The organism is Pseudomonas sp. KUIN-1, assembly GCF_009176725.1.
GTDB lineage: Bacteria > Pseudomonadota > Gammaproteobacteria > Pseudomonadales > Pseudomonadaceae > Aquipseudomonas > Aquipseudomonas fragariae.
Map to the genome: position 1 here is coordinate 3784826 of NZ_AP020337.1, position 57671 is coordinate 3842496.

The 57671-nt window shown below is 60.2% G+C and carries 53 protein-coding genes (2 of these 53 running past the window's edge); 23 read left to right on the plus strand and 30 right to left on the minus strand.

Going from position 1 to position 57671, the window contains the following annotated elements; all coding sequences use genetic code 11:
- The 11 genes from KUIN1_RS16755 to KUIN1_RS16800 all read right to left on the minus strand — a co-directional run.
- Nucleotides 1-114 carry the 5' portion of a sugar ABC transporter substrate-binding protein gene (locus KUIN1_RS16755; RefSeq protein ID WP_011268316.1) on the minus strand. The gene continues 822 nt to the left of window position 1, outside the view, so 114 of the gene's 936 nt are visible here — the first part of the coding sequence; its start codon is at nt 112-114; the stop codon falls past the left edge of the window.
- 44 nt (nt 115-158) lie between these two features.
- On the minus strand, nt 159-329 hold the full coding sequence (locus KUIN1_RS27510; RefSeq protein WP_153795670.1) for a hypothetical protein: 171 nt from the start codon (nt 327-329) through the stop codon (nt 159-161).
- 251 nt (nt 330-580) lie between these two features.
- A complete protein-coding gene (locus tag KUIN1_RS16760; protein ID WP_011268317.1) occupies nt 581-1600 on the minus strand; it encodes a Gfo/Idh/MocA family protein in 1020 nt (339 codons plus the stop codon).
- Nucleotides 1601-1666: 66 nt separating this feature from the next.
- Complete coding sequence (locus tag KUIN1_RS16765; RefSeq protein WP_011268318.1) at nt 1667-2527, minus strand: sugar phosphate isomerase/epimerase family protein; 861 nt, start codon at nt 2525-2527, stop codon at nt 1667-1669.
- A 51-nt stretch (nt 2528-2578) separates the two neighbouring features.
- A complete protein-coding gene (locus tag KUIN1_RS16770) occupies nt 2579-3589 on the minus strand; it encodes a Gfo/Idh/MocA family protein (RefSeq protein WP_011268319.1) in 1011 nt (336 codons plus the stop codon).
- Nucleotides 3590-3657: 68 nt separating this feature from the next.
- Nucleotides 3658-5595 carry a 3D-(3,5/4)-trihydroxycyclohexane-1,2-dione acylhydrolase (decyclizing) gene (iolD, locus tag KUIN1_RS16775; protein WP_116886931.1) on the minus strand — a complete coding sequence of 646 codons (1938 nt, stop codon included), beginning with the start codon at nt 5593-5595 and terminating at the stop codon, nt 3658-3660.
- A 58-nt stretch (nt 5596-5653) separates the two neighbouring features.
- Nucleotides 5654-6484: a TIM barrel protein gene (locus tag KUIN1_RS16780; protein WP_024638391.1), complete on the minus strand. Its 831-nt coding sequence runs from the start codon at nt 6482-6484 to the stop codon at nt 5654-5656.
- A 35-nt stretch (nt 6485-6519) separates the two neighbouring features.
- The gene (locus KUIN1_RS16785; protein ID WP_003403671.1) at nt 6520-8022 is read right to left on the minus strand and encodes a CoA-acylating methylmalonate-semialdehyde dehydrogenase; all 1503 of its coding nucleotides are present in this window, start codon (nt 8020-8022) and stop codon (nt 6520-6522) included.
- 28 nt (nt 8023-8050) lie between these two features.
- On the minus strand, nt 8051-8860 hold the full coding sequence (gene iolB, locus KUIN1_RS16790; RefSeq protein WP_003403672.1) for a 5-deoxy-glucuronate isomerase: 810 nt from the start codon (nt 8858-8860) through the stop codon (nt 8051-8053).
- 13 nt (nt 8861-8873) lie between these two features.
- Nucleotides 8874-9779: a myo-inosose-2 dehydratase gene (gene iolE / locus KUIN1_RS16795; RefSeq protein WP_003403675.1), complete on the minus strand. Its 906-nt coding sequence runs from the start codon at nt 9777-9779 to the stop codon at nt 8874-8876.
- 58 nt (nt 9780-9837) lie between these two features.
- Nucleotides 9838-11775, minus strand: coding sequence for a bifunctional 5-dehydro-2-deoxygluconokinase/5-dehydro-2-deoxyphosphogluconate aldolase (locus KUIN1_RS16800; RefSeq protein WP_116886932.1), 1938 nt, complete (start codon nt 11773-11775; stop codon nt 9838-9840).
- Nucleotides 11776-12058: 283 nt separating this feature from the next.
- On the opposite strand from KUIN1_RS16800, the gene KUIN1_RS16805 reads away from it, so the two are divergent.
- Nucleotides 12059-12967 carry a MurR/RpiR family transcriptional regulator gene (locus KUIN1_RS16805; RefSeq protein ID WP_003315787.1) on the plus strand — a complete coding sequence of 303 codons (909 nt, stop codon included), beginning with the start codon at nt 12059-12061 and terminating at the stop codon, nt 12965-12967.
- A gap of 11 nt (nt 12968-12978) precedes the next feature.
- Here the strand turns inward: KUIN1_RS16805 and KUIN1_RS16810 are convergent, their stop codons facing one another.
- Genes KUIN1_RS16810 through KUIN1_RS16820 form a run of 3 tightly spaced genes read right to left on the minus strand, consistent with a single transcriptional unit; the run spans nt 12979 to nt 16006 of the window.
- On the minus strand, nt 12979-13977 hold the full coding sequence (locus KUIN1_RS16810) for a lysylphosphatidylglycerol synthase domain-containing protein (protein ID WP_116886933.1): 999 nt from the start codon (nt 13975-13977) through the stop codon (nt 12979-12981).
- Nucleotides 13974-15224 carry a cardiolipin synthase ClsB gene (gene clsB, locus KUIN1_RS16815; RefSeq protein ID WP_003403681.1) on the minus strand — a complete coding sequence of 417 codons (1251 nt, stop codon included), beginning with the start codon at nt 15222-15224 and terminating at the stop codon, nt 13974-13976. Before clsB ends, KUIN1_RS16810 begins: the two co-directional genes overlap by 4 nt.
- On the minus strand, nt 15221-16006 hold the full coding sequence (locus KUIN1_RS16820) for an endonuclease/exonuclease/phosphatase family protein (RefSeq protein ID WP_116886934.1): 786 nt from the start codon (nt 16004-16006) through the stop codon (nt 15221-15223). Before KUIN1_RS16820 ends, clsB begins: the two co-directional genes overlap by 4 nt.
- A gap of 204 nt (nt 16007-16210) precedes the next feature.
- Between KUIN1_RS16820 and KUIN1_RS16825 the strand changes: the two genes are divergently transcribed.
- Entirely contained in the window at nt 16211-16750 is a 540-nt protein-coding gene (locus KUIN1_RS16825) for a cytochrome b (protein ID WP_011268328.1), read from the plus strand.
- Nucleotide 16751: 1 nt separating this feature from the next.
- Here KUIN1_RS16825 and KUIN1_RS16830 read toward each other — a convergent pair whose 3' ends face one another.
- From KUIN1_RS16830 to psrA, 3 genes are all read right to left on the minus strand, one after another.
- On the minus strand, nt 16752-17492 hold the full coding sequence (locus KUIN1_RS16830) for an S-methyl-5'-thioinosine phosphorylase (protein ID WP_011268329.1): 741 nt from the start codon (nt 17490-17492) through the stop codon (nt 16752-16754).
- 9 nt (nt 17493-17501) lie between these two features.
- The gene (gene nagZ, locus KUIN1_RS16835) at nt 17502-18500 is read right to left on the minus strand and encodes a beta-N-acetylhexosaminidase (protein ID WP_172980100.1); all 999 of its coding nucleotides are present in this window, start codon (nt 18498-18500) and stop codon (nt 17502-17504) included.
- A gap of 137 nt (nt 18501-18637) precedes the next feature.
- The gene (psrA, locus tag KUIN1_RS16840) at nt 18638-19354 is read right to left on the minus strand and encodes a transcriptional regulator PsrA (RefSeq protein ID WP_003403692.1); all 717 of its coding nucleotides are present in this window, start codon (nt 19352-19354) and stop codon (nt 18638-18640) included.
- A 256-nt stretch (nt 19355-19610) separates the two neighbouring features.
- Here psrA and lexA point away from each other — a divergent pair, with 256 nt between their 5' ends.
- The gene (lexA, locus tag KUIN1_RS16850; RefSeq protein ID WP_003403693.1) at nt 19611-20219 is read left to right on the plus strand and encodes a transcriptional repressor LexA; all 609 of its coding nucleotides are present in this window, start codon (nt 19611-19613) and stop codon (nt 20217-20219) included.
- Between the two features lie 9 nt (nt 20220-20228).
- Nucleotides 20229-20699 carry an SOS-induced cell division inhibitor SulA gene (gene sulA / locus KUIN1_RS16855; protein ID WP_003403697.1) on the plus strand — a complete coding sequence of 157 codons (471 nt, stop codon included), beginning with the start codon at nt 20229-20231 and terminating at the stop codon, nt 20697-20699.
- Between the two features lie 14 nt (nt 20700-20713).
- Here the strand turns inward: sulA and KUIN1_RS16860 are convergent, their stop codons facing one another.
- The 8 genes from KUIN1_RS16860 to KUIN1_RS16905 all read right to left on the minus strand — a co-directional run bounded on the left by KUIN1_RS16860 (nt 20714) and on the right by KUIN1_RS16905 (nt 29198).
- Nucleotides 20714-20947: a hypothetical protein gene (locus KUIN1_RS16860; protein WP_003315798.1), complete on the minus strand. Its 234-nt coding sequence runs from the start codon at nt 20945-20947 to the stop codon at nt 20714-20716.
- A gap of 64 nt (nt 20948-21011) precedes the next feature.
- Nucleotides 21012-21533: a DUF6586 family protein gene (locus KUIN1_RS16865; protein WP_024638388.1), complete on the minus strand. Its 522-nt coding sequence runs from the start codon at nt 21531-21533 to the stop codon at nt 21012-21014.
- A gap of 123 nt (nt 21534-21656) precedes the next feature.
- On the minus strand, nt 21657-24269 hold the full coding sequence (gene topA, locus KUIN1_RS16870) for a type I DNA topoisomerase (RefSeq protein WP_011268332.1): 2613 nt from the start codon (nt 24267-24269) through the stop codon (nt 21657-21659).
- A 113-nt stretch (nt 24270-24382) separates the two neighbouring features.
- On the minus strand, nt 24383-24619 hold the full coding sequence (locus KUIN1_RS16875; protein ID WP_011268333.1) for a DUF1653 domain-containing protein: 237 nt from the start codon (nt 24617-24619) through the stop codon (nt 24383-24385).
- 102 nt (nt 24620-24721) lie between these two features.
- Complete coding sequence (gene fadA / locus KUIN1_RS16880; RefSeq protein WP_003370497.1) at nt 24722-25897, minus strand: acetyl-CoA C-acyltransferase FadA; 1176 nt, start codon at nt 25895-25897, stop codon at nt 24722-24724.
- Nucleotides 25898-25901: 4 nt separating this feature from the next.
- Nucleotides 25902-28067, minus strand: a complete 2166-nt coding sequence (fadB, locus tag KUIN1_RS16885) for a fatty acid oxidation complex subunit alpha FadB (RefSeq protein WP_116865997.1) — start codon at nt 28065-28067, stop codon at nt 25902-25904.
- A gap of 156 nt (nt 28068-28223) precedes the next feature.
- Complete coding sequence (locus KUIN1_RS27695; RefSeq protein WP_161632396.1) at nt 28224-28394, minus strand: hypothetical protein; 171 nt, start codon at nt 28392-28394, stop codon at nt 28224-28226.
- Between the two features lie 366 nt (nt 28395-28760).
- Nucleotides 28761-29198, minus strand: coding sequence for a hypothetical protein (locus KUIN1_RS16905; RefSeq protein ID WP_003403705.1), 438 nt, complete (start codon nt 29196-29198; stop codon nt 28761-28763).
- A gap of 130 nt (nt 29199-29328) precedes the next feature.
- On the opposite strand from KUIN1_RS16905, the gene KUIN1_RS16910 reads away from it, so the two are divergent.
- On the plus strand, nt 29329-29769 hold the full coding sequence (locus KUIN1_RS16910; RefSeq protein WP_011268338.1) for a universal stress protein: 441 nt from the start codon (nt 29329-29331) through the stop codon (nt 29767-29769).
- Nucleotides 29770-29837: 68 nt separating this feature from the next.
- On the opposite strand, the gene KUIN1_RS16915 is transcribed toward KUIN1_RS16910, so the two are convergent.
- Nucleotides 29838-31748, minus strand: coding sequence for an ATP-binding cassette domain-containing protein (locus tag KUIN1_RS16915; protein WP_011268339.1), 1911 nt, complete (start codon nt 31746-31748; stop codon nt 29838-29840).
- A gap of 204 nt (nt 31749-31952) precedes the next feature.
- On the opposite strand from KUIN1_RS16915, the gene KUIN1_RS16920 reads away from it, so the two are divergent.
- Nucleotides 31953-33881, plus strand: a complete 1929-nt coding sequence (locus KUIN1_RS16920; protein WP_011268340.1) for a transglycosylase SLT domain-containing protein — start codon at nt 31953-31955, stop codon at nt 33879-33881.
- A gap of 57 nt (nt 33882-33938) precedes the next feature.
- On the opposite strand, the gene KUIN1_RS16925 is transcribed toward KUIN1_RS16920, so the two are convergent.
- Both KUIN1_RS16925 and KUIN1_RS16930 read right to left on the minus strand, forming a co-directional pair.
- A complete protein-coding gene (locus KUIN1_RS16925) occupies nt 33939-34748 on the minus strand; it encodes an MOSC domain-containing protein (protein ID WP_152092132.1) in 810 nt (269 codons plus the stop codon).
- Nucleotides 34749-34850: 102 nt separating this feature from the next.
- Nucleotides 34851-35777, minus strand: a complete 927-nt coding sequence (locus tag KUIN1_RS16930; protein ID WP_003315817.1) for a chemotaxis protein CheV — start codon at nt 35775-35777, stop codon at nt 34851-34853.
- A gap of 450 nt (nt 35778-36227) precedes the next feature.
- On the opposite strand from KUIN1_RS16930, the gene KUIN1_RS16935 reads away from it, so the two are divergent.
- Nucleotides 36228-36659 carry a hypothetical protein gene (locus KUIN1_RS16935; RefSeq protein ID WP_003403718.1) on the plus strand — a complete coding sequence of 144 codons (432 nt, stop codon included), beginning with the start codon at nt 36228-36230 and terminating at the stop codon, nt 36657-36659.
- 166 nt (nt 36660-36825) lie between these two features.
- On the plus strand, nt 36826-37488 hold the full coding sequence (locus KUIN1_RS16940; RefSeq protein ID WP_003403720.1) for a response regulator: 663 nt from the start codon (nt 36826-36828) through the stop codon (nt 37486-37488).
- On the opposite strand, the gene yegS is transcribed toward KUIN1_RS16940, so the two are convergent.
- Nucleotides 37472-38389 carry a lipid kinase YegS gene (gene yegS, locus KUIN1_RS16945; RefSeq protein ID WP_011268343.1) on the minus strand — a complete coding sequence of 306 codons (918 nt, stop codon included), beginning with the start codon at nt 38387-38389 and terminating at the stop codon, nt 37472-37474. The two genes, KUIN1_RS16940 and yegS, sit on opposite strands and share 17 nt — an antisense overlap.
- 522 nt (nt 38390-38911) lie before the next feature.
- On the opposite strand from yegS, the gene KUIN1_RS16950 reads away from it, so the two are divergent.
- From KUIN1_RS16950 to KUIN1_RS17000, 11 genes are all read left to right on the plus strand, one after another.
- Nucleotides 38912-40348, plus strand: a complete 1437-nt coding sequence (locus tag KUIN1_RS16950; RefSeq protein WP_024641794.1) for an undecaprenyl-phosphate glucose phosphotransferase — start codon at nt 38912-38914, stop codon at nt 40346-40348.
- A complete protein-coding gene (locus KUIN1_RS16955) occupies nt 40348-41805 on the plus strand; it encodes a mannose-1-phosphate guanylyltransferase/mannose-6-phosphate isomerase (RefSeq protein ID WP_103713082.1) in 1458 nt (485 codons plus the stop codon). Before KUIN1_RS16950 ends, KUIN1_RS16955 begins: the two co-directional genes overlap by 1 nt.
- A 132-nt stretch (nt 41806-41937) precedes the next feature.
- Nucleotides 41938-42717: a polysaccharide biosynthesis/export family protein gene (locus KUIN1_RS16960; RefSeq protein WP_003403729.1), complete on the plus strand. Its 780-nt coding sequence runs from the start codon at nt 41938-41940 to the stop codon at nt 42715-42717.
- A 17-nt stretch (nt 42718-42734) separates the two neighbouring features.
- The gene (locus KUIN1_RS16965; RefSeq protein ID WP_152092133.1) at nt 42735-44726 is read left to right on the plus strand and encodes a GumC family protein; all 1992 of its coding nucleotides are present in this window, start codon (nt 42735-42737) and stop codon (nt 44724-44726) included.
- Nucleotides 44726-45904 (plus strand): glycosyltransferase, encoded by a 1179-nt coding sequence (locus KUIN1_RS16970; RefSeq protein WP_011268346.1) that lies wholly within the window; start codon nt 44726-44728, stop codon nt 45902-45904. Before KUIN1_RS16965 ends, KUIN1_RS16970 begins: the two co-directional genes overlap by 1 nt.
- A 1-nt stretch (nt 45905) precedes the next feature.
- Entirely contained in the window at nt 45906-47219 is a 1314-nt protein-coding gene (locus KUIN1_RS16975) for a cellulase family glycosylhydrolase (protein ID WP_011268347.1), read from the plus strand.
- 3 nt (nt 47220-47222) lie between these two features.
- Nucleotides 47223-48440, plus strand: coding sequence for a glycosyltransferase family 4 protein (locus tag KUIN1_RS16980; RefSeq protein WP_152092134.1), 1218 nt, complete (start codon nt 47223-47225; stop codon nt 48438-48440).
- Nucleotides 48431-49531: a glycosyltransferase family 4 protein gene (locus KUIN1_RS16985; RefSeq protein WP_152092135.1), complete on the plus strand. Its 1101-nt coding sequence runs from the start codon at nt 48431-48433 to the stop codon at nt 49529-49531. Before KUIN1_RS16980 ends, KUIN1_RS16985 begins: the two co-directional genes overlap by 10 nt.
- Nucleotides 49531-50946: an O-antigen ligase family protein gene (locus KUIN1_RS16990; RefSeq protein ID WP_152092136.1), complete on the plus strand. Its 1416-nt coding sequence runs from the start codon at nt 49531-49533 to the stop codon at nt 50944-50946. Before KUIN1_RS16985 ends, KUIN1_RS16990 begins: the two co-directional genes overlap by 1 nt.
- Nucleotides 50943-51764: an acyltransferase gene (locus tag KUIN1_RS16995; protein WP_011268350.1), complete on the plus strand. Its 822-nt coding sequence runs from the start codon at nt 50943-50945 to the stop codon at nt 51762-51764. Before KUIN1_RS16990 ends, KUIN1_RS16995 begins: the two co-directional genes overlap by 4 nt.
- Before the next feature lie 15 nt (nt 51765-51779).
- Nucleotides 51780-53195: a lipid II flippase MurJ gene (locus tag KUIN1_RS17000; protein WP_024661220.1), complete on the plus strand. Its 1416-nt coding sequence runs from the start codon at nt 51780-51782 to the stop codon at nt 53193-53195.
- Here KUIN1_RS17000 and KUIN1_RS17005 read toward each other — a convergent pair.
- Complete coding sequence (locus KUIN1_RS17005) at nt 53129-54082, minus strand: LysR family transcriptional regulator (RefSeq protein ID WP_024650925.1); 954 nt, start codon at nt 54080-54082, stop codon at nt 53129-53131. The two genes, KUIN1_RS17000 and KUIN1_RS17005, sit on opposite strands and share 67 nt — an antisense overlap.
- Nucleotides 54083-54211: 129 nt before the next feature.
- Here KUIN1_RS17005 and KUIN1_RS17010 point away from each other — a divergent pair, with 129 nt between their 5' ends.
- From KUIN1_RS17010 to KUIN1_RS17030, 4 genes are all read left to right on the plus strand, one after another.
- Entirely contained in the window at nt 54212-55372 is a 1161-nt protein-coding gene (locus KUIN1_RS17010; protein WP_054091471.1) for a TDT family transporter, read from the plus strand.
- A 65-nt stretch (nt 55373-55437) separates the two neighbouring features.
- Nucleotides 55438-56370, plus strand: a complete 933-nt coding sequence (locus KUIN1_RS17015; protein ID WP_103713087.1) for a hypothetical protein — start codon at nt 55438-55440, stop codon at nt 56368-56370.
- Between the two features lie 83 nt (nt 56371-56453).
- A complete protein-coding gene (locus KUIN1_RS17020) occupies nt 56454-56798 on the plus strand; it encodes a DUF7693 family protein (protein WP_060408935.1) in 345 nt (114 codons plus the stop codon).
- 790 nt (nt 56799-57588) lie between these two features.
- Nucleotides 57589-57671, plus strand: partial view of an aldose 1-epimerase family protein gene (locus KUIN1_RS17030; protein ID WP_024638681.1) — the 5' end (the start) only. The gene runs 1135 nt beyond the window's last position; only the first 83 of its 1218 coding nucleotides appear in the window; the start codon lies at nt 57589-57591; its stop codon lies beyond the right edge, outside the window.

Sequence of the window (57671 nt, forward strand, 5' to 3'; positions counted from 1 at the left end):
CCAGGTGTCATCGAACTGCGACATGGACACACCGATCTTGATATCGGCCAACGCTGCACCGCTGCCCAGCATCAGCGCCATCGCCAATGAGGTCAAAGCAATCTTGGTCTTCATGAGGATCTGTCTCCAAATTATTGTTGTTGTACGGATGCAGCGAATCAGCGTGTCAGGCGGATGCCGGTGGCACCGGGGATGCAGAACAGTTGCGCGTCCTTGTGGCGCACGCACAGGCTTAGGGCGACGACGGTAAGAAATCGCTCCAGGGTCCGGATCCAGAATGACGGGGTGGCAGAACGCTTGGCGGTGACGCCAGAGGTAGGGGTTTTCATCGACAGTACCTATCTTTTGTTTTGTTTTTGTCGGGCTTGCTTCTCGTGATCTGAAAAACCTTCAAAACGCGAGTGATTCGATAGTCGGCAACCTGAAAACGACTCTATTGGAAAATATTTTCCAATTCAACTGATTTTAGAATTTTATTCCATTTCATTTTGTTCAGGCGCAGATGCGAAAAAGCCCGACGCACGGCAGGCGTCAGGCTCTCTTCGCTAACGGGGGCTGGGTGCGCAGCAGCGCGTAATGGCTACAGCACCACAACGCGCCCTTCTCTAGCGCTCAGGCGCGCGGCATCCATGACCTGCGCCGCGGCTATCGCATCGTGTGGATTGACCGGATTGCTGCCCTGTTCGTCAACGGCGCTTTGCAACTGGCGGTAGAACTCAAGCCAGCAACCGCGCTCCGACGGCACACGCTCGCGATGTTCGCCCTGTTCGAACCAGCCCCAGCGCCGATGCTCCTCGACGCCCCAGCGCTCGCCCTCGGACCTTGGCGTCAGCCCGGCAAAGGCGGCGTCTTCCTGGCCGTCGAGCCCGTCGACGCTGTAACAGCCCTTCGCTCCACTGACCCTGAAACGCGGCCTGGCACTGTTTTGCAGGCAACTGCCGGACAGGTGTGAAGTCACGCTGCTGGCATGCCTCAGGGAAACGAAGAACGTGTGATCCAGTTCGTCGTGCGGCGCAGCGAATTGCAGTTCGGCATACACCCGTTCGACCGGGCCGAACAGCACCAGCGCCTGATCCACCAGATGACTGCCCAGGTCACGCAGCATGCCACCACCGCTGGCCTTGCCGACAGAACGTGGCGAATAACGCTCGATGCTGGACTCGAACCGGCCGATCGCGCCCAGCGCGTCACTGTCGAGCAATTTGCGCACGGTGAGGAAGTCCGAATCCCAGCGGCGGTTCTGATAAACGCTAAGCAATACGCCACGTCGCTCGGCCGCGTCCACCAGCTCGCGCGCCTGCGCTGCATCACTGGCGAAGGGCTTGTCGCTGACCACCCCGACACCCAGTTCTATCGCTTCGAGGATCAACGCTCGCCGCGAGGCCAGCGGTGTGGAAATCACCACCACATCAACCCCGGCAGCGACCAGCTCGGCCAGTGTGTCGAAGGTCGCCACGCCGGGATGGTCTGTGGCCACTTCCTGCTTGCGCTCGGGTGAACGGGTCACCACCCCCACAAACGTAGCGCCCGGCAAACTTGAAATCAGCGTCGCATGAAAGTAACGCCCGCCTTTGCCATAGCCCACCAGCCCTGCACGCATGGATATCTCCTGTAGTCCATGAACCTCATGGCCGCAGCCATCGGTCGTGTATTTGATGCCGCCGTATCAACGAAACAGCTCGCTTTTGACCCGCTCCAGCATGAATCGGCTCGATTCATCTGCGCGCTCCTCCCAGGCAAAGACAGCCACTGTGGCAATACCGTCGAAATTGATATCCCGCAACGTTGAGAAAAATGCTTCCCAGTTCACCTCGCCCTGGCCGATGTCCAGGTGCTGATGCACCGTCGCCGTCACGCCGGGCGGGTTGACGATGTAGCGCAGGTTGGAAGAAGCACGGTGATTATAGGTGTCGGCAATGATCAGATGCGTGAGCTTGTCGCCGGCATAGCGCAGCATCGAAGCGATATCGCCAACGCCATCGTCGTAGAAGAAAGTGTGTGGTGCCGCGTACAGGTAGTTGATCCAGTCCCGATCGAGCCCGCGAATGATATCCACCGACTCGTTGTTGCGCTCGCAGAAATCGTAGGGGTGCGCCTGAATATCGAGCTTTATGCCTTCGCGCTCGAAATGCGGCATCAGTTCATCCATGGATTTCATAAACTGGTTTTCACAGACCAGCGCATGGTCGGATTGCCCGCTGAACTCGGTATTCATCAGGTCGCAGTCCATTTCAACGGCGACCTGAATGGCACGTTTCCAGTTGCGAACCGCTGCAATACGCAGGTCTTCATCTGGCGCAGCCCAGTGGTACAGCGGCAGCAACGAGGAGAGTTTCACCCCGGCATCGCTCAGGGCCTTGCGAAACTCCCTGATCCGCGCCCGATCCACCCGTGGGTATTTGTAAAACGGCATGAAATCTTCACGCGGCGACAGCTCGATGTAGTCATAACCCAGCTCGGCGGTTTTATCGACCATTGCCCCCAGAGACAGATGGCGATACATGTAAGGGTCCAATGCAATACGCATGATGCCTCCTTTTATTCCTTTCAAGAGATGTATTGGTTAACCGCAAGATGGTCAGCTATAGAACACCGGACGCATGGCGAGGGTGATCGGCACGACTGCGCCCGTGTTCTGCGCCAGCACGCAGGCATCGGCGGCCACGGCAGCGGCATAGCCGTCCCAGGCCGAAGGGCCGTAGAGGGTCCCCCCTTTTACGCCGTCGATGAAGTCCTGCAACTCGACGTCGTAGGCAGCGATGAAGCGGTCTTTCCAGTCCATCAGAATCGCGTTGGACAACTTCGCTTCGCTGCGCAACTGGACCTGAGAGGGCTCCGGCAGTCTGGCAATACCCGTCTCACCGACGACTTCACACTGGATGTCGTAGCCATACTGGCAATTGACGAATACTTCGACGTCGATGCGTGTGCCCTTGACCGTTTCCAGCATCACGATCTGCGGGTCCTTCAGGTGCGCCAGGGCCTTGCTAGTCTTGCGCGGGAATACCACCTGCACCGACACGTAGTCATCGTCGAGCAGCCAGCGCAGTACGTTGAGTTCGTGAATAAGCGTATCGGTGATGGCCATGTCGGTCTTGTAATTCTCGCCCACACTCGGGTTGCGGTGCGCGCAGTGGAGCATCAGCGGCTCGCCGATCTGGCCGCTGTCGATCGCTGCCTTGAGCGCGCGATAGCCCTGGTCATAAGGGCGCATGAACCCCACCTGTACCAGACGCCTGCCACTGGCGATCTCGGCTTCGACAATATGCCGGCAGCCTTCGGCAGTAACTGCCAGCGGCTTTTCGCAGAATACCGGCTTGCCCGCAGCGATGGCCGCCAGCACATATTCTTCGTGACTGGGCCCCCAGGAGCAGACCAGTACCGCCTCGACATCCGGCGCGGCGATCAATGCATGCCCGTCGGCATACACTTCCGCGCCGAGATCCAGATCGCGCACCACCTTCGCTGCCTGTTCGAGATTGATGTCGGTGACGGCCACCACCTGACTGCCGACCAGCGTCTTGCTGCAGCGCCGGATATGATCCTGACCAATTGCGCCTGTACCGATCACGCCGAGTTTCAATGCCATTTTCATGTTCCTTTTTTGTTATTGGATATACCCGTGAACGGTTCACGAGCGCTGAACGATAAAAGTGATCAGTACTGGCGAGCCTTGGCCAGCTCGCGGTTGAGCTTCTCGTACACCTGAGCGGTGGTGCCGGTGGTCGACACTTCGGCAACCCCGACACGCCACCACGACAGGTATTTGTGGATCATGGTCTTGGGCAGGACCTTGATGTCGATCAGCGTCGACACCGTCTGACGTTGCGCATCGGCCAGTGCGTTGCGCAGTTGGTCGGCCGTACTCACCTTGTAGGTCTTGCAGCCATAGGCGGCAGCACTCATGGCGAAATCCACCGGCACGAAGTCACCGTCGAGCCTGCCTGTGTCCGGATTGCGGAAACGGAACTCGGTGCCGAAGCTGTTCATGCCGTGCTCCATCTGCAGATTGTTGATGCAGCCGAAAGTCATGTTGTCCAGCAACACCACGTTGATCTTGCGCCGCTCCTGGATGGAGGTCGCCAGCTCGGAATGAAGCATCATGTAAGAGCCGTCACCCACCAGTGCAAACACTTCCCGATGCGGCGCCGCAAGCTTCACGCCCAGTGCGGCGTTGACCTCATAACCCATGCACGAATAACCGTATTCGACGTGATAGGTATCTACTCCGGTACTGCGCCAGGCGCGCTGCAGATCACCCGGCAAGCTGCCCGCTGCTGCAACGATCACAGCATCGGCAGGCAGGCTCTGGTTGAGGATGCCCAACACACCACTCTGAGTCAGGCACGAACCGGTCAGCTCGATGAACTCGCGCAGCACCGCAGGGTCCAGGTGATCGTTGATTTCCGGGACAAAATCCTCGTTCTGGTACTCGACCGCGTACAGGCGATCCACCTCGGCATGCAGCTCGGCACGTGCCGATTGCGGTGCATCGCCCCAGGCCGCACGATAACCTCTGGCTTGCAGGCTTTCGGTCAGCGCCTGCAATGCCGTCTGCGCATCAGCCAGCACCTGCACACCGTCCAGTTTCTGCACATCGAAGGCACCGACATTGAGGTTGAGAAACTGCACATCCGGGTTCTGGAACAGCCATTTCGACGCGGTGGTGAAATCGCTGTAACGGGTGCCGACGCCGATGATCAGGTCAGCCTCTTTGGCCAGCCGATTGGCTGCCAGCGTGCCGGTTTCGCCGATGCCGCCCATGTTCAACGGGTGCGCCGAAACGATGGCACTCTTGCCGGCCTGGGTTTCGGCGAACGGGATATCGAAGCGCTCGGCAAAGGCTTGCAAGGCATCCGCCGCACCGGAGTAACGCACCCCGCCGCCGCAGATCAGCAACGGCTTGCGCTTGCCGACAAGTAGTTGCAACGCGTCGTCAAGCATGGCCTTGCTTGGCGGACGCCGGTCGATACGGTGCACGCGTTTTTGCAGAAAGCTGTCCGGGTAGTCGTAGGCTTCAGCCTGCACATCCTGAGGCAGCGCCAGGGTAACGGCACCCGTATCGGCCGGGTCGGTCAGTACACGCATGGCATTGAGCGCAGCGCTCATCAACTGCTCGGGACGGTTGATACGGTCCCAGTATTTGCTCACCGCCTTGAACGCGTCGTTGGTGCTGATGCTCAGGTCGTGAAACTGCTCGATCTGCTGCAGCACCGGATCGGGCTGGCGGCTGGCGTAGACATCGCCCGGCAACAGCAGCAACGGAATGCGGTTGGCCGAGGCCGTTGCCGCAGCGGTGACCATGTTCGCCGCGCCAGGGCCGACCGATGAACTGCACGCGTAGATCTTGCGACGCAGGTGCTGCTTGGCAAAACCGATGGCGGCGTGGCACATGCCCTGCTCGTTACGGCCCTGATGGACCACCAGGTCGCCGCTGTCCTGCTCCAGCGCCTGCCCAAGCCCCAGCACGTTGCCATGCCCGAAAATGGTGAAGATGCCAGCGACGAATTTGCTCTGTACGCCATCGACTTCGACGTACTGGTTATCGAGAAACTTCACCAGGGCCTGGGCCATGGTCAGTCGGGTTGTACTCATGTTCGCACCTTGTTCTTGTTTGAAGTGGCCAGGGTTTGAGGTGGCCTGAAGGCTGAAGTCAGTGCCGCTGCGAAACGGCTCGTGACAAATGCGTCATGCTTGCCGCTATTGCCTGAGGAATGTCATCCAGCGCGTGAACGCTTTCGGCAAACGGTTCGAACGACAGATACCCCTGATAGCCACTGTCCAGCAAGCGCTCGATCTGTGACGCATTGCCCAGAATGTCGCCTTCGCCGACCAGCACGCGATGGCCATCGCGAATGCTGTTGAGCGGTGTCTGCGCATCCTCGACACCGGAGATATGTACCAGCCCGGTCAGCTCCGGGAACAGCTCGACCTCGCCGGCCAGATGGTGATGAAAGGTGTCGTGAACCAGCCGGTAAACATCCAGCCCGCCCACAGCTTTGATCGCATCCACCGCTTGACGCTTGAGTCTCAGCGAGCACTCCTCAAAGCCGAGCGGTTCGACGAAGCCGAGAATTCCGTGCTCGCGAAGAATCGGGGCCAAGGCAGTCAATGCGGTGCGTAACTCCGCAGCGCGCTGCGCGCTGTTGCGCGGGTCGGCACGGTCATTGAGCGGGCACAGCACCAGACCGCGGGCACCGCAGTCGCGGGCGTACTGCGCCAGCTTCGTCGCCTGGGCAGCGCGCTCTTCATTCCAGACATCGAACGGGTACAGCGCGTTGATGGACAGCACCTGTACCCCCCTGGCAGCACAAAGATCACGGACGACCTCGGGGGCAGTGCCGTCTTCGATCTCAATGCCCTTGAGGTCGTTGCGAATCTCGATGGCATCGGCCCCCAGCTTCACCGCCAGGTCGACGAAACTTTCCAGAGACAGGCGCGGCGCAACCATTCTATTAAGGGCGAAACGCAGAGGGTGGTTCATTGTTTTTGTTCTCCGCAACATTCCATTGATGAATATTATTTGGCAGTCGGCATACTGAACTCGGGGCCTTTGGCGATGCTGTCCGGCCAGCGCTGCATGACGCTTTTGTAGCGGCTGTAAAAACGCAGGCCTTCTTCGCCGTAGGCGTGATGATCACCGAACAGCGAACGCTTCCAGCCACCAAACGAATGCCAGGCCATGGGCACCGGGATCGGTACGTTGATACCAACCATGCCGACCTTGATGCTGCGAGCGAATGCGCGCGCCACGCCGCCATCGCTGGTGAAACACGACACGCCATTGCCGAACTCGTGGGCGTTGATCAGCGCCACGGCGCTGGCGAAATCCGCAACGTGCACAATCCCCAGCACCGGGCCGAAGATTTCCTCCTTGTAGATATGCATCTGCGGCGTGACGTGGTCGAACAGCGTCGCGCCAACGAAAAAGCCCTGCTCGGCACCCGGCACCTTGAAGTTGCGACCATCAACGAGCAACCTGGCGCCCTCTTTGACGCCCTGATCGATGAAACCCTCGACCTTGGCCTTATGCACGGCGGTGACCAGCGGTCCCATGTCCGAATCGGCCTGCATGCCGTTGCCGACCTTGAGCTGGTCGATGCGCGGCAGCAGCTTGTCGACGAGGCGCTGGCCGACATCGCCGACCACCACGGCAATCGAAATCGCCATGCAGCGCTCCCCTGCCGAGCCATACGCCGCCCCGATCAAGGCGTCGGCGGCCTGATCCAGATCAGCGTCGGGCATCACGATCATATGGTTCTTGGCCCCGCCCAGCGCCTGCACGCGCTTGCCGTGGGCCGTACCTTGCTGATGGATGTATTCAGCGATCGGGGTCGAGCCGACGAAGGAAATAGCTTCGATGTCAGGGTGCTGCAGCAACGCATCGACCGCCACCTTGTCGCCCTGCACCACATTGAAGACGCCATCGGGCAGACCGGCTTCCTTGAGCAGGCGCGCCATCAGCAGGCTGGCCGACGGATCGCGTTCGGAAGGTTTGAGGATGAAGCAGTTGCCCGTCACCAGCGCCATGGGAATCATCCACAAGGGCACCATGACCGGAAAGTTGAACGGCGTGACCCCGGCGCAGACGCCCAGTGGCTGACGCAGGTTCCAGTTATCGATACCGCCGCCGATGTTGTCGCTGAAATCGCTCTTCAACAGGCTGGGAGCACCGCAGGCAAACTCGACGATCTCGATACCGCGCACCACTTCACCGCGCGCGTCGGACAACACCTTGCCGTGCTCGCGGCAAATGATCTGCGCCAGTTCATCGTGGTGCTGGTCCAGCAGCTCCTTGAACTTGAACATCACCCGCGCCCGGCGCAACGAGGACTGCTCGGCCCAGGCCGGAAACGCCGCTTTGGCCGCCGCAACCGCTTCATCCACGGTCTTCACACTGGCCAGCGCAACGCGCGCCTGGACCGTGCCGATTGCCGGGTTGAAGACCTCGCTGTAACGCTCACCTTCGCCATTGCTCAGGTGTCCGTTGATGTAGTGGCCGATCACCGGTGACTCGTTCATCTCATGCCTCCAGAACAAAAATGGGAAATCAGAGATCCAGCAGCCAGCTGTGCTGCGGATCGTTGTGGAACTGCCAGGCGCGCGTCGGGCCGGCCATTACATTCAGGTACCAGGATTCGTAGCCATAGGGGACGGAGACCGGGTGGTAGCCCTTGGGCACGGTCACCAGGTCATTGTTTTCCACGGCCATGGCCTGATCGATGCTGCGGTCGTCGGTGTAGACCCGTTGAAAAACGAAGCCCTGCGGCGGGTTGACCTGGTGGTAGTAGGTTTCTTCGAGGAAGCTCTCGTGCGGCAGGTTGTCCCGGTCATGCTTGTGCGGCGGGTAACTGGAGGAATGCCCGGAAGGTGTACGCACCTCGACCACCAGCAGCGAATGCGCCGCTTCGCTGTCCGGCAATATGTCGCACACATAACGGGTATTGGCGCCCTTGCCGCGTACGCTGCGCTTCATGCTGCCCGGCATGATCAAGCGTGCCGGAAAATGTTTGCCGGCATCGCCCGGCGCCGTGCATACGGCAAGCTGCACCGCGCCGCGCGCGACAAACTGCGCCTGGCTATGCGGCGGCAGGTAGACCGCGAATGGCGATTTTTCTTCAAACACCGATTGCCGGTCGCCGATGTTTTCCCAGCTGAAAGCGCCCTGCCCCGGCGCTTCACCACTGACGCTGGCGTGCCCGGTCAGCAGGACCACGCACAGCTCGTTTTCTTCTGCGCTCAGCGGCAGGCTTTCTCCGGACTCCAGGCGGTAGGCGGCGAAGTTCACGTATTCCAGCGAACCGGGGGCCAGCGCTACGACGTCGCGGCCAGTGGATTTGCTCTTGGTCAGCAGATTCATGATTCATTCCTCCTTATCGTGCATCGGCCAGCAGTTGGCGCAACGTGTCATAGCCCTTTTTGGCGTACACATAGCTCGGCGCTACCGCTGGGTCCTGTTCGGCCTCGACCACCAGCCAGCCGCGGTAATCGGCCTGCAGCAACACCTTGAGCAGCGCCGAGAAGTCGATGTCGCCATCGCCCGGCACCGTGAAGGTGCCGTTGATGATGCAGTCGGGAAAGCTCCACAGATTGTTGCGCGCCAGTTGCACCACCGGCTTGCGCACGTCCTTGAAATGCACATGACAGATACGCTGGATGTGCTTGCTCAACACCTGAAGAGGTTCGCCACCGCCCATGTAGCAATGCCCGGAATCGAACAGCAGGCCGACTTCCTCACCGGTCAGCGCCATCAGCCGGTCGATATCCTGCGGCGACTCGACATAAGCGCCCATGTGGTGGTGATACGCCAGACGCACGCCGCGAGACAGGGTAAAACGTGACAGCTCGGTGAGTTTTTCGGCGTATTCATGCCAGGCGGCATCGGTGTGAAAACGCGGTCGTTCGACCAGCGGGATACGCTGCCCCTGAATCGAGTCGGCCACTTCGCCATACACCAGCACCGAAGCGCCATTTTCGGCGAGCAGCTGCACATGTGGGGTGATGGCTTCGATTTCCTCGGCCACCGAACGCCGCGCCAGACGGCTGGAGTACCAGCCGGACACCAACGCCAGATCATGGGGCCGCAATACATCGCCGACACCCTTGGCATCTTTCGGAAACTTGCCGTTGAGCTCGAAGCCCTCGTAACCAATGGCTTTGCCTTCGCTGAGCGCCGTGCTCAACGGGGTTTCTCCGCCAAGGGCCGGCAAATCATCGTTGCTCCAGGAGATCGGATTGATGCCGATGCGGATTCTGGGTGTGGAAGTCGAAACGGGCATGGCTGCACCTTTTTTGTTGTTATCGCGACGTTGTTGTGGCGTCGAAATCCGGAACCAATCAGGCGCGGCTTTCGCGCCAGGACTCGATCAACCAGTTGAAGGTGCTCTGCACCCGACTGATCAGCGTCGCATCGTCTATTTCTCCGGCCATCCAGGCCCGGCTTGGCTCACGGAATATTGTCCGGCCGACAGCAAAGCCCTGGCAGACGCGGCTGTGGCGTGCTTCGGCAAAGCCGGCGGCGAGGTCTTCGACAGGCGCATTGAGCCCGAGCAGTACCACACCGCGGCAATACGGATCGCGTTGCTGGATCAGTTCGTCCAGTTGCTGCCAGACCTGCGCGCTCTGCGCCTCGATCTTCCACCACGCCGGGTAGATGCCCAGGTTGTACAAGCGCTTCAGCGAGCGAAGCATCACGTCCGGGTGAGACGACGGGTGATCCTTGGGCGGGATGATTTCCAGCAGCAACTCATGGCCGCTGACTTTCGAAGCGTCGTAGAGCGCCTTGATCTGCGCTTCCTGCTCCAGGCGCAGCATCGGCTCGTCATCGGGGTGATATTGCACCAGGCACTTGATGATCTGCTCTTGCGGCCAGGCGAGCAGATTGCTACCGATGGAGCGACCGTGCTCGAAGGCCAGCGGCCTTGAGCCCTGTACTTCCACCGGACGCGCTACCCACCAGCCGCGACCGGTTGCGGCGTTGAGTGAATCCTGACCGAAGCGCTGGTCGGCAAGCAGACCGACATCGGCCTCGATACCGCGCTTGCGCAGGTCGGCTTCGACCCGCTCGACCGCTTGCACGAACAACTGCTTGAGCTGGCTGATGCTGCCCAGATCACGCCCGGCCTGTTGCGCCAGTTCGACCAACTGGCCGCGATGATCGAAGGCGAAGATGAACAACTGCCGCCACTGCTTGCGCGGCACGCTGACCTGATGCAGCCGTTGCAGGGCGACATCCTGATCAGGACGGGTGATGGGTTGCGGGCTGTTGAACAGGTAATCGAGCTCGGCCGGGGTCGGCATCGCGGGCGCGCAAGCGTGACGCGACACCACCAGCCCGCCACAGGCATTGGCCAGCTGGCAGCAGCGTTCGTCACTGGCCTCCTTGAGCCAGCCGCTGAGAAAACCGGACATGAACGCATCGCCCGCACCGAGCACGTTGAGCACTTCGACCTGCACGCCGGGGTAGATAGCGCCCTCTTCCAGCCGCGCAGGAATAGCCCCGTGAATCACCGTGCAGCCTTGCGGACCGAGCTTGACCACCAGCGTTGCGGCCGTCAGTTCACGCACCCTGCGCAGGGCCGCGAGCAAATCGGTGGCACCGCCGGCAATCTGGAATTCTTCTTCGGTGCCGACGATCAGGTCGAAACGCGGCAGGATGCGTTGTACATGCTGACTGACCTTCTGATCGGCAACGAACCGGGTCTCGCCATCGGCCTTGCCTGCCAGCCCCCAGAGCACCGGGCGGTAGTCGATGTCCAGCACGCGTTTGACGTCATGCTTCTCGGCATAGTCGAGCGCCTGGCTGCTGGCCTTGAACACCTGATCAGTGGAGAAATGCGTGCCGGTGATCAGCAGCGCCTTGCTGGATGCAATCTGCTGTTCGTCGATATCCTCGGCGCGCAGGGCCATGTCAGCGCAGTTTTCACGGTAGAACACCAAGGGGAAGGTTTCACGATCCTTCAGCCCCAGCAGCACCATCGCCGTCAGGCGCTCGGGGTCGCGCTTGATCGCACTGACATCACAGCCTTCGCGGGCCAGGGATTCGACCAGAAAGCGGCCCATATGATCATCGCCGACCCTGCTCAGCATGGCCGACCTGAGCCCGAGCCTGGCGGTGCCGAAGGCAATATTGGCCGACGAGCCGCCCAGGTACTTGGCGAAACTGGAAACGTCTTCCAGCAGCGCCCCCACTTGCTGCGCATAAAGGTCGACGCCCAGGCGTCCGAGGCAAATCAGATCCAACTGACGCCCAGTGGCAAAGCGTGTCTGGCCCATGGTGGCTCCTGTTATTTTTATCAGCCTGCAGCGCTTGCATCATGTGTACACGCTGCTTTGTGAATGCAGCGTAAAACGTCAAGGCACATCAATCAATATTTTTTCTATAATTATTTTTAGTGGAATATTTTTTCCATACCACCACTCAAGTGCTGGCACACTGCGCACGCGGGTAGGATATAGTCGTCGTTCCTGCCGCAAGGCAGCCTCCACCGTCAGGCCCGCAACGGCATTGCCCTGCACGCCGTTGCCCTGAAAAAGAACAAGCAGAAAGGATGTGAATATGACCAGCGCCGATCAGCCCACTCTGCCCGGGACGAGCGTCGACATGCCGCCGAACAGTGCCGAAGGCTTGTTGCGGCTGATCACTGATGAATACGAAGGCCTGCCACGCCAGCTCAAACGGATTGCCAGCTATATGAGCCAGCAGAGCGACCGGATCATGGTTGACCGGATCAGCGACATCGCCCGCGAGTGCGAAGTCCACCCCTCGGCCATCGTGCGATTTTCCCAGCGCTTCGGGTTCAGTGGCTTCAGCGAGATGCAGGCGCTGTTTCGCGAGGCTTATACGCACAAGACCACGCCGGTGCAGAATTACCAGCAGCGTATCCGCAGCCTGATCGCCAATAAGTCACAGAAAGCCAACGCAGGCGATCTGGCACGCGAATGCGTCAGCGCCACCCTCTCCGGCCTGGAACGCCTGAGTGTCGAGCTGGATGACGATGAATTCGAAAAGGCCGTGGACCTGGTGGTCAACGCCGACAACATCTATGTGGTGGGTGTGCGCCGTTCATTCGCGGTGGCTGATTATCTGGTCTACAACCTGCAACACACCAACAAGCGCATTCACCTGATCTCAGGCCTGGGCGGCAGCTATCGCGAGCAAATGCGCAGTGTGCGCGCCAATGATCTGGTGATTGCCATCAGCTTCACGCCCTATGGCAAGGAGACCCAGCACTGCCTGCGCATCGCCCAGCACCATCAGGCCAAGACGCTGATCATCACTGACAGCAACCTGTCGCCGCTGGCCAAGCGCGCCAACTCGGTGTTGCTGGTCAACGAGGGCAGCTCGTTCGCCTTCCGCTCGCTGAGCGCCACGCTATGCCTGTGCCAGGCACTGTTCATCGCCGTGGCCTATCGCCTGGAACTCAAGGTCGACGAAATACACGAGCAGGTCGGCTTTGATGATTGAGGGCCGAGCCCTCAGGACTTGGCTTCCTCGCCCATGCGCTGCTGGTTCTTCTCGCCCATCTTCTTCGCGCGTTTTTCCAGCACCAGATACACCACCAGTGCCAGCAGCAGCGGCAGCAGGAAGTAGATCGCGCGGTAGCCGATCAACGCTGCGAGCAGGCTGCCCTTGGAGAACTGGTGCGCCAGCAAGGTGATAAACACGGTCTCGAGCACGCCGAGGCCCGCTGGAATATGAGTGATCACTCCGGCGATGCTGCTGATCAGCAACACACCGAGAATCGCCGGATAAAACGCCTTGTCCGGCAGCAGGGTGTAAATCACCGCCGCCATCAACGACCAGTTCAGTGCGCCCAGACTGGCCTGCATCAGGGCCTGCTTCATCGACGGCAGATTGAATTCCTGATCACGGATGGTCCATGAGCGTTTCTTCGAAAACCGGCAGGCCAACAGATAGGCAAAACACATCGCCAACAGTCCGAAGCCGATCAGTTGCAGGGTTGTGGTGCCGATCGACCACTCCTCAGGCAACTCCAGAAAGCGCATCGAAAACACAAAACCGGCCAGCAGCATATAGCCCAGCCAGTTGGTGATCAGGCTCAGGCTGAGAATCCGCGTGATGGTCGAAACGTCCAGCCCCAGTCGCGAATACAAGCGGTAACGCAAGGCAATGCCGCCCACCCAGGAACTGAGATTGAGGTTGAACGCGTAGCAGACAAACGTTACCGGCACGATCTGCTTGATCGCCAATGTGTGCCGGGTGTAATAACGCGCCAACACGTCAAAGCCGCAGTAGGTCGCGTAGCTGGCAAAGGCCACCACCGCCGCGATAGCCAGGGTGCTGGCCTTGTAGGACGCCAACGCCTGTTTCACTTCTTGCCAGTCAAGCTTCTTGACCAGCATAAACAGCAGAACCGGGACGGCGATGAAGAAAAACAGATTGAACGCCCGCTTTGCCCACTTCCACCTGGTTCCCTGCGCACTGTGCGGCGCTGCCTGCGTGGCTTGGGTCATAGGGTTTTCTCCTGATCCATCGGATGGTTGTTCTGCTGCTGTTCGATCACCTTCGCTTCAGGCACTACATCACCGGCACGCAGGGGCTTGAGGCGCACACCGTGAACCGGAAACAAACCGGCAATGGCCGGGAAACGACGCAGGAAAAAGAAACTCAATACGATCATCGGCGCACGCCACCACTGACCACGCGCCGCCCCCTTGAGGCTCATCTGTTTGCTGTGCGCCGCGGCAAGCTCCATAAGATGATTTTGCAGATGCTCATTGAGGGTGCGATCACGAATGAACAGGTTGGCTTCCAGGTTCAGCGCCAGGCTCAGCGGGTCGAGATTGCTGGAACCCACGGTGGACCAGTCCTGGTCGATCAGCGCGACCTTGCCGTGCAATGCACGTTGCTTGTATTCGTGAATGGCCACGCCATCGCGCAGCAGATAGGTATAGGTCAGTCGCGAGCAGACCCGCACGAACGGCATGTCGGGTTGGCCTTGCAGGATCAGGGTGACCTTGACGCCACGCCGTGAGGCATTGCGCAGCTCACGCAGAAAGCGGTAGCTGGGGTAAAAATACGCATTGGCCAGGGTGATGCGTTGCTTAGCAGCGCGAATCGCCTCCAGGTACTGCTCTTCGATATCGGTGCTGTGCTCGTCATTGTCGCGCTCGGCGAGCAGCATGCTGGCGTCACCGGCGCGGTCCAGCTTGAGTGCAATGGGCGGCAATTTGTCACGAACGACCTTGCTGAGCATATTCAACGCGCTGTGGTGAATGTCGCCAACAATCGGCCCGCGCACCAGAACGGCGTAGTCCTGTTTGGCCGTCAGACCGGTGTCGGTCATATGATCAACGCTGTAGTTGATGCCGCCGATAAAGCCCAGTTCGCCATCGATCACCACCACCTTACGGTGCAGACGGCGAAACAGATTGGTGCGCATGCCCATGAACCGCGGGCGCGGATCGAACAGCTGAATCTGGATACCGGCGTCGATCATGGTTTTGACAAACGTCGAACTCAGGTCCGAGGTGCCATAGTCATCCACCGTGACGACCACCTTCGCGCCATTCGCGGCGGCTTCGAGCAACGCCTGTTGCAGGCTCTCGCCGATCCGGTCTTCAAAAATGATGAAGGTCTCGATCAGCACTTCTTTGCGCGCGGCACGTATGCATTCGAATACGCGGGCGTAGAAATCCTCGCCATTGATCAGCAACTCTACCGAGTTGCCGTCGCGCCACTGCCCTGTCGTATTGCTCATAAGGTCAACTCCACCGCCAGCGGTGCATGATCGGAAAGGTGCGACCACGGTCGGCTGGACAACACTTTCGGCCGGTGCGAGGTCGCATTGCGGACATAGATCCGGTCCAGGCAGAGCAAGGGCCAACGGGCCGGAAAGCTTTTGGCTGGCGCCCCGAAGCGCTCGACGAAAACCTCATGCAGCCCACTGCCCTGCAGCGACGCATCGGCGCGCTGGCGCCAGTCATTGAAGTCACCGGCAACGATCACCGGCTCGCCCTCGGGAATACGTGCCATCAGCTCGTTAAGCAGTTTGAACTGTTGACGCCGATGGCTTTCACGCAACCCCAGATGCACACAGATCGCATGTACCCGGCCCGCATGTGGCACGTCGAGAATGCAGTGCAACAACCCGCGCTGCTCGGTGCCATGAATGGAAATGTCGAGGTTTTCATGCTGGATGATCGGGTATTTGGACAGCAACGCGTTGCCATGATCGCCATCCGGATACACCGCATTGCGGCCGTAGGCAAAATCATTCCACATGCTGTCGGCCAGAAACTCGTACTGCGAAATCGTCGGCCAGTCCTTGACCCTGCGCGCGTGGCTCTGCTGTTCGCCGTGCACTTCCTGAAGAAACACAATATCGGCCGATACAGTGCGCACAGCTTCACGCAACTCCGGCAGAATGAAGCGGCGATTGAAAATGCCAAAGCCCATGTGCATGTTCATGGTCAGTACATTCAATGAAACACTGGCGGACACAGGTGTTGCTGGGCCGACAGGCGGATTGGCACTGGTCAAGACTTGCTCCCGGGTGAATATTCACGGCATATGAAGCCACCCGTGGGCACAGGTTCCGTCGCGTCTCTCACGTGCTGTGTATTTGCCATATTCAATGGCCGGAGATGCACGCGAAAAACTCAGGCCAACATGAAACGCAGGCGCCCGATCGACAGCCTAAGCTGTCTACCAGACCTGCAAAAAAAAGAGACAAGGAATCAAACCGTGGATGTATCGACTTCTCAACGCTACACCGCCCGGGCCAGATGGCTGCACTGGGTCATGGCCATTCTGATCGTGCTCGCCTACACCCTGATTCTGAGCCGCACTCAGTTCGGCAAGGGCTCTGAATACCGCTTGCTGGTTGTGCAGAGTCACTACTGGGTCGGCATTCTGATTCTGATCATGGCGTTTTTCCGTGTCGCCGAGCGTCGACGCCATCGTCCGCCCGGCATCACACCGCCACTTGAGGGGGCGTTGCGCATTGTCGCGACCCTGACCCATTACGCGCTGTATGCGTTTCTGCTTGCCCAGCCTTTACTGGGACTGCTGACGGTGATGGTGGAAAAAGGCGCGCTGCCCATCCCCCTCACCGATCTGCAGATTCCCTGGCCGCTGGCCACCTCGGACCACCTGGCCGAGACGTTCGAAGACCTGCACAAGTTGCTGGGCTCGATCTTCTACTATGTCATCGGTCTGCATGTGATCGCTGCGCTCTGGCACCATCTGGTGCGCAAGGACAATACCCTCAAGCGCATGCTGTAATTCAGGACGCTGACAGAACCCGGGCAAGCGTGGCTTTCACCTTGCCCATTCCGTCGCGCAAGGCCTGTTCGATTTCCGCCATGGTAATGACGGTGGTCGACTTGCCCGCTGCCGGATTGACCACCAGCGCCAGGCAGGCGTATTCAAGCTCCAGCTCACGCGCCAGCGCGGCTTCGGGCATGCCAGTCATACCGACGATGTCGCAACCATCACGCTCCAGGCGGATGATTTCGGCAACGGTCTCCAGACGCGGTCCCTGGGTACAGGCATAGACGCCCCGATCAGAGAACGCGCATCCTTCAGTAGCCAGCGCCGCAATCAGCCGGGCACGCAGTGGCTCGCTGTACGGATAGCTGAAGTCGATGTGCGTGACCTCTTCCAGGTCATCGGCAAAAAACGTGTGCTGACGACCGCTGGTGTAGTCGACCAGATCATGCGGCACACAGAAATGACCGGTGCCCATGGCCGGATGAATGCCGCCGACTGCGTTGACCGCAAGAATCGCTTCGGCACCTGCCTGCTTCAGGGCCCAGATATTGGCCCGGTAGTTGACCTGATGCGGCGGCAAGCGGTGCGGGTGGCCGTGGCGCGCCAGAAACATCACTTCGCGACCGGCATAGTCGCCGATCTGGATTTCGCCGGAAGGTGCGCCATAAGGCGTGTTCATCGGCAGGGATTGCCGAATGTTCAGGCCTTCGAGCTGGGTCAGGCCAGTACCGCCAATAATCGCGTAAACAGTCATCGCAAATCCTTAATCGATCAGTTGAGCAGCGCGCAGAGCCTGGAGCGCGGCCTGCCAGCGCGGGTGTTGCCGATAGTCGGTACTGGCCGACGCCAGACCGCGCATACGGGCGATACGTGGCGAAGGCTTGACCTTCAGGCGCTGCGCAGCGCCCAGCGCAAGCTCTGCGGCCGCGCGGTCGTTGCACACCAGGCCCATGTCGCATCCGGCTGTCAGCGCTGCCTCGATACGGCTGGCCGCATCCCCGACGACATGAGCGCCGGCCATCGACAGGTCGTCACTGAAAATAACACCGTCAAATTGCAGTTCGTCGCGCAGAATGTCCTGCAGCCAGCGCCTTGAAAAGCCAGCGGGCTGCGAATCGACTTTCGGGTAGATGACATGCGCCGGCATCACTGCAGCCAGCTGCTGACTCAAGCGTGCAAACGGCACCAGATCGCTGGCGCGGATCTCTTCCAGGCTGCGCTCGTCATTCGGGATAGCCACATGAGAATCGGCTTCAGCCCAGCCGTGACCGGGAAAATGCTTGCCGGTGGCAGCCATGCCGGCGGCGTTCATCCCACGAATGAACGCCCCTGCCAGCAACGCCGCGCGCTGCGGATCGCCTTCGAACGATCGCGTGCCGACCACAGCGCTGCGCTGGTAGTCGAGGTCCAGCACCGGGGCGAAGCTCAGGTCCAGTCCGACCGCCAGCACTTCGGTCGCCATCAGCCAGCCACAGTGCTCAGCCAGAAGCTCGGCGTCAGGCTTGTCGGCGATGGCGCGCATCGGCGGCAGGCGTACGAAGCCCTCACGCAGGCGCTGCACCCTGCCGCCCTCCTGATCGACGGCCAGCAGCAGGTCCGGGCGCACGGCACGAATCGCGGCGCTCAATTCACGAACCTGACGGGGATGCTCGATGTTTCGGGCAAAGATGATCAAACCGCCCACTTCGGGCTGACGCAAAAACTGACGGTCTTCGCTGGTCAGCCAGGTGCCGGCGACATCGACCATCAGGGAGCCTTGCAGGCCAGAACTCATAGAAAAACCCTTACACACCAGTGCTCGTTCACAATCCGGGCATGGTGCTTGATCCTGAAGCCCGACGCAATCCGACACGCCAGTGCAGCCTGATTCAGGGCAGAGGTTGATTCAAGGCAGAGGCTTCAGGCCTTGGCGACCGCAGGTGTGCTGGTGCTGCTCTTGGTCCGCGGCCTGAGCTGGGCGGCGATCATCGCAGGATCGCTGACGCCGGTGTCGGCGCGCATGCCGGCGGCCAGAAAAGGCACCATCAGGCGCATGACCTGCTCGATGGAGGTATTGACGCCGAAATCGGTCTCGGCAATGGCGCGCAGGGCCTTGATCCCGGACATGCTGAACGCCGCAGCGCCGAGCATGAAGTGCACGCGCCAGAACAGCTCGATGGGCGGAATGCGCGGCGCGGCTTCGTTGACCAGCGTCATGTAGCGACGGAACACCTTGCCATACATGTCTTCGAGGTAGCGCCGCAGGTGGCCCTGGCTCTGACTGAAGGCAAGCCCCAGCAGGCGCATGAAGATCGACAGGTCGTTACCGCTGCGCGGCTGCACCACAAGCGCCTGCTCGACGAGAATCTCCAGCAGTTCCTCAAGGCTTGGCTTGTGTTCGGGTTTCGCCTGGCGGCGCTCCAGTTCGCGATCGAGACTGATGCAGAACGGTCCCAGAAAACGCGAGAACACGGCCTGAATCAACGCCTTCTTCGAGCCGAAGTGATAATTCACCGCAGCCAGATTGACCGACGCCTTGCTGGTGATAAGACGCAAGGACGTTTCGGCAAAGCCTTTCTCTGCGAACAACTGCTCTGCAGCATCAAGAATGCGTTCAACGGTTTCCGACTGGGCCATGGCTCTCTGCCTAACAAACGAACGTTTGAAACATACGTATCAAACGCCTCGATTGTCAAGCCGGACCGTTCATTTTGTGGCCGAACAGTCACGGTAAAGGATGTTAAATGACAAAAGACAGGCATTGCCGAGGTTTTTGACCAGAGGCTCCGACCGGGTTGAACACCGCCTGGCGGCGAAAATGAAATGGATGATTGCCAACGCGCCTTCACTGTATATAATCACAGTCACTGTATAAAAAGCCAGAGCGCCCCTCATGATCAAACTGACGCCACGCCAGGCTGAAATCCTGGGTTTCATCAAACGCTGCCTGGAAGACAACGGGTTCCCGCCGACACGTGCGGAGATCGCTCAGGAGCTGGGCTTCAAATCGCCCAACGCTGCGGAAGAGCACCTCAAGGCCCTGGCCCGCAAAGGCGCTATCGAAATGACTCCGGGTGCTTCACGCGGCATTCGCATCCCCGGCTTCGAAGCGCGGCAGGACGACAGCAGCCTGCCCGTCATCGGCCGCGTTGCAGCAGGTGCACCGATCCTGGCGCAGCAACACATCGAAGAGTCCTGCAACATCAACCCCTCCTTCTTCCACCCCAGCGCCAACTACCTGTTGCGCGTTCATGGCATGAGCATGAAGGACGTCGGCATTCTGGACGGTGATCTGCTCGCCGTGCACACCACGCGTGAGGCTCGCAACGGCCAGATCGTGGTTGCCCGGATAGGCGATGAAGTGACCGTCAAGCGTTTCAAGCGTGAAGGCAGCAAGGTCTGGCTGCTGGCGGAAAACCCTGATTTCGCACCCATCGAGGTCGATCTCAAGGATCAGGAACTGGTGATCGAAGGTTTGAGCGTCGGCGTCATTCGCCGCTAAGGAGACGTTATGCAGTTCCATCAAGCACCGCATTCGCAATTGCCGCTGTTCGAGGCGTTTCTGGCCCAGCCCATCGCCCCGCTGCTCACAAATGCAGTCGAAACGCCTTGGGGCGATGAGCCAGAGCCCTTCAGTGAGCTGTCATTGCGCGGCGCCGCCGGGAACTGCCTCAACCTGCTGGCACCCATCCTTCGGGAGCTGAGCGAGGAACTGGATGCGCGCTGGCTGACACTGATCGCACCGCCATCCAGCCTGACGCAGACCTGGCTGCGCGACGCGGGACTCAACAGGGAGCGGATTCTGCTGCTGCAGCCACGCGGTATACAAAGCGTACTGGAGCTGACGCGCGAAGCACTTCGACTGGGCCGTAGTCATACGGTGGTGAGCTGGATCAACCCGCTGGGCGCCATAGCGCGTCAGCAATTGATCAGTGCAGCAAAAATCGGGGAAGCACAGAGCCTGAACATCCGGCTGGGCTGAGGCCCGGTCGTCGATCAGTGCAGAACGTGGGGTACATCGTCCTTTTCGATTTCGCCTTCAGCCAGGCGGCCGGCCATCTGCACACCCACACTCAACATGGCTTTGGCGACTTCGACATGCTGACCTTGCATGAACGCTTTGGCATCCGCAGAGAAATCAAGCGTTACCAGAGAACCCTCGTCATCGGCACGACGCAGCTCGATACGTCCGTCAGGCAGTTCGACAATTTCCAGGAAAGAGGTAGGCATTGGTACAGTTACTCCGCGATAAGCCGGCATTGTAACAGCCTGCCAGCCCTTACTTCATTGGTTTTCAGCACTCGCTCAGGCCTTCACGAAAACGGATGGCCAACCCTTTGAGTTGTTGACGCCAATTCTCGAGCTCTTCACGTGAGAGTTCAGACTCCGGCTCGGCGTCCAGGTTCACTGCCTGTATCATCGGCTGCGTGACATCACCCTTGAGCTTTTTCGGCGCACGCGGTGGCTCATACAATGCGTTGTAGGCCGCCAGTAGTTGCGCAAGCCATGTCTGGCGATTCTGGGCGAGTTCTACCAGCTCGGCCATTTCGGGAATGGCGATGGCGTTCAGCACTTCCTGCGTCAACAATTCTTCCGCACGACGCGCGCCGGCCTGCGGCAAACGGTAGTAGCCAGCGATCTCGTGGCACAGGCCCAGCAGCGCACCATACAGATGAAACAGCGCGGACTCACGCTCTGCCTGCAACAACGCAGGAGAGTTCACCGCCTGGCCCTTCTCCGCCCTGCCCAACGCTTCGAGCGAGAGCCCTGCGAAATAGATTTTCTGGTTGGTACGGGTATAGAGCTCATGAGCCATGGCGACACTCTCCACAACGATGGGATAGAAAACAGCATAGCCTGTGACGCCTGGACAGTCCGGCGAAACAGGCGGATGCCTGTCGAAAACAGCGCCCGACTCCCTTGAGCCGGGCATTTGCGATCAACGCTTGTCTTCAACCTTCCAGGCGCTGCCGTCGTAGAACGCACGCCAGCCGGTAGGCTTGCCTTCTACTTCGGTCTGGACGTATTGCTCTTTGGTCTTGCGACTGTAGCGGATCACGGCTGGACGACCGTCCGGATCCTTCTTCGGCGCTTCGCAAAGGAAGTGATACTTAGGATCGATTTCGTCCTTGTGCGGGGCGATTTCGATGACCAGCGGCGCGCGGGTTTCGCGATTCTTCGGGAACTGGCTGGCGGCCAGGAACAGACCCGAAGCCCCGTCACGCAGGATGTAAGTATCGTCAACCTTGTCGCACTTGAGCTCCGGCATTTTCACCGGGTCCATCTTCGGCGGCGCCGCGTCGCCGCTTTTCAGCAGTTTACGGGTGTTCTTGCAGTCCGGATTGGTGCAGCCGAAAAACTTGCCGAAACGGCCGGTCTTGAGCTGCATCTCGCTGCCGCACTTGTCACATTCCAGGCTCGGACCTTCATAGCCTTTGATGCGATAAGTGCCTTCCTCGATCTCGTAACCGGTGCAATCAGGGTTGTTGCCGCAGATATGCAGCTTGTGCTTCTCGTCCAGCAGGTAGGCGTCCATCGCCGTGCTGCAGATCGGGCAGCGATGCTTGCCGCGCAGAACCCGCGACTCGGACTCACCCTCATCATCGTCGGCAATTTCGTCGCCGGGGGTCAGATTGACGGTCGCCTTGCAGCGTTCCTTGGGTGGCAGGCTGTAGCCGGAGCAACCCAGGAAAACGCCCGTCGAGGCAGTACGGATCTGCATTGGACGACCGCACACCTTGCACGGGATATCCGTCATCACCGGCTGGTTGGCGCGCATGCCGCCATCAGCGGCCTCGGCCACCTCGAGTTTTTTACGGAAATCGCCGTAGAACTCGTCCAGCACGTTCTTCCAGTCACGCTCACCCTGCGCCACGTCGTCGAGGTTCTCTTCCATCCCGGCGGTAAAGCCATAGTCCATCAGGTTGGAAAAGCTTTCGGACAGTCGCCCAGTGACGATGTCGCCCATCTTTTCCGAGTAGAAGCGGCGGTTATGCAACGCCACGTAGCCACGGTCCTGAATGGTCGAGATGATCGCAGCGTAGGTCGACGGGCGGCCGATGCCACGCTTTTCCATCTCCTTGACCAGGCTCGCTTCCGAGTAACGCGCAGGCGGCTTGGTGAAGTGCTGGCTTGGGTCGAGCTTGTTCAGTTTCAGCGTTTCGCCCTGCGCCATGTCCGGCAGAACATCGTCATCGCCCGGCTTGGCCATCTGCGGCAGTGCACGGGTGTAACCGTCGAACTTGAGGATGCGGCCCTTGGCGCGCAGCTCGAAATCGCTCGCGGCGACCGTGACGGTGGTCGACAGGTATTGCGCAGGCAGCATCTGGCAGGCCACGAACTGGCGCCAGATCAACTCGTAAAGACGCTCGGCGTCACGCTCCATCCCGGTCAGTTTGCTCGGGTGAGTGTTGACGTCGGAAGGACGAATCGCTTCGTGCGCCTCTTGCGCGCCTTCCTTGCTGCTGTAGACGTTGGGCGACTCCGGCAGGTACTTCTTGCCGAATTCGGTTCCGATGTAGTCACGCGCCATGCTCACTGCGTCAGCCGACAGGTTGGTCGAGTCGGTACGCATGTAGGTGATGTAGCCCGCTTCGTACAAGCGCTGAGCCATCATCATGGTCTTCTTCACGCCGAAGCCCAGGCGGTTGCTCGCTGCCTGCTGCAGGGTCGAGGTAATGAACGGCGCCGATGGCTTGCTGCTGGTCGGCTTGTCTTCACGCTTGACGATGCTGTAGCTGGACGCCTTGAGCTTTTCAAGGGCGGCCATGGCCTGGGTTTCATTCAGCGGCTTGAATGCTTCGCCGTTTTCACGCGCCACTTCGAAACGCACATTGGCGCCCTTGGCGGTGCCCAGATCGGCGTGGATCTCCCAATACTCTTCTGGGTTGAACGCACGGATTTCACGTTCGCGCTCGACCACCAGTTTTACTGCGACCGACTGCACACGCCCGGCGGACAAGCCACGGGCGACTTTCTGCCAGAGCAGCGGCGAGACCATGTAGCCGACGACGCGGTCGAGGAAGCGACGCGCCTGCTGGGCGTTGACCCGGGCAATATCCAGTTCGCCTGGCTTGGAAAACGCTTCCTGAATGGCTTTCTTGGTGATCTCGTTGAACACCACGCGCTTGTAGCGGCTGTCATCCCCCCCGATGGCTTCGCGCAGGTGCCAGGCAATGGCTTCCCCTTCGCGGTCCAAGTCCGTCGCGAGATAGATGATGTCGGCATCCTTGGCGAGCTTGCGCAGCTCTTCGATGACCTTTTCCTTGCCGGGGAGGATCTCGTACTTGGCTTTCCAGCCGTGTTCCGGATCGACTCCCATGCGCGAGACCAGCTGGCGTTGCGCCTTTTCTTTCGGCGTCAGTACCGGGCCTTCGCCCGCAGCAGCCTTGCCACGCTTGGCGGCAGGATCTTTGGCGGCACTCGCCGAACCGCTGGTGGGCAGGTCTCGGATATGGCCGATACTCGACTTCACCACGTACTGGTTGCCCAAATACTTGTTGATGGTCTTGGCCTTAGCCGGGGATTCCACGATGACCAGCGATTTGCCCATGGATCAGAAAATTCCTGAATACTAGATGAAAGACAGTGAGGAGCTTGTAAAGGCCACGCTATATATAGTGGCTACAAGGTGAGGTCAAGCACAGCCTGTTGTGCAATCGCCTCTCACGTTCGGGAAAACAGGCTGGGTTCAGCCTCTATCAGAGCAAAGCGCGGGACGTGCTCGCCGTCAACCTCGACCGACTCCAGAAACATGCCCAAGGGACGTACCCACATGCCGAAATCGCCGTACAAAGCCTGATAAAACACGACTTCCTCTTCGGTTTCGGAATGTTTTGCAACGCTGAAAACCCGGTAGTGCGGGCCCTTGTAATGGCGATAGAGCCCTGGTTGCAGTTGCATGTTGCGGTCCCCTTGTAACACGTCCAAAAAATTTGCCTGAAACCATTTTTTCAAAAAACAAAAGCCGGGGCACCAAGCCCCGGCTCGCATCACACTCGGGAATCAGACGCGTTCGAAAACGGTCGCTATGCCCTGACCCAGACCAATACACATGGTCGACACGCCGAAGGTGCCGCCATTTTGCTTCATGACGTTGAGCAAAGTGCCGGAGATGCGTGCACCGGAACACCCGAAAGGATGCCCCAGAGCGATGGCGCCGCCGTGCAGGTTAACCTTCTCGTTCATCTTGTCGAGCACTTTCAAATCTTTCAACACCGGCAAAGCCTGTGCAGCGAACGCTTCGTTGAGCTCGAAGAAGTCGATATCGGCAATACTCAGGCCGGCGCGCTTGAGTGCTTTCTGGGTCGCCGGAACAGGACCATAGCCCATGATTGCGGGGTCGACACCGGCCACTGCCATCGAACGGATCACCGCCATCGGCTGGATGCCGAGGTCCTGGGCACGCTGGGCCGACATGACGATCATGCACGACGCACCGTCAGTGATCTGCGAGGACGTACCAGCAGTTACGGTACCACCTTTGGGATTGAAGGCAGGCTTGAGTGCCGCCAGACTTTCCAGGGTGGTGTCCGGGCGGATGGTTTCATCGTAGTCGAAGACCTTGAGGAAACCGTTCTCGTCATAGCCCTGCATCGGGATGATCTCATCCTTGAACTTGCCTTCCAGCGTTGCCTTGTGCGCCAACTGGTGGGAACGCAGACCGAAGGCGTCCTGCTGCTCGCGGGTGATGCCGTGCATTTTGCCGAGCATTTCAGCGGTCAGGCCCATCATGCCGGAGGCCTTGGCGGCGTGCAGGGACATGTGCGGGTTCGGGTCAACGCCATGCATCATGCTGACATGGCCCATGTGCTCGACACCGCCGATGACGAACACATCACCGTTATTGGTCATGATTGCCTGAGCAGCCGTGTGCAGTGCGCTCATGGACGATCCACAAAGACGACTGACCGTCTGGGCAGCGGAGGTGTGCGGGATCTGGGTCAGCAATGACGCCATGCGCGCGATGTTCCAGCCCTGTTCCAGGGTCTGGTTGACGCAGCCCCAGATCACGTCCTCGACTTCAGCCGGGTCGACCTTGTTGTTGCGCTCGAGCAATTTGCTGATCAGGTGCGCGGACATATCTTCGGCGCGGGTGTTGCGGTGCATGCCGCCCTTGGAGCGGCCCATCGGGGTGCGACCGAAGTCGACAATCACGACGTCTCTTGGATTAAGGCTCATTGGTTCATTCCTCGGAAGACGCTTGACCGAAGAAGCTCTGGCCGTTGGCGGCCATCTCACGCAGCTTCGCAGTCGGTTGATACAGGGCACCCAGTTCGGCGTATTGGTCAGCCAGGGCAACGAATTCGGCAACACCGATGGAATCGATGTAGCGCAGCGCGCCGCCACGAAACGGAGGGAAACCGATACCGTAGATCAGGCCCATGTCAGCCTCGGCAGCGGTTTCGACAATGCCGTCTTCCAGGCAGCGGACCGTTTCCAGACACAGCGGGATCATCATCCAGTTGACGATGTCTTCATCGCTGACTTCGCGCTGCTCGTAGACAATCGGCTTGAGCACGTCCAGCACCGCCGGGTCATTGACCTTTTTGGGCTTGCCCTTCTTGTCCGTTTCGTAGGCGTAGAAACCCTTGCCGTTCTTCTGCCCGAGGCGCTTGGCGTCGTACAGGGCATCGATCGCAGAGCGGCGATCATCTTTCATGCGATCAGGGAAACCTTCGGCCATGACATCACGACCATGGTGGCCGGTGTCGATACCGACCACGTCCATCAGGTAGGCAGGGCCCATCGGCCAGCCGAATTTTTCCATGACCTTGTCGATGCGCACGAAATCCACGCCCGCACTGACCAGTCTGGCGAAACCACCGAAATACGGGAACAGCACACGGTTGACCAGAAAGCCCGGGCAGTCGTTGACCACGATCGGGTTCTTGCCCATTTTCTTGGCGTAGGCAACGGTCGTCGCGACCGCTTCTTCACTGGATTTCTCGCCACGGATCACTTCCACCAGCGGCATCATGTGCACCGGGTTGAAGAAGTGCATGCCGACGAAGTTTTCCGGGCGCTTGAGGGCCTGGGCCAGCAGGCTGATCGAGATGGTCGAGGTGTTGGACGCCAGAATGGTGTTTTCACCCACGTTGGCTTCGACTTCGGCCAGTACCGCCTGCTTGACCTTGGGGTTCTCGACGACAGCTTCGACGACCAGATCGACGTTGCCGAAATCGCCGTAGGACAGCGTAGGACGAATGGCGTTAAGCGCTTCGGCCATCTTCGCCGCGGTCAGACGACCTTTCTCCAGGCGACCACCCAGCAGTTTGGACGCTTCGTTCAGACCCAGTTGAATGGCTTCTTCGCGAATATCCTTCATCAGGATCGGCGTACCTTTGACTGCCGACTGATAGGCAATGCCGCCGCCCATGATCCCGGCGCCCAGTACGGCCGCCTGCTTCACGTCCTTGGCAATCTTGTCGTAGCCCCTGGCTTTCTTTTTCAGCTCCTGATCGTTCAGGAACAGGCCGATCAGACTCTGCGCAGCAGGGGTCTTGGCCATTTTCACGAAACCGGCGGCTTCGATCTCCAGCGCCTTGTCACGACCGAAGTTGGCGGCTTTCTGGATGGTCTTGATGGCTTCGACCGGGGCCGGATAGTTCGGGCCGGCCTGACCTGCAACGAAGCCCTTGGCGGTTTCGAATGCCATCATCTGTTCGATGGCATTGAGCTTGAGCTTGTCCAGCTTCGGCTGACGCTTGGCCGTGTAATCGAACTCGCCGGAAATGGCGCGCTGGATCAGATCAAGGGCGGCGGCCTGCAATTTTTCAGGCGCTACCACGGCATCGACGGCACCGACCTTCAAAGCGTCTTCCGCGGCGTTTTCCTTGCCCGAGGCAATCCACTCGATCGCGTTGTCGGCACCGATAATGCGTGGCAGACGGACTGTGCCGCCGAAACCCGGGTACAGGCCAAGCTTGACCTCGGGCAGACCGACACGAGCGCTGCTGGCCATGACTCGATAGTCTGCGGCCAGGCACATTTCCAGACCGCCGCCCAGCGCGATACCGTTGATTGCCACGACAGTCGGCACGTTCAGGTCTTCGAAATCACTGAAAATCCTGTTCGCTTCCAGATTGCCGGCGACCAGCTCAGCTTCCGGCAACTTGAAGTTGTCGACGAATTCGGTGATATCGGCGCCGACAATGAATGAATCTTTGCCACTGGTGACAATCACGCCCTTGACCGATGCGTCGGCCTTGACCGCATCGACTGCCTGGCGGAACTCATTGAGGGTGAGACGGTTGAACTTGTTGACGGACTCACCCTTGAGGTCGAAATTCAATTCGACGATGCCACTTTCAAGAGCCTTAACCGTGATGGCTTTACCTTCGTAAATCATCAACTGATCTCCACAATATGGAAGCTGAACAATACCCGCCGAACCTCAATGTCCGACGGGGCTACGACGTCGCCGTCGATGAACACGCCAAATCACACGCTTACCGCCGCGACGTGGTAGTCGGGATTCTGTCAGAGCCCTCTGACGACCAAACGCTCATTTCATACGCCCGTTTGATTTGGGTACGCACACCATCAGGCATAACCACAGGATTGTCAATTCGACAAAACGTCTGAAAATCCGCGTTTTAACAGGAGCATGCGCAGGCCCCATAATGCCCGCGAAGACCTGCGATCCTCCATCATTCGCGGTAATGATAGTGGCCATTCGAATGTCCTGCAGCTGCCGCATGGGGCACGCTGTAATACGCCGCCACGTAAGGCCTGGCGGGCATCTGCATGACGATAGCCATGCCGCGTGACATTCGATAGGTACAGGGAAAAATCAGCCAGGAACGCACCGCACGAGGGCACGCGCAAAAAATATTTGCAGGAATCGCGACAAAAAGGAGCAAAAGGTCTAGAGTCGCAGCACTGCGCCACAAGAGGCTCGCAATGCAGCTGATTTGCGGGTGCGCAACAGCGAAAGCCGACATGGCGGCGAAAGCCTGTCGGCACGCGACGAATTATCGGCCTGCCTGGCCAACCCCGGCCCGATGTTATTATCGGGCTTTTTAATGCCTGCGATTCAGGGTCAGGCCAGCGCCTTGAGCAGCGCATCAATACGCTGTAACACTTCTGCCTCGCCCCGCTCCGCCCAGTACACCGCAACCAGCTGCCCGTCAGCCTCGACCTTGTAGGCATCCACGGGCAATGTTTGCAGGTAAGGCAGCAGCTTCGCGTCTTCGCAAGGTTCGCGCCAGCGATTGCGCCACTCGCCCGGCTCGCTTTGCCAGTACACCCAGGCATCTGCATGCGAGCCCCGACGCGGACGATGGTACTGCGCACAAGGGCTGGGCGGCTCTTTACTCAACCAGTGCGGCCACTCCTGCGGTGTCAGTTGCATGCCCATACCCAGACGCCGCGCCTGCATGCGCAACGCCATCCTGCCGCTCTGCTGGCGCGAGGGGCGTAACCACACCAGCGGACTCAGCATCACACCAATGATTGACAGGACTATCCAGACCGTCATATTTCTTGCCCCCAGCCGATTTCAGGCTCTTTACAACACTCTTGAAAACAATGACTTGCACATGGGCCTGCCCAGATGCCAACGAAAGAGCCATACTCCCATCACTGCAATTCTCCCGGAGGACACCCTCATGCCATACAAACACATTCTGGTTGCCATCGACCTCACCGATGAGTGTGACCCGGTCATCCGTCGCGCCAGCTTGCTGGCCAAGGCCAGCGAGGCAAAATTGTCGGTCGTGCACATCGTTGAACCGATCGCGATGGCGTTCGGCGGCGACGTGCCGATGGACCTTTCACAACTGCAACAGCAACAGATCGATCAGGCCAGGGAGAAGCTCGGCAAGCTGAAGCTCAAGTATCCGCAACTGGAACACAGCGAAAGCCACATGGTGTTCGGTCAGCCACGCCAGGAAATCCACAAGCTGGCCAAGAGCGAAGCATGCGATCTGATCGTTGTCGGCAGCCATGGCCGTCACGGCCTGGCTCTACTGCTTGGCTCGACAGCCAACGACGTTCTGCACGGCGCACCCTGTGATGTGCTGGCAGTGAGCCTCAAGAAGCCCGAGTAAGCTGACCCGCTACAGCGAAAAGCCCGGTCAACCCGGGCTTTTCTGCATGTCAGGAACGCGCCGGACGATCACTCGTCCAGTTCGGCCCAACGCTCCAGCAGCTTGTCCAGCTCGGCCTGCAGGTTTTCCAGCTGCGCCAGCACCGCTGCAGTCTGCTCGGACGAGCGCTGGTAGAAGCCCGGCTCGGCCATTTCCGCGTTCAGCGCGGCCATCTTGCCTTCGACTTCATCGATCTGCGCAGGCAACGCCTCCAGTTCGCGCTGAAGCTTGTAGCTGAGCTTCTTCTTCGCCACCGGCATGTCCTGCGCAGCGACCGGTGCGGCCTGCACCACAGCGCTGGCCAGCTCGGCTTTGCCCGACTTGGTGTCGGCGACGCCCAGCAGACGCGGCGAACCGCCCTGACGCAGCCAGTCCTGATAACCACCCACGTACTCGCGAACCTTGCCCTCGCCTTCGAACACCAGGGTACTGGTGACGACGTTGTCGAGGAATGCCCGGTCGTGACTGACCATCAGCACGGTGCCCTTGAAGGTCAGCAGAACCTCTTCGAGCAGCTCCAGGGTTTCGACGTCCAGGTCGTTGGTGGGTTCGTCGAGCACCAGCAGGTTGGCTGGCTTGCTGAACAGCTTGGCCAGCAAAAGACGGGCACGCTCGCCACCGGACAGCGCCTTGACCGGCGTGCGGGCACGTTGCGGGCTGAACAGGAAGTCGCCGAGGTAGCTCAGCACATGACGGCTCTGGCCGTCGATATCGATGAAATCACGCCCCTCGGCAACGTTGTCGATTACGGTCTTTTCCAGATCGAGCTGGTGACGCAACTGGTCGAAATAGGCCACGTCCAGACGCGTACCGACTTCAACCTTGCCGCCGGTCGGCTGCAGGTTGTCGAGCATCAGCTTGAGCAGCGTGGTCTTGCCGGTACCGTTGGCGCCGAGCAGACCGATACGGTCCTCGCGCTGCAGGACCATGGAGAAATCCTTGATCAGTGTCGGCCCGCCAGGGTGGGCGAAGCTGACGTTATCGAGGACCATGACCTGCTTGCCGGATTTCTCGGCAGTGTCGAGCTGAATGTTGGCCTTGCCGGTACGCTCACGACGCTCGCTGCGTTCTACACGCAGCTCCTTGAGCGCACGCACGCGACCTTCGTTACGGGTACGACGCGCCTTGATGCCCTGACGGATCCAGACTTCTTCCTGGGCCAGACGTTTGTCGAACAGTGCGTTGGCGGTTTCTTCGGCGGCCAGCGCGGCTTCCTTGTGGACCAGGAAACTGGCGTAGTCGCCGTCCCAGTCGATCAGGCCGCCGCGGTCCAGCTCAAGGATGCGGGTCGCAAGGTTTTGCAGGAATGCCCGGTCGTGCGTGATGAACAGCACTGCACCCTGGAAATCCTTGAGGGCTTCTTCAAGCCAGGCGATGGCGCCGATATCCAGGTGGTTGGTCGGCTCATCGAGCAACAGCAGGTCCGGCTCGGACACCAGAGCCTGAGCCAGCAGAACACGGCGACGCCAGCCACCGGACAGTTCGGCCAGGGTCTTGTCGGCAGGCAGCTGCAAGCGGCTGAGGGTGCTCTCGACCAGTTGCTGCAGGCGCCAGCCATCACGGGCTTCGAGGTCCTGCTGAACATGCATCAGCTTGTTCAGGTCTTCCTCGGTGACGCAGTTCTGCGCAAGGTGGTGGTACTCGGCCAGCAAGGCACCGACGCCATCCAGACCTTCGGCAACCACGTCGAACACCGTCCGTCCGTCGGCTACCGGCAATTCCTGCGGCAATTCACCGATCTTGAGGCCGGGCGCACGCCACACAGCCCCTTCATCAGGCTTCTGAACGCCTTTTACCAGCTTCAACATGCTGGATTTGCCTGTGCCGTTACGGCCGATGATGCACACCCGCTCGCCACGGGCGATCTGCCAGGACACCTTGTCCAATAACGGCATGGCGCCGAAAGCAAGGGACACATCGCTGAATTTGAGCAGGGTCATGAGCTTCTCCAAAAACCGGGCGCGCATTCTACCTGAGATAGCAGGCAGATGTCGGCATTCGTGGCACCGCCCCGCGCCTCGACAAGACTTTATGACCGCCAATTATTTCCATATGAGACAAGCTCGTCGGCAATGCTTTCACCAAGAGCTGGCAAAAGGCTAAGCTAGCAATACTTTTCACCGACTCATCTGCTCGGAAGTCTCATGCGCAGTCGTTTGTTCAGCCTTTTATCGTGCCTGCTCCTCTCCGCCACCGCCGTCCAGACTGCTCATGCGGTAGACCTCAACCAACAACGCAAGTATTACGACGAAGCAAAGCGCGCACTGGCCAAAGGCGATTCCGGCCCCTACCAGATGTACGCCACGGCCCTGGCCGACTATCCGCTGGAGCCTTACCTCGAATACGACGAACTGACGGCACGCCTGAAAACGGCAAGCAATCCCGAAATCGAGAAGTTTCTTGCCGAGCACGGCGACCTGCCGCAAGCCAACTGGATGAAGCTGCGCTGGTTGCGCTGGCTGGCCGAGCGTGGCGACTGGCAAACCTTCGTCAAGTATTACGACCCGAAGATGAAGTTCGTCGAGCTGGACTGCCTGTACGGGCAGTATCAGCTGAACAGCAACAAGCGCGCCGAAGGCTTCGCCAGTGCCGAAAAGCTGTGGATGACCGGCAAGACTTTACCCGCTGCCTGTGACGGTTTCTTTGCTCAGTGGGCGGCCGCCGGCCAGTTGACCGAACAGAAGCGCTGGCAGCGCGCCAAGCTGGCGGCACAGACGCGCAATTACAGTCTGGCCAGCACGCTGGTGGACAGCCTCAACTCGCTGGCACCGCAAGGCCGTCTGCTGCTGGCTGTCGCGCAGAAACCGGAGATGGTCAGCAACCCGTCGCAATTTGCCCCGGTAGACGAGGCGATGTCCGATGTGGTCGGTCTCGGCCTGCGCCGGCTCGCCAAGCAGGACCCGCAGAAAGCCCTGTCGATGCTCGATGGCTATGCCGCGACCATGCATTTCTCCCGCGAAGAGCAGGTCGAGATTGCCAAGGAAATCGGCCTGACCCTGGCACGTCGTTATGACGACCGCGCACTGGAGGTCATGACCAGATACGACCCTGAATTGCGTGACGACACCGTGACCGAATGGCGCCTGCGCCTGCTGCTGCGCCTGGGTCGCTGGGAAGACGCCTACGAGCTGGCGCGCCGACTGCCCAAGGATCTGGCAGCGACCAATCGCTGGCGTTACTGGGAAGCGCGCTCTCTGGAACTGGCACAACCCAACAGCCCGCTGATTGCCGCGCTGTACAAGGATGTCGCCAAGGAGCGTGATTTCTACGGGTTTCTGGCTGCCGACCGCACTCAAAGCCCCTACCAGCTCAACAACAAGCCGCTGGTGCTGAGCCAGGCACTGATCAACAAGGTACGCAACACGCCAGGCGTGCGTCGCGCACTGGAGTTTCACGATCGCGGCGAGATCGTCAACGGCCGACGCGAGTGGTATCACGTGAGCCGCCTGTTCAATCGTGACGAGATGGTTGCCCAGGCCAAGCTGGCCTATGACATGCAATGGTATTTCCCGGCAATCCGTACCATCAGCCAGGCGCAATACTGGGACGATCTGGATATTCGTTTCCCCATGGCGCACCGCGACACGCTGGTACGCGAAGCCAAGGTGCGTGGCCTGCATTCGAGCTGGGTGTTTGCCATCACGCGCCAGGAAAGTGCCTTCATGGACGATGCCCGCTCGGGCGTCGGCGCCAGCGGGCTGATGCAACTGATGCCTGCCACCGCCAAGGAGACTGCGCGCAAGTACAGCATCCCGCTGGCCTCGCCGCAGCAAGTGCTGGATCCGGACACCAACATCCAGCTGGGCGCCGCCTACCTGAGCTCGGTGCATGCGCAGTTCAACGGTAATCGGGTGCTCGCTTCAGCGGCCTACAACGCAGGTCCCGGGCGCGTGCGCCAATGGCTCAAAGGTGCCAACCATCTGGCCTTCGATGTCTGGGTAGAGAGCATTCCGTTCGATGAAACCCGTCAGTACGTGCAGAACGTGTTGTCGTACTCGGTGATCTACGGCCAGAAACTCAACTCGCCGCAGCCTCTGGTGGACTGGCACGAGCGGTTTTTCGACGACCAGTGACCGTTCGGCAGGAGTGCTGCGTTAAGCACTCCTGCCAGACAACGGCGGTGCCCGCCCCTACTCCAGCACTTCGACTGACATCCCCACTTCAAGCTCGCCCAACCCCTCGTTGACCACGTTCTGACCGAACAGCACGTTGCCTTCCACTTCCCGATAAGTCTTGAGCGTGGCGAACGGTTCGCGATCTGCACTGCGCTCGCCGGTTGCCGGGTCGACGGTGGTGAGGATGCAGCGCGCACAAGGCGTGAGCAGCTGGAACTCGATGTCGCCGATGCGGATACGTTTCCAGCCATCCTCGGCAAAGGCCTCGGCCCCCTCGATCACCAGATTGGGCCTGAAGCGCAGCATTTCCAGCGGCCTGCCCAGACGCGCTGACAGGTCATCGAGCGAGCCCTGGCCGATCAGCAGCAATGGAAAACCATCGGCAAAGCTCACCCGGTCGTTGACCGTCTGATAGCCGCCAGGGATCCAGCGCGCACGCTCCGCCGGCAGGTAGACCATACGCGTGGGCTTGCCGATAAACCGGCTGACCCATTCGGCTGCCTCATCGCCAGCATCCGGTACCTGCAACGAGTCACGCCAGACGGTGACGCCACGCAGGTTCAAGTCGATATCCGGCGGAACCGCGACATCAAGAGGCTCGAAGCCAGGTGCCCAAAGCGTCACACCGCCGCTGGCGTTCCATAACACCGACAGTTGGGACATGTGCGGCAGAGCGCGCTGAGTGAAGAATCGGCCATTGCCGGCGTCAACCAGCATCCAGCGTCGATCACCCGCCAACCCCAACGCATCGAACGATGCACGCTGCATCGACTCGGCCTTGCAGGATTTGAGCGGGAAACGATAGAGCGAGCTGAGACGTAACATGGGCGCCGATTCCTTTGAGGGCTGGATATGCTTTGCTGCAGACAGCAAAGCTTATCCGATGCCGGAGCCGGCGGCACTCGCGATGTAGAATCGAGCGCGGTGTCAGACAATCATCAGAAGACGTTCGCGCACGACCTCGACCAGCTTGTCGGGCTGGAACTTGGAAAGGAAGTTGTCACAGCCGACCTTCTTGACCATCGATTCGTTGAAGCTGCCGGACAACGAGGTATGCAGGACGATGTACAGACCGCGCAGGCGTGCATCGTTACGAATCTCGGTGGTCAGACGATAGCCGTCCATTTCCGGCATTTCCGCGTCGGTGAACACCATCAGTAGCTTCTCATGCACGTTCTCGCCTGCATCCGCCCAGGCCTTGAGCATGTTCAGCGCCTTGAGGCCATCGCTGGCGACGTGCAGCTTGAGGCCCAACTGAGACAGCGTGTCGCGCAGCTGCGCCAGCGCGACCTTGGAGTCGTCGACCAGCAACACTTCGCGGCCACGGGCATTTTCCAGCACCGGGTCTTCAAGCTTCTCGCGGGACACCTTGGCGTTGTAAGGCACGATCTCGGCGAGTACTTTTTCAACGTCGATGATTTCTACCAGTTGATCATCGACCTTGCTGATCGCGGTCAGGTAATGCTGACGACCGGCGCTGACCGGCGGCGGCATGATGGCATCCCAGTTCATGTTGACGATGCGGTCGACGCCGCCAACCAGGAACGCCTGAACCGATCGGTTGTATTCGGTGACGATGATCGTGCTGCCTGGACCCGGCACCAGCGGACGCATGCCGATGGCCTGGGAGAGGTCGATGACCGGAAGGGTCTGGCCGCGCAGGTTGACCACGCCACACACAAACGAGTGACGTTGCGGCATGAGGGTCAGCTTGGGTAGCTGCAATACTTCCTGGACCTTGAACACGTTGATCGCAAACAACTGCCGACCGGCAAGGCGAAACATGAGGATTTCCAGGCGATTCTCGCCCACCAGTTGTGTGCGCTGATCTACTGTGTCGAGAATGCCTGCCATTATTAGCTCCTGAAGCGATGGTCGCGTTGATTCTGTTGAGCCTGTATCGGCTGAAATCAGCCGGACCTTAATGGCGATGAACGGCCACTCTCAAGCATTGATGTCATTTTAGCATCATGCTTTACTGGTGTCGCTTTCAAGACACGTAAATCCAGCCACAAACCAGCACCGAAAATGCCTCGGTGGCCCTTTGCGGCCAAAGCCGAATCAAAGACCTGCGAAAAGTCAATCAGGGATAACCTGATATGATCGACATCTAATTGCCACTATTGTGACGGCATTCTCACTAAATGAATGGCATCCGATTTGTGTCCGCGTCCCAATCCTTGCAATCGAGCGACGCTGGCAACATTCAGAAACGCCCTACATACTTTTGTTTGAAATCGACATTAACTGTCAGCCATTCGCCGCGGGCGGAAGTTCGCTATCCATGATCAGTGGAGACAAAGGATGCTGAGCCACAACGATTGGCAGCACAAGCACGACGAGTTCCTGAACCTGTCTCAGGCACTTTTGCACAAGTCGGAAGAATGTCTTTCGCATCTGGAGCTGATCCCCAACGATGAGGACGCTACCGGCTGCCTGCTGACAACCCTGCGCAAGCTTGCGCAGGAGGCAGAAGCCGTTCCTGTGCCGTGCATTGCCGATTTTTCCCGCCAGTTGTGTCAACTGTTGAAAACCGGCAGCCAGGCCAGCGAGCTTTCCCAGGAAGCCGTGCTGGCAGTCAAGAACTGCCTGACACTGATGTACTGGCAAGTCGAACTTCTCGATCCGCACACCGGCGAGTTGACGATGGACGACCACGAACAGCTCGAGCTGCTGGAAAAACTGGCCAGCGTCTCCGCGCAATCGGCCTCGCCGAAAGATGCGACCCGCCAATAACACTCGATAACGCCCGGCCGTTGAGCATCGCATCGCGATGTCATTGAGGCAGCGTTGTCACGTCAGCATTTTCCGTTCATTGTCTTCACTGCCGCTAACATCGTCTTCAAGCATGACCGGAGACTGCACACGCGCTTGAGCGGCCCCATTTGCACAAGAAATCACAATGACCTGCAATCTGTTACTGGTCGACGACCACTCCCTTATCAGAGCCGGCGTGCGAGCGCTGGTTGCAGACATGCCTGGATACACCATCCTGGGCGAAACGGCTGACGGCGCGCAGCTGGCGGGTCTTGCGCAGCAGCTCAAGCCCGACATCATCCTGTTCGACATCTGCATGAAAAGTGTCGACGGCCTGGATGCACTCGAGCAGCTGCTGAAGGTGCAACCGCACTGCAAGGTGTTGATCCTGTCGATGCAGAACGATCCGGACATGATCATGCGTGCGCTCGACATTGGCGCGCAGGGCTACCTGCTCAAGGACACTACGGCTGCGGAACTCGAACAGGCACTGGGGGCGCTGCGTGGCAACGAGCGCTACCTGAGCCCGGCCATTGCCCACACCGTCATCGAGCGCGCCCTGCGTGGCAAGCGATCCGACAGGGCCCGGTCGGCAAAGGAACGGTATCACCTGACCGCTCGGCAACTTGAAATCCTGCGCCTGATCGTGCGCGGCAAGTCCACACGCGAGATCGCCGATGGCCTGGGACTGAGCGTCAAGACCATCGAGACTCACCGTGCCCAGGTCATGAAGCGCTTGCAGATATTCGACGTGGCCGGGTTGGTGCTGTTTTGCGTTCGCGAACGGATTATCAGTCTGGACGATTGAGCTTCGGGGCGCCGCCCAGTAACGGCGAGTCCGCTGGCAGGTGCACGTGAAGCGCGCCTGGCCGGGCCTCGAAACGCAGGTCCTCGCCCGACAGCGGCTCACCGTCCAGATTGATATCCAGACCCTGGGTGGACTTGAGTTCTACCCACGGCAAACGCGCACGAATGAACATATTGTCGATACCCAGCCCACCCTCCAGAAGGCTCCTCAGCGTGCCGACCACTTCCTGAGGCGCCGGCAGGATACTGATGTCGAGCAGACCATCATCGGCCAGTGCGGTCGGGCACAGCTCGTGTCCACCGCCCGCCTGCCGACCATTGCCGATACCCAGGGCAAGCAGATCGCCGCGCCAGTGGAAATCCGGTCCGGTGAGCTCGCCATGCGCCGAATGCAGCTCGCTGAATCGGGTCAGGCCGGTAAACAGATAGGCGGCACCCCCCAGCACCTTCTTGAGGTCCTCGGACGTGTTCGCCGTGACCTGGCTGCCAAACCCGCCGGTCGCCATGTTGAGGAACAGCTTGCCACCGACCTCACCCAGATCGACGGCACGCGGGGCCACGTCCATCAGTTGCAGGGCTTTGGAGACCTCCAGCGGCACGCCGGCCGCACGGGCAAAGTCGTTGGCAGTCCCCAGCGGCAGAATAGTCAGGCTGGCACTGGTTTCGGCCAGTGCCAGGGCTTCGGCGATATCGCGCAAGGTGCCGTCGCCACCACCTGCGACGATGTGCCGATGGCCAGCCGCCAGGGCTTCGCTGACCAGGCGCTGGGCATCGCCAGCTTCCCAGGTGAGTCGCACGTCCAGTTCCCAGCCCTGCTTGCGCTTGTCTGCCACAGCGTCACGCACGTCTTCATTGAGCGCCTGTTTACCGTGAAGAATGAGCATTGCCCTGCGTTGTGTCATGACACCTCCTCTGCCGAACCCTACCAATTGAAGCCTGCGAGCGATGCTCTTTGTGTAATCGGCGCCCGCCTACATTTCGCACGACGCATGACTGTGACCCCGGGCAGTCGGAAAAAGCCCATCCATTACGGAAAAATTTTTCACCCCCGCAACAGCTCGTCTGCCCCTGCCGGCACTGGGGAAAACCACGCAACGGGCTTTCAGGAACAACGCCTGCATCAAGGCTGAAGCACTTTTGTCCTGTCGCTATTCGTTTCATGAGCTTTACTGACAGCATTACCCTCACTTGAGGGAAATTTCCTTCACAAATGATTGAAAAGGCTTAAATAAAATCGGGTAAGGGACGACATATATAAAGTGATATCTACAAAAGACGATCCGGATTCCTCATACGCACGACGCGTAACTGGCTACGCTTGGACACTGTCCACGTAGAAACGCCTTTCGGGTGTTGCAGGCAGACAATAGAAAGACGTCCAGGATCAGCAGAATTCAGGCGCATACAGGGAGTAAGGGATTTCTATGAGGTTGCAGCCCGTTGACAGTCTTTCGCTGACCCGCACCAGCCTGGTCGAATACTTTCTTTTTGGCATCCGCCTGGCTCACGGTATCGCCTGCATTTTGCCGGGCCTCCTGATCATGCTGCTGATCAAGGATGGCAGCCCGGAAACACAGAAGAGCTACATGGCCATGCTGCTGTTTTTCGGCTTTGTCGGGCTGCTGGTGTTTCAGGCCATGGGCGTCTATTCCGAAGCACTGTTCAGCAACGACCTGCGTATGGGCGCAATGGCGCTGGCCTGGACTGCCGCCTTCGGACTGTTGCTGTTCATGCAGCAGGCGATGGGCCTGTTCGGCTACCTTCCCCCCGAAGAACTGCTGATCTGGTATCTGACCAGCCTTGCGCTGTTCGGCATCATTCGCCTGCTGTTGCTGATGCTGTTCAAACATCAGATGCGCAAGGGCGTCTTCCTGCAGCATGCCGTGATCCTCGGCGCGACGGAAAACGGCCAGCGTCTGGCCGAATACCTGCTTGAACATCAGGACATTCGTTCGGGGGTGACCGGCTTTATCGACGACCGTATCGGGCGCATGCCAAAGACCGTCGCCAACCTGCCACTGCTGGGCAATACCAACGACCTGGAACGGCTGATCCGTGAAGAGAAAGTGACTCAGGTGCTGGTCGCCCTGCCCTGGACGGCAGAAAACCGCATGGACTACATCATCCGCGAATTGCGCAGGCTACCGGTCAATGTGTTGCTGGTGCCGGACATGATCGCTTTTCGACACACTCACAACCGCATCACCGAAGTCGCCCGGCTGCCGATGTTCAATGCCTCGGACCTGCCGCTCAGTGGCTGGTCACCGTTCATCAAACGTGCTGAAGACATCGTGCTGTCATCGCTGGCATTGCTGGCGCTGTCCCCCTTGATGCTGCTGGTCGCACTGGCGATCAAGCTCGATTCGCCAGGCCCTGTGTTTTTCCGTCAGAAGCGCTATGGGTACAACAATCGCCTGATCGAAGTGTTCAAGTTCCGCTCCATGCATCAGCACCAGGCCGATGCGACGGCCGAGCGGCAAACCACCCGCGGCGACGCCAGAATCACCCGGGTCGGACGCTTCATTCGCAAGACCAGCCTGGATGAACTGCCACAGCTGTTCAACGTGGTGGCGGGCAGCATGTCGATGGTCGGGCCGCGCCCGCATGCCACGGCGACCAAGGCTGCCGGGATTCTGTTCGAGCAGGCAGTGAAGGAATACACCTCGCGGCATCGCGTCAAACCAGGCATTACCGGGCTGGCGCAGATCAACGGCTATCGGGGTGAAACCGACACCGTTGAAAAAATCGAAAAACGCGTCGAGTTCGACCTTGAGTACATAGAAAACTGGTCCGTCTGGTTCGACCTCTACATCCTTATGCGCACTGTGCCTGCAGTGCTATTCACCCGTGAGGCTTACTGATGAGCACGCTCATTCCCTGCATCATTGCCGGCGGCTCCGGCACACGCCTGTGGCCGGTTTCGCGTGAAGCCATGCCCAAGCCGTTCATGCGTCTGCCAGACGGCCAGAGCCTGCTGCAGAAGACCTTTCTGCGTGCAGTCGGCCTGCCCGGCGTCGAGCGTCTGCTGACGGTGACCAACCGGGAAGTGTATTTCCGGACGGTGGACGACTACCGCCAGTTGAACAAGGGCAATGCACGCCTGGATTTCATCCTTGAGCCTTTCGGCCGTAATACGGCAGCTGCGGTTGCCGCTGCGGCACTGCATGTCAGCCAGTTGTATGGCGACGAGGCGCTACTGCTGGTGTTGCCTGCCGATCACCTGATTACCGACGTGGCGGAATTCTCCAGAGCAGTGACGGCTGCACAGAAGCTGGCCGCAGAGGGCTGGCTGGTGACGTTCGGCATCCTGCCGACCGCGCCGGAAACCGGTTTTGGCTACATCGAGAAAGGCCCGGTACTCAATGTCGACGCCTGTCAGGTCGCCCGTTTTGTCGAAAAACCGGACGCGATCACTGCCCAGGGCTACCTGGACAGTGGTCAGCATTTCTGGAATGCCGGCATGTTCTGCATGCGCGCCGACGCCGTGCTGCGCGAGTTGCGCACGCATGCGCCGGACGTCCTGAGCGCCGTCAGCGCGTGCCTGGAATCGAGCCCGCGCAAGGAAGGCAACCGTGAGCTGCAGGTCGAGCTGGACAGTGAGTCGTTTGCCCTGACACCGGACATTTCCATCGACTACGCGCTGATGGAACGCTCCGACAAAGTCGCCGTGGTGCCTTGCCAGCTTGGCTGGAGTGATATCGGCTCATGGCAGGCGGTGCGTGAACTGTCTCCGGTCGATGCTCAAGGCAACTACTGCAATGGCGAAACCGTGCTGCACGACGTCAGCAATTGCTACATCGATTCCCCCAAGCGTCTGGTGGGCGCGATCGGCCTCGACAATCTGATCATCATCGACACCCCCGACGCCTTGCTGATCGCCGACGGCGGCCGCAGCCAGGACGTCAGGATCATCGCTCAGGAGCTCAAGCGTCAGGGCCATGATGCCTATCGCCTGCACCGCACCGTTACACGCCCCTGGGGCACCTACACCGTCCTCGAAGAAGGCAAGCGTTTCAAGATCAAGCGCATCGTGGTTCGCCCGCAGGCGTCACTGTCGTTGCAGATGCACCATCACCGCAGCGAGCACTGGATCGTGGTCAGCGGCATGGCCCGCGTCACCAACGGCGAGCGCGAGTTCATGCTGGATACCAATGAATCGACCTTCATCAAACCGGGCCACACACACCGTCTGGTCAACCCCGGCGTCATCGATCTGGTGATGATCGAGGTGCAAAGCGGCGAGTACCTGGGCGAAGACGACATCGTGCGTTTTACCGACATTTATGGACGTGTACCCGACAAGGCCATGAAGAGCTGATCGGCGCAGCAACAAGCGCCGCTTGATTCAAGCGGCACGCAATCGACAGCACCCGGAACAGGCATGACCCGCCAACGTGAATTTATTACCCGCGAGGGAGCCGTATTTGTGCATGACAGGAGTTCAGGAACAATGAAAAGCATGATGCTGATCGCCAGCTTATTGCTGTTGAGTGCGTGCAATACCCCTTCCAGGGTGGGCCTGCCCGATGACCGTGCGCAAATCGAGGCCGGCCAGGCTGCGGGCCGGGCACTGGCTGGCAAGCCGCTGCCGCCGGAGCGAATCCGCCCCGGCGATACGCTGCGCATCGTGCGCAACAGTGGCGAGGCGCCGTCGATTTCGGCGTTTACCGCCAACTCCATCTATGAACTGACCCTGTTTCAGGTGCTCAACGACGGCACCTTTTCCTACCCTTATATCGGCACCGTCAAGGCTGCGGGCCTGACCCTCCAACAGTTGAACGACCTGCTGGAAAGCAAACTGCAGAGCGTCTACCGCGAGACCGCGCTAACCATCAACATTTCCCAGTCACCGGGTAACACGGTGTTTGTCGGTGGCGCGGTGCGCAACTCGGTCACCCTGCCGGTCAACGTCGCCACCAACCTCGACCAGGCGATTGTCGGCGCGGGCGGCGTGGCGCTCGATGCCGATGCCGGTCAGGTCGCGCTGCTGCGTCAGGAAGAAAACGGGCTCTACAAGACCTACTTCTTCGATTACAGCAAATTCCTCTGGGCAGGCGGCGCCGGTGGCCCTACCGCCCCGGTCCTGTTGAAACGCGGCGATATCGTGTTCGTTCCCAAATCATCGGTCGGCAACAAGGTTGACGGCGTATCCCTGTATTTCAACCAGTTGATCCCCTTCGCGAAGTCGATCGGCCTGGGCCTGAACTACGAGCTGCGCAACAACAATTAATTGTCAGGGAAACAGACATGATCAACATCCGCTCATTCCGCGACTTGCTGCGCCTGCTGTTCATCTTCCTGCGCGAAGTCAGGATTACCGTGCTGGCGACGTTCGTCATCATTCTTCTGGGCGCGTTTCTGCTCCCTAACCGCTATGAGTCCACCGCCCTGTTGCTGGTCAAGCCCGGCCGCGACAGCAGCACTGTGCCAATCGAGTTGTCCGACCGCCAGGCCATCGTGATACCGAGCGGCCTGCGCGATCCGCTGCTCGACGAGGAGCGCATGCTCAGCGGGCGGCCGATCATGCGTGCCGTGTCCGAGAAATACCTCGCCGAGCTGTCCATGGTGCCGCCTGAAACCGGCGTTCTGGCCTCGGTGAAGAACGGCATCAAGACCGTCGTCGGAGCGCTGGTCAACGGCGTGCGCAGCGTTCTGCAATTCATCGGACTGGTAGAACATCGCTCCCAGGCCGAACGTCTGGCCGAGGATCTGGAGAAAAACTTCAAGGTCAGCCATGAGCCTGGCTCATCAGTGATGGAGCTGAGGTTTACCTGGAGCGACCCGGAAGTCGCGCAGACCGTGCTCAGGACCTGGATCACCGAGTACCAGACGCAGCGCACCAAGACACTGGGCCGGGTCAGCCTGTACGCGTTCTACGAAGCGGAAGTGAAGACGACCGGTGCGAACATCATCGAGTACAAGAAGCAAATTCAGAACTACCTGAACCAGTTGAGCGCGGTAAGTATTTCCCAGCGTCTGGCCGACACCTCGCAGGCGCTCAACGATCTGCGCACCGAGCGCAACAACACCACCCGCTCGATTGCCTCGACCAAGGCAGGTCTGGACCTGCTGAAGAAACAACTGGCAGAGCAGCCAAAGACCGTCTCGGCAGGCCGCGAACTGGCCCTCAACCCCAATCGCCAGGACTTGCAGAACCGCATCAACGGCAAGGAAGTGGAGCGTCAGGAAATGCTTCGCTCATTCAAGGACGAGGCGCCACCGATTCGGGCCATCAACGCGGAAGTCAGTAACCTCAAAAAGCTGCTCAAGGAACAGGACGCCACCGTACAGCGTTCCGAAAGCATCACGCCCAACCCGATCTACAACCGCATGCAGAACGTGTACGCCGACCAGCAGACCAGCTACGCGCGCCTGCAAACCCAGTTCATCCAGCAGAACGAGCAAATCGCGCAACTGGAACGCGACCGCCAGCAGGCACTGAATCTGGAGCCGGAACTGTCACGCCTGCAGAACGAGCTGGATGCGGCAGAAAAAAGCTATGCACTGTACAAAAACAGCCTTGAAAAATCGCGTATCGACCGTGAACTGGACAACAGCCAGATCAGTAATATCGCGACCATCGAGGAGGCGACCTTCAACCCCAGCCGGGTATTCCCGAAAAGCCTGATGATGCTGTTTCTGGCGTTCCCGCTGAGCGTCGTGGTCGGTGCCGTGGCACTGTACTTCTTCTACCTGCTGGACCAGCGCATTCATGACGGCGACAAGATCGAAAGCAGCTTCGGTGTTCCGGTCTGGACCAGCCTCCCCGACCTGGAACGTGCCCAGGAACGCAGTGCTGCCCTCACCTCGAACCTGCATCGGGTGTACGGCATTCTGCCGCTGGACCAGGTAGAAGAGCGCGGGCTGACCATCGGTTTTACTTCGGTCAAGTACGGGGCCGGCGTGTCGTTCGTGATCGCGCGCTTGAGCGCGCTGCTGATCGAACAGGGCCATCGGGTACGCACCGAAGGCCGCGGTCCGGCCATTCCGGGCGAAATTGTGCTGATCAACGCTTCGGCGCTGTCGGCGAATCAGGATGCCTTTGTGCTGTTGCGCAAGGCTGACCTGATCGTGCTGGTGGTTCGCGCCCAGGACACCACGGTGCCGATGCTGGAAGACACGCTGAACAACCTCAACACAGCGTTCAAGAAAGTCGACGGCATCATCATCAACCGTCGTCGCTTCGAAGTGCCTGAAAAGGTCCTGAGTTTTCTCAAGCGGATCGGGAGCCGAGGCTGATGCGAATAGCGTTGCTTGCGCCGCTGCCACCCGAACAGAACGGCATCGCCGATTACGCCGGACATCTGCGGCATGCGCTTGAAGGCCTGGGTCTGCAGATCAGTACACCGCTGCAAGGCGTCGGCAACGATCCACGCGCTGCAGAACAGCGCGTGGCTGAAACGGACTGGAGCGGCATCGATCTGGTCCACGCCGAACTGGGCGGTGGGCGACTGGCGGAGTTTCAAGCGCTGCGCGCACTGCGTCGGCGCTTCCCGAGGCTGCCATTGACCGCGACCGTGCACGATCCCGAGCGGCTGGTCTGGCGGCGCGAGAAACTGCCCTGGCCGTTGTCGGTGGTCAGCGGCATGCGCTCGCCGCTGCCGGAGATCGCCACGGTACTGGCCGATCCGCTGTGCCTGCATGAAGAACGGCAACTGGCGCGGCACATGACCCGTCTGGTGACCCTGACCCAGGCGGGCAGCCAGAGCCTGCGCCAGCGCATGGGTCTGACAGCGGCGCAGATGGCCGTCATCAATCACGGCAACCTCGACATCGCCCCCGCGCCGTTGCCGCCATTGAACCCTCTGCGCCTGCTGTATTTCGGCTTCATTTATCGCGGCAAGGGTATCGAAGACCTGCTCGATGCGCTGTCCAGCGTATTCATTGCTCAGCCTGCACTGCGCTCGAGCGTGCGCCTGACCCTGGCCGGCGGCAGCGAGCCGGAAATGGCCTTCGGCCCATCCGGCAGTTATCTGGAACAACTGCGACTGCGCATCCGCCAACTGGGCCTTGTCGACCTGATCGACTGGCAACTGGACCTGCCTGCCGAGCAGATCCCGCAGGTGATCCAGGCCCACCACGTCATGGTTCTGCCCTATCGCGAATCGAGCAAACTGAAGATTCTCGGCAAGCTGCGCGGCACCAGTGGCGCGCTGTCGTGGGCGGTGGCCTGTGGCAGAGGCGTAATCACTTCGGATGCACGCTCGTTTGCCGAAGAGGTCTCGCATGGCAACGGCACGATCTACCCGCAAGGCGATGTCGAGGGGCTGGCACGAGCCCTGGCGCGTGCCTGCGCAACACCGGATCTGGTCAGGCTATGGGCCGACAACGCCGCGCAGATGGGCAAGGCCAGGGTCTGGAGCCATACCGCAGAACATTTTCAGGATGTATTTCGCCAGGCCTGCCAGGAGAAGTGACATGCAGCGTCCATCCAGATTCGGGCAACTCGTCACCCGCATACTGCTCGGCGCAACGCTGAGCTGTGCCGCGCAGGCGTCAACGGTCCTCAAGGCTCCGCGTGAAGTGGTCTGGGCGGACTTTCTGGGCGTCAACGTACAGTTTCAGTATTTTGCTCCGGACATCTATCAGCAGCAGATGAGCCGTCTGGACGAACTGGGCCTGAACTGGGTAAGACTGACCATTCACTGGCCAGTGATCGAGCCGCAAAAGGATCGCTACGCCCTGACCGAACTGGACGCCGCCATGACTGCGATCAAGGCGCACAATTACAACACTGTCGCGTACCTGGTCGGGTCGGCGCCTTTCGCCAGCAGCGCGCCGGCCGACGCAAAGGGCCGCGATCAATATCCGCCGACGGATTTCAACGTGTTTGCCGCACGCATGACGGCCCTGGCCCAGCGCTATCCGCAAGTGAACAACTGGCAGATCTGGAACGAGCCGAACATCGTCTGGCTGCCCAAAGAGGATCCGGCTGCCTATGGCCGCTTGCTGACCACCACTGCCAACGCGATTCGCGCCGCCCTGCCGGACAAGACGATCGTCACCGCTGGCATGGCTTATTACAGTCAGATGCACAGCACCTCCGGCTACATGCTGCAGACCCTGCTCGATAACGGCCTGGGCCAGCAGAATATCGTCGCGGCCTATCACCCCTATTCCGAGTACCCGGAAGGCGATTCCACACCGGATCGCGATTTTCTGGTGCGCGCCAATGCCATGAACCAGTTGTTGCACAGCAATGGCGTCAAGCAGGTGTGGGCCACTGAATGGGGCTGGTCGAGCTATGCAGGCCCGGTGGAGATGCAGCACCTGATTGGCACCTCCGGCCAGGCTGATTACACCCTGCGACGTCTGGCGCTGATGAGCGCCATGGATTTCCAGCGCATCTTCCTGTTCAACCTCAGCGATCTGGACGAGCGCGCCTCGGCCCGCGATCAGGGCTACGGACTGCTTGACCTGCAAGCCAGTCCCAAACCGGTCTATACCGCGCTGCAGAACTTTCTGAAAATCACCGGCCCGCGCCTGCAACCTGCCGAACCGCCAGCCGTGAGCAGCGTACCGGACGACCTGTATGCCGTTCCGTGGACGCGTGCAGACGGCACGCATTTGCTGATGTTCTGGAGTGCGGCGGGCACGTCATTGAATTTCCCGGCGATCACCGACGCGGTGGTTCACGACCCCTTGACCGGTAGCCGTACCCCGCTGTCCGGCAGCCAGGGCGTCACCCTGCTGCTGAAGCCGACTCTGCAAATTCTGGAATGGAAGCCCTGAGCCATGCGAATCCTGTGGACACTCCCCTACCTGCCCTGGCCCACCACCAGTGGTGGCAAGACCCGGGAATACCATTTGTTGCGCAACCTGGCTGGGCGCGGTCATCGCATCACGCTGCTGGTGCAGTCCAAGAACCCGCTGGACGACAACGCGCGCGCGGCAATGGAGCCTTGGCTGGAACGCCTGATCGTGATCGAACGCCGCCCGCTGCTCAGCCTGCGTACGCTGCTGGCTGTGGCCTTTGCAGCGCCACCGATGCTGGCCAGCGTGAACGGCTACGCGCCACAACTGGAAAAAGCCTTCGAGCAGTTGCTGAAGGAGGACTGGGACATTATCCAGTTGCAGCACACTTATGCCTTTCAGCCCTTCGAGCGCGCGCTCAAGCGCTCTGGCAAGCCCTTTGTGCTGACCGAGCACAATGTCGAATCGGACCTGGGTGCCGCCAGCTACGACCGTCTGCCGCGCTGGGCCAATGCCTTCGCGGTCTATGACCGCTGGCGCTACCGGCGCTGGGAAACCCGCGTGTTTCGCCAGACCGGCGAGTTGATCGCGGTCACCGAGGACGATGCCAAGGTACTTTCGCGCCTGAGCGGCAGGGCCACGTCCTATGTCGTCAACAGTGTCGACTGCGATTACTACGCCAGCGTCCATGCGGACCGTCACAGCCATCGCCTGCTGTTCATCGGCAACTATGAATACGGCCCCAATGTCGACGCCATCGAATGGGCGCTGGACGAGATCATGCCGCAGGTCTGGGCTCAGGCACCCCATGTACGGTTTGCCATCGGCGGCTTCGGTATGCCTCAGGCCTGGCGCGAGCGCTGGCCTGACCCACGCATTGAATGGCTGGGTTTCGTACCTGACCTGCGTGCCTTGCAGGCCACTGCCTCGATGTTCTTCGCGCCCCTGCGCCAGGGTGGCGGCTCCAAGCTCAAGACGCTGGAAGCCATGGCTGCCGGCCTGCCGGTGGTGACCACCGCGCAGGGGGTTTCCGGGCTGACGGTGCGGCATGGCGAACATTACCTGGGCAGCGAGGATGCCTCCGGGCTGGCGACGCTGATCGCTGAATACACTGACAAACCGCTGCAGCTCGAGCAGATTGGCGAAGCCGGCCGCGTTTATGTTCGCGCGCGGCACGACTGGTCTGTTTCGGCCGCTCAGCTGGAAGTGATCTACACCCGCTTTTCGTTCTCCAAGCAAGGATTGCGCTCATGCGTATAGGACTCGACTACCGCGCGGCAGCCGGTTATCCCATCAGCGGCATCGGTCGCCAGAATCTGGCACTGGAACAGGCCTTTCGTGAACATCCGGATGTGCAATTGCAGCTGTTCGGCGTGGCCCCCTACGATCATCCGGTACGCCGCCTGATGCACGCCCCACGTTGGGCCGCACCTCTGAATTCGGTGCATCGGCTGCCGGATCGCCTGCGCTTCGAAGGCCGGTTCTTGCCTGAAGCCCTGCGCGATGCAGGTATTCAGATCTACGTGGCCAATATCAACATGGGCTTGCCGCTGGGGCGCAAACCGGCCGATATGCGCTACGTACTGCAACTGCACGATCTTTTTCAGCTCACGCAGCACAACAGTCACGGTTCGCAACTCAAAGCCAGGATCTACCGGATGACCGACTACCTGTCGATTGCCTGGTCGCTGAAGGTTGCCGACCAGATCTGGGTGCCTTCGCAATTCACTGCAAACGAAGCTGCTCGTATGTTCCCCAGGTTCAAGGCCAAACTGCGCGTCATACCGCTGCTGGTGGAAGCCTTCAAGGGTGAGCCGGCCGACATCGCGCAACTGCGCCTGCCGCTGCGTTACTGGCTGTGCGTGGGCACGCGGGAACCGCGCAAGAACATCAAATGGTTCGTGGATGCCTGGCAGACCGCGCGCATGCAATTCGTCGATACCCCGGAACTGGTACTGGTCGGTGGCGACGATCCGCTGACCGAGGCCCAGCGCCAGTTACCAGGTCTGCATGTGCTCAGCGGCCTGAGCGACGCCGAACTGCACGCCGTCTACAAAAATGCCGAACGGCTCTGGCAACCCTCCACAAGCGAAGGCTTCGGGCTGCCGGTGATTGAAGCGCTGAACAGCGGCACATCGGTTGCGGTGGCCACGGGCTCGTCGCTGGATGAGGTCGCCCCGCCCGACAGCCCGCGCTTTTCACCGCTCGATAGCGGCAATCTGATCAGGTTGATGGGCACCCTGTCGCAGGCCCCCGAAGAAGATCCGGCGATTGCCACAGAATGGACGCAGCGCTATCAGTTGAAAGCCTTTTGCGAGCGCGTGCACGCGGCGCTGGAGGAATTGCGCTGATGCCACTGGCCTTGCCTCTGGGGCTGTTGTTCAGCCTGCTATTCGGCGTGATGATCTGGATGCTGCCCGCGCCTTTGGTGGTGGCGGCAGCGATCGGTATCGTGGCGGTTGCCACGATCATGCGTCGGCCGGTACGCGGGCTGCTGCTGTTCTGCCTGATCGGAACCTTCCTGCCCTACTCGACGGTTCAAATCGGCATTCGTACCACGGTGTCCGAAGCGCTGATCATGCTGACCTGGGCCAGCTACCTGCTGCATGGAGTCTTCCAGGAACGCCAGCGTTTGCCCAGCATGCTGCGCCCCGAACGGCTGCTGGTGGCATTGATGCTGTTCAGTGCGTTCCCGTTTCTGGTCGGCCAGTTAACCGTCGTCGCCGAGGGCAACGGCCCGATCAACTGGATACGCTGGCTGTTCAACCTGTCGATCCTGTTTCTGGTGCCGCGCCTGCTGACCGACCTCAAGACGCTGGAAGACGCGGTCAGTGCGCTGCTCGGCGGGACGCTGCTGCTGCTGGTGCTGTCGATTGCGGTCTACGTCACCAAAGGCTCAGCTACGGCAATCATCCCAATCCTCGGCAGCCTGGGCTACAGCGGTGCCGACGTATTGAGCCAGAGCCTGCTTTCGCTCGCCAGTCGCATGGGCTCACCGTGGATGCACCCCAACGTGGCGGGGGGGGCGCTGGCGATGCTGCTGCCGCTGGCCTTCTGCTTCGGCATGACGCGCAGCGGCGCGGCTCGCAAGCTGGGCCTGACGGTGGCCGCACTGGGCGCGGTCGGCCTGTTGCTGACCGGCTCACGCGGTGCACTGTTGAGCCTGATCGCGATGATGCTGCTGATGGCACGGCGACGCATTCCGCACTTGGGGCGGTTGCTGATGGGCGGATTGGTGGCTGGCATTCTTGTGCTGATGTTCTACCCGCCTCTGCAAGACCGCCTGATGGGGCTGTTCAGCGATGACGACGCCAGCACCGCGATTCGCTTTCTGGAATACAGCCATTTCCCCGATGCAGTTGCCACGTTCCCGTTCGGCATCGGTTTCAAGACCGACCCACCGGTACTGGGCTATACAGAGTTCGGCATTTCCAACCTGTGGCTGAACTACATTTACAAGATTGGCATACCCGGCATGCTGCTGTTCATCGCCATCACCGTCAGTTGGTGGAAGGAAGTGCGCCCCGGAAGCGGGCGGGTCGTGCTGACTCGCGAAAACGCCATTGCGCTGGGCTGCACGACCGGTGTGCTGGCTGCGCTGTTCAGCGGTCTGTTCGACCATTACTTCAGTTTCACCAGTGTGCTGGTCGCATTGTTCTGGCTATTGGTCGGCATCAGCCTGCACGAAACCAGACGCCTGCGCGCCAGGACCGACACCCTATCCAGACACCTTGACGCCTCACCCGAGCCGGGAGCCTCCTCATGAAACACCGCATGATGCATTCTCATAATCTCAGAGAGGCACTGCCCGATTACGCGCGCAAGATGGCGGTGCCGCTCGACGAGCTGGAAGCCGCCTACCAGTGGATGCTGGACAACGAAGTGTGCTTTGAAACACGTATCAAGGATCGCACCCTGTCGTTCATCTGCTACCTCAATATCGAGCCCAGAATCGAACACCCGCTGGCGCGACGCTTCTACAAGCTGCTGGCCATCGAAACCAAAGGCGCGCTTATCCCGCTGTACGGGATCAACTGGCCGACCCTGCGCGACCGCATGTTGCGGACCTGGGAGCAGGCTTACAACATCCTGATCTGCAAGATCCCCAGCCACACCCTGCGCCTGCTGTGGTTGCGCATCGGCGGCGCGAAGATCGGCAAGGGCTCGACGGTCTGGCGCAACACCGAGGTGCTCGGCGTCGACAGCCTGCGCATCGGAAATGACAGCACGGTGGGCTGGCATTGCCAGCTTGACGCGCGCGGCGGGCTGGTGATCGGCGATCACGTCACCATCGCTTCGCATGTGCTGATCATCGCTGGCGGCCACGATCTCAACGAACCCGAATTCTGGGCAGTAGGCGGGCCGGTGTTCATCGGCGACTATGCATGGATCTGCAGCCGCGCGCTGCTTTCGTTCGGGGCAGACATCGGCGAAGGTGCAGTGGTGGGCGGTAACAGCGTGGTCTCCAAACCGGTTCCGCCCTATGCCATCGTCAGTGGCCCGAATGCGGAAATCAAGGGCGAGCGTGCTCGTGGCCTCAACTACAAGGTGGGCGGCAAAGGCCTGTTCACCTTGTTTCACTGATCAGAAGCACAGACGATGCTGGGTTCGACACTTTGGCTGACACTGGCCACCCTCACCGGTCTGGCTGCCGGATTTGCCCGCGAATGGCTGTTGGTGGCGGCCTGGGGTGCCGGAGGCCAGAGCGACGCATTTCTGGTTTCGATGTTCCTGCCCGAGGCGCTGCGCATGTCACTGGCGGCGGGCTTGCTTAGCGCCGCCGCCCTGCCCCTTTATCAGCAGCGTACCGCTGAACGGCAACAGCGCTGGCTGGGAGGCATGGCACCGCGTCTGTTACTGACCGGGCTGGCAGTGAGCGTCGTTCTGCTGTCGGGCGCCGGTGGGCTGGTGCGCCTGATCGGTCCGGGGCTGGATGCCGACGGCTACGCGCAGGCCGCCAGCGGCCTGCGCTGGCTGGCCTGGTGCGCACCAGGCTTCATGCTGCATGCGCTGTTTTGCGTACCGCTGCAGGCTCGCTCGCGCTTCGTGCTGGCCGGGCTCGGCTCGCTGCTGTTCAACCTGCCGCCGGTCATCTACCTCGCCGCGTTCAGCCATGCCTCGACGTCGACCGGGCTGGCCAGCGCATGCGTACTGGGTAGCGTGCTGATGCCGGGTGTATTGCTGCCAGCCCTGTATCGTTCTGGCTGGCGGCCCTGGCAGTGGCAATCGGAAGCCGGCGCAATGCGTGAGCTGTTGCAGCGCATCGGCCCGCTGCTGAGCAGCAACCTGGCCAGCCAGGGTCTCGCTCTGCTGGAGCGTATGGTGGCCTCGCTGCTCGGCGAAGGCGCGGTGACCTGGGTCAACCTGGCGCGCAAACTGATCAACCTGCCGCTGATTGCCTTGATGAGCCTGAATCAGGTGCTGCTCGGGCTGATGAGCGGCAGTGCCGGCGATCAGCGCCTGTCGCTGCTCAAGCGCGGACTGGGCAGCGCGACCTTGCTGACCTTGCCGGCGGTGGCCGGTCTGATCGGCGCGGCTGGCGCTCTGGTGACACTGTTGCTGCCTAATCAGACCCAGGGCGGGCCGCTGCCGGAACTGCTGGCCTGGTTTGCCGCACCGCTGATGTTCGGTGCCTGGAATGCCTTGCTGGCGCGCTATGCCTACGCCGCCGGTGACACACGCCTACCGCTCAACTGTGAGCTGATCGGCAGCCTGTGCAATGCGCTGCTGCTCGGCGCGCTGCCTTTTGCCTTCGGCCTGACCGGCATCGCCCTCGCCGCGCTGGGCGGCGCACTGGTCACTGGCGTGCTGCTGATGCGCCGCCAGTCATTGCTGGATGTCTTGCCGTGGCGCAGCCACTGGTTGCTGGCCAGCCTGCTTATGGCTATCGCCGCCTTGTCGCTGCATCCATTGCACGACACCTGGCTGCAACTGGGCTTGAGCTGTGTTTACGGCGCGCTGCTGCTGGTCGGGCTGGCGTTATGGCTCAAACCGTGGCGCAACGTATCGGCCTGATCGGCCGCCTGGCGGCAGGCTTCCCTGAAGCGTTCCAGGCGCGGCGAGATGAACTTGTCGCGGTGCCTGATCATGAAGAACCGGCGATTGAGCGGCGGCAGCGGGCTGGCGAGCGTGCGCAACTGCCCGCTGGCCAGCAGGTCGGCGACCACACGACGCGACAGGCAACTGATGCCGATGCCTTGCGCGAGGGTGCGCATGATTGCTTCCGAGCTGCCTACCTGACGCATGTCCTGCAGGTCATGCAAATGCCTGAGCAGCAAGTGTTCGACCTCTTCGCGCGTCCCCGAACCCTGCTCACGCAGCAGCCACTCCGCGCTCTGCAGTTGGCCCAGTGACACGTGTTCCTGCCCGGCCAGCGGATGGGCGCAACCGGCAACGATGACCATTTCATCCACCAGCCATGGCTCGGCGATCAATTCCGGCAGATGACAGGGTGCCTCGATCAGCCCCATGTCGATTTCAAACTGCGCGACCTTGCGAGCAATCAGTGCGCTGTTGCCGATGTCCACATCGATGCGCAATTGAGGCGTCGAGCCGCGCAGTGCCCCGACGATCTGCGGCACGAAGTAATTGCCGATGGTGCTGCTACTGCCGATACGCAGGCGAGCATTCAACGCCGCGTCGGGCAACAGAAAGCTGTCCTCGATCTGCTGGGCGTTTTCCAGCATCTTCATGGCACGCGGCAGCAGTGCCTGCCCACTGTCATTGAGCACCAGCCGCTTGCCCACACGGTCGAACAAACGCGTACCCAACGCGCTTTCCAGCTCGTTCAATGCCGCGCTGGTGGCTGACTGGGACAGCGCCAGAGCGCTGCCTGCGCTGGTAGTGCTGCCACAACGGGTGATCGCGCAAAAAATCTGTAATTGCCGCAGGTTGATTCTCAAGAGCGCCTTCTCTCGCCGAATAAATCTACCTGATAAACAGGTAGCGATGAGAGAGATTACCCGTTTAGAAGATTGACTGTCGATCCGTAGACTGATGGCACGTCCCGAAATCACCAGCAGGAGACTGTCATGAGCAGGCTCGCAATCCTCATCAAGGGCAACGCCCCCCTCGCCGCACTGACCAGCCCGCTGGAGGCGATTCGACAATTCACCCCCAACTGGTTCGCCGTGACCATGGGCACCGGGATTCTGTCGCTGGCCCTGGCTCAACTGCCGGGTGGCCCTGCTCCGTTGCGTGCGGTGGGCGAAGCGTTGTGGTTCCTGAATATCGCCCTGTTCACGCTGTTCAGCGTGATGTACGCCAGCCGCTGGTTGCTGTTTTTCGATGAGGCACGTCAGGTCTTCGGGCACTCCACCGTCTCGATGTTCTTCGGCACCATCCCCATGGGCCTGGCGACCATCATCAACGGTTTGCTGGTGTTCGGGCCGGCACGCTGGGGCAGTACCATTGTCCCGGTTGCCGAAGCCTTGTGGTGGCTGGACGTGGCGATGGCCATGGCGTGTGGGGTGCTGATCCCTTTCATGATGTTCACCCGTCAGGAGCACAGCATCGAGAAGATGACCGCTGTCTGGTTGTTACCGGTGGTGGCGGCAGAAGTTGCAGCGGCCTGCGGGGGATCGCTGACGACGCATCTTGCAGCCGCTGACTCGCAGTTCACGGTGCTGATCACCAGCTACGTACTGTGGGCCTATTCGGTGCCTGTGGCGCTGAGCATTCTGGTGATTCTGCTGTTGCGCCTGGCGCTGCACAAACTGCCCCACGAAAGCATGGCGGCGTCCAGCTGGCTGGCACTCGGTCCCATCGGTACGGGCGCGCTGGGCATGCTGGTGATGGGCAGCGACGCCCCGGCGATCTTTGCCGCCCACGGCCTGGCATCCATCGGCACGGTGGCCGCCGGCATCGGTGTGGTGGTCGGTATGCTGTTCTGGGGGCTGGGTCTGTGGTGGATGGCGCTGGCCGTGCTGATTACGCTGCGCTACGTGAAACAGGGTATCGGCTTCAATCTGGGCTGGTGGGCATTCACCTTCCCGCTCGGGGTGTATGCGCTGGCGACGCTCAAACTCGGTGCTACCCTGCATCTGGGCTTCTTCGATGTCTTTGGCACGTGGCTCGTCGCGCTGCTGGCACTGATGTGGTCGGTCGTGTCAGTACGTACGCTGGCCGGCGCCTATCGGGGTTACCTGTTCGTCTCGCCCTGCATCGCAGCACAAGGATGTGTCCGCCGGTAAGTTCCCTTGAACTTACCTCTGCGACACGGCGCCTGAGAAGAATATCTTCATGACAGAGAGCCTTCATGCCCACCTCAGCATTTTCCGCCAGTAACTTTTCCGGCAACCACGCAGCTCGCGACGAAAACATCGTCATCAATTCCTACACCACCGTGCTGCGCAGGACGGGCGTTCCCCATGAGCTGTTCGCGACCTACTGGCGCGACGTTCATGGCCCGCTGTGCGCCAGGCTTGAAGGCCTGGGCTGGTATGTTCAGCATCACCTGACGCGGGAAAAGGACGGCCATCTGTGGCCGGTCATCGAAGGTGTTACGGCCTTGCCGGGCTACGTGCTGGACGGTGGCGTGGAGATCGGCTTTCTGTCCGCCGAAGCGCAGAAACAATTCAAGGATGCCAGCGCCCTGCTGTTCTCCGATGAGCAGAACATGTTCGAAGAAACCATCGCCTATGACGTGCCGGATGGCTCCAGCACACTGGTGGATCGTCTGCCTGACCCGATTCCCAACGAAACCGCCACACAGGACAAGATGCATCTGCACTTTCATCTTGCCAGCGATGACCTGCCTGCGGCCCGCAAGGCCATTGAGCAGCTCGCCCGTGACATGGCCGCTTCCGATGCGGTGCTGAAACTGCGCCTGCACCTCGCTCAACCTTACGATAACGCCAAGCCTGCACCGCCTGCGCCGGATGTTAATCATGAGGTCGAAGAGTCGCGCTTGAATATCGTCATGATGGAGTTGGTGTTCGAATCGGCCTGGACGCGCAGGACCTATTACGCCAGTGAACACTTCAAGGCGATCACCCAAGGCCTCAGCGAGCATGTCCGCTACATCACGCCGTTCGGTGTCAGCGGTGTCTACACCTATGTGCGCGATGCGCTGATGACCACCGCGGGCGTGCGTGGCAGCAGGCAGGCCGAGCTGATCCGTCAGTTGGGCGCGATCAACCAGACCCGGTCCGAGATCGAAAGCCTGTTTGGTGCGCCATCGACTTTTTGAAACACATGTGACCCGCACGTCTGCTTTAACCGGCACGATTCGGAATCGTGCTTTACTCAGCAAAATGGATTTGGGTGACGCCTGTGAAAGCTCTGACGACTCGTGAGGTGTATCAGCAACTGCGGGATGCTGCGATGGGTACACGGTCGCTGAAACTTATCGGTACACCCTCCGGTTCCGGGCTGCAACAGGTCGAGATCGATGGCTGGCTAATGTCGCTGGAAATCACTGAAGGCAGCCCGACCCGCTGTCGGGCATGTCGCTGTCCGTTGGGTCGGGAGGGCTCGTTCGAAAGCTGGCTACGCACTGATCCGGTGAGTTTGCTCAGTGGCTGGGAGCATGCGCAGATCGAGCGGTTGCTGGGTGAGGCGGCAGCCGAACAGCCTGGGCTCGATCAGGTTCGGGGTCAGTCACCAGACTTTCAATGACCGGTGCTCAATGTTCCAGATTGCGTTTGGCCAGGGCACCTCATGTTCCGCATGGTAATGCCTTTCGTGATGCTCCGCGTCACACGGCGGCTCTGCGACTTCAGGTGGATTGGGGCTCGACACAGACTCTCGTTCCCACGCTCCGCGTGGTAATGCAGTTCGTGACGCTCCGCGTCACACAGCGGTTCTGTGACATCAGGTAGATTAGAGTTCGACTCAGGCCACCTTTTCGCCCCTCGGCGACTCACTTTGAGGGACCAAAGTGAGCAAAGTCCCCGCTCCGGTTTCCGGCCCGACTTCGTCGGGTTCCTTCGTCCTGTCACTGATCCGGGGGTCGCCGCAACGGGCCCTCCATGGCCCGGTGCGGCTAGCCTGGCGTCCTGCCAGGCTACCCCCGAATCAGCGCCAGGACTCAGCCGTCACTTACGTCGCACTCTGCGTCGTCAGTGCCATCGTGGTTGAAAAGCGCTTTTGCGGCAGTGGCTGCGGGCAGCGCATGACTATCGTTCCTCACGCTCCGCGTGGGAATGCAGTTCGTGACGCTCTGCGTCACACAGCGGTTCTGCGATTTCAGGTGGACTGGGGTTCGACTCAGGCCTCCTTTTCGACCATCAGCGAGTGATTTTGATGAGGCTAAAGTAACCTCACACTCTGTGCCGTCAGTGCCATTGTGATTGAAAAGCGCTTTGCCTGGGCTCAGCCCATTGCTGAATCGTTTAACTCGGCGTTAAATGGCCACTCAGACGATAGGCAACACCATAATTCCAATAATTACAGAAGGACCACCACCATGAAATCCCTTCCTCTGCTCGTAGGCCTCGGCGCCCTTACAGCCGCTTCCAGTGTGTTTGCCTGGGATTACGTGCTGCTCGA

Excerpts from the sequence above, each read along its gene's own strand:
- KUIN1_RS27510 (WP_153795670.1), bottom strand. The coding sequence starts at position 329 with ATGAAAACCCCTACCTCTGGCGTCACCGCCAAGCGTTCTGCCACCCCG.
- KUIN1_RS16760 (WP_011268317.1), bottom strand. The coding sequence starts at position 1,600 with ATGCGTGCAGGGCTGGTGGGCTATGGCAAAGGCGGGCGTTACTTTCAT.
- KUIN1_RS16765 (WP_011268318.1), bottom strand. The coding sequence starts at position 2,527 with ATGCGTATTGCATTGGACCCTTACATGTATCGCCATCTGTCTCTGGGG.
- KUIN1_RS16770 (WP_011268319.1), bottom strand. The coding sequence starts at position 3,589 with ATGGCATTGAAACTCGGCGTGATCGGTACAGGCGCAATTGGTCAGGAT.
- iolD (WP_116886931.1), bottom strand. The coding sequence starts at position 5,595 with ATGAGTACAACCCGACTGACCATGGCCCAGGCCCTGGTGAAGTTTCTC.
- KUIN1_RS16780 (WP_024638391.1), bottom strand. The coding sequence starts at position 6,484 with ATGAACCACCCTCTGCGTTTCGCCCTTAATAGAATGGTTGCGCCGCGC.
- KUIN1_RS16785 (WP_003403671.1), bottom strand. The coding sequence starts at position 8,022 with ATGAACGAGTCACCGGTGATCGGCCACTACATCAACGGACACCTGAGC.
- iolB (WP_003403672.1), bottom strand. The coding sequence starts at position 8,860 with ATGAATCTGCTGACCAAGAGCAAATCCACTGGCCGCGACGTCGTAGCG.
- iolE (WP_003403675.1), bottom strand. The coding sequence starts at position 9,779 with ATGCCCGTTTCGACTTCCACACCCAGAATCCGCATCGGCATCAATCCG.
- KUIN1_RS16800 (WP_116886932.1), bottom strand. The coding sequence starts at position 11,775 with ATGGGCCAGACACGCTTTGCCACTGGGCGTCAGTTGGATCTGATTTGC.
- KUIN1_RS16805 (WP_003315787.1), top strand. The coding sequence starts at position 12,059 with ATGACCAGCGCCGATCAGCCCACTCTGCCCGGGACGAGCGTCGACATG.
- KUIN1_RS16810 (WP_116886933.1), bottom strand. The coding sequence starts at position 13,977 with ATGACCCAAGCCACGCAGGCAGCGCCGCACAGTGCGCAGGGAACCAGG.
- clsB (WP_003403681.1), bottom strand. The coding sequence starts at position 15,224 with ATGAGCAATACGACAGGGCAGTGGCGCGACGGCAACTCGGTAGAGTTG.
- KUIN1_RS16830 (WP_011268329.1), bottom strand. The coding sequence starts at position 17,492 with ATGACTGTTTACGCGATTATTGGCGGTACTGGCCTGACCCAGCTCGAA.
- psrA (WP_003403692.1), bottom strand. The coding sequence starts at position 19,354 with ATGGCCCAGTCGGAAACCGTTGAACGCATTCTTGATGCTGCAGAGCAG.
- lexA (WP_003403693.1), top strand. The coding sequence starts at position 19,611 with ATGATCAAACTGACGCCACGCCAGGCTGAAATCCTGGGTTTCATCAAA.
- sulA (WP_003403697.1), top strand. The coding sequence starts at position 20,229 with ATGCAGTTCCATCAAGCACCGCATTCGCAATTGCCGCTGTTCGAGGCG.
- KUIN1_RS16860 (WP_003315798.1), bottom strand. The coding sequence starts at position 20,947 with ATGCCTACCTCTTTCCTGGAAATTGTCGAACTGCCTGACGGACGTATC.
- KUIN1_RS16865 (WP_024638388.1), bottom strand. The coding sequence starts at position 21,533 with ATGGCTCATGAGCTCTATACCCGTACCAACCAGAAAATCTATTTCGCA.
- topA (WP_011268332.1), bottom strand. The coding sequence starts at position 24,269 with ATGGGCAAATCGCTGGTCATCGTGGAATCCCCGGCTAAGGCCAAGACC.
- KUIN1_RS16875 (WP_011268333.1), bottom strand. The coding sequence starts at position 24,619 with ATGCAACTGCAACCAGGGCTCTATCGCCATTACAAGGGCCCGCACTAC.
- fadA (WP_003370497.1), bottom strand. The coding sequence starts at position 25,897 with ATGAGCCTTAATCCAAGAGACGTCGTGATTGTCGACTTCGGTCGCACC.
- fadB (WP_116865997.1), bottom strand. The coding sequence starts at position 28,067 with ATGATTTACGAAGGTAAAGCCATCACGGTTAAGGCTCTTGAAAGTGGC.
- KUIN1_RS27695 (WP_161632396.1), bottom strand. The coding sequence starts at position 28,394 with ATGGCCACTATCATTACCGCGAATGATGGAGGATCGCAGGTCTTCGCG.
- KUIN1_RS16905 (WP_003403705.1), bottom strand. The coding sequence starts at position 29,198 with ATGACGGTCTGGATAGTCCTGTCAATCATTGGTGTGATGCTGAGTCCG.
- KUIN1_RS16910 (WP_011268338.1), top strand. The coding sequence starts at position 29,329 with ATGCCATACAAACACATTCTGGTTGCCATCGACCTCACCGATGAGTGT.
- KUIN1_RS16915 (WP_011268339.1), bottom strand. The coding sequence starts at position 31,748 with ATGACCCTGCTCAAATTCAGCGATGTGTCCCTTGCTTTCGGCGCCATG.
- KUIN1_RS16920 (WP_011268340.1), top strand. The coding sequence starts at position 31,953 with ATGCGCAGTCGTTTGTTCAGCCTTTTATCGTGCCTGCTCCTCTCCGCC.
- KUIN1_RS16925 (WP_152092132.1), bottom strand. The coding sequence starts at position 34,748 with ATGTTACGTCTCAGCTCGCTCTATCGTTTCCCGCTCAAATCCTGCAAG.
- KUIN1_RS16930 (WP_003315817.1), bottom strand. The coding sequence starts at position 35,777 with ATGGCAGGCATTCTCGACACAGTAGATCAGCGCACACAACTGGTGGGC.
- KUIN1_RS16935 (WP_003403718.1), top strand. The coding sequence starts at position 36,228 with ATGCTGAGCCACAACGATTGGCAGCACAAGCACGACGAGTTCCTGAAC.
- KUIN1_RS16940 (WP_003403720.1), top strand. The coding sequence starts at position 36,826 with ATGACCTGCAATCTGTTACTGGTCGACGACCACTCCCTTATCAGAGCC.
- yegS (WP_011268343.1), bottom strand. The coding sequence starts at position 38,389 with ATGACACAACGCAGGGCAATGCTCATTCTTCACGGTAAACAGGCGCTC.
- KUIN1_RS16950 (WP_024641794.1), top strand. The coding sequence starts at position 38,912 with ATGAGGTTGCAGCCCGTTGACAGTCTTTCGCTGACCCGCACCAGCCTG.
- KUIN1_RS16955 (WP_103713082.1), top strand. The coding sequence starts at position 40,348 with ATGAGCACGCTCATTCCCTGCATCATTGCCGGCGGCTCCGGCACACGC.
- KUIN1_RS16960 (WP_003403729.1), top strand. The coding sequence starts at position 41,938 with ATGAAAAGCATGATGCTGATCGCCAGCTTATTGCTGTTGAGTGCGTGC.
- KUIN1_RS16965 (WP_152092133.1), top strand. The coding sequence starts at position 42,735 with ATGATCAACATCCGCTCATTCCGCGACTTGCTGCGCCTGCTGTTCATC.
- KUIN1_RS16970 (WP_011268346.1), top strand. The coding sequence starts at position 44,726 with ATGCGAATAGCGTTGCTTGCGCCGCTGCCACCCGAACAGAACGGCATC.
- KUIN1_RS16975 (WP_011268347.1), top strand. The coding sequence starts at position 45,906 with ATGCAGCGTCCATCCAGATTCGGGCAACTCGTCACCCGCATACTGCTC.
- KUIN1_RS16980 (WP_152092134.1), top strand. The coding sequence starts at position 47,223 with ATGCGAATCCTGTGGACACTCCCCTACCTGCCCTGGCCCACCACCAGT.
- KUIN1_RS16985 (WP_152092135.1), top strand. The coding sequence starts at position 48,431 with ATGCGTATAGGACTCGACTACCGCGCGGCAGCCGGTTATCCCATCAGC.
- KUIN1_RS16990 (WP_152092136.1), top strand. The coding sequence starts at position 49,531 with ATGCCACTGGCCTTGCCTCTGGGGCTGTTGTTCAGCCTGCTATTCGGC.
- KUIN1_RS16995 (WP_011268350.1), top strand. The coding sequence starts at position 50,943 with ATGAAACACCGCATGATGCATTCTCATAATCTCAGAGAGGCACTGCCC.
- KUIN1_RS17000 (WP_024661220.1), top strand. The coding sequence starts at position 51,780 with ATGCTGGGTTCGACACTTTGGCTGACACTGGCCACCCTCACCGGTCTG.
- KUIN1_RS17010 (WP_054091471.1), top strand. The coding sequence starts at position 54,212 with ATGAGCAGGCTCGCAATCCTCATCAAGGGCAACGCCCCCCTCGCCGCA.
- KUIN1_RS17015 (WP_103713087.1), top strand. The coding sequence starts at position 55,438 with ATGCCCACCTCAGCATTTTCCGCCAGTAACTTTTCCGGCAACCACGCA.